The organism is Streptomyces sp. NPDC003036, from assembly GCF_040611175.1.
Lineage (GTDB): Bacteria > Actinomycetota > Actinomycetes > Streptomycetales > Streptomycetaceae > Streptomyces.
On record NZ_JBEXNO010000007.1, the window covers coordinates 1 to 56,316 of the forward strand.

Below are 56,316 nucleotides of genomic sequence, written 5' to 3' on the forward strand. Positions count from 1 at the left end.
CTCCGTCGCGAACCAGGTCCCGGCGGACTCGCCGCTGCCCGACTGCGCCCCCGGCACCCTGCGGGTGACCCTGCGCAGCACGTTGGTGTCGTAGTTCTCGGGTGCCGCCGCGGACTCAGACGTTGACGCCGAAGTCCTGCGCGATGCCGCGCAGGCCCGAGGCGTAACCCTGGCCGACGGCACGGAACTTCCACTCGGTGCCGTGGCGGTACAGCTCGCCGAAGACCATGGCGGTCTCGGTCGAGGCGTCCTCGCTGAGGTCGTAACGGGCGATCTCGGCGCCGCCGGCCTGGTTCACGACGCGGATGAACGCGTTGCGGACCTGGCCGAAGGACTGCTGGCGGGTCTCGGCGTCGTAGATCGACACCGGGAAGACGATCTTGGCGACGTCGGCGGGCACGCCCGCGAGGTTCACCTTGATCTGCTCGTCGTCGCCCTCGCCCTCACCGGTGAGGTTGTCACCGGTGTGCTCGACGGAGCCGTCGGCGCTCTTGAGGTTGTTGAAGAACACGAAGTCCTGGTCGTTACGGACCTTGCCGTCCTCGCCGGTCAGGATGGCGCTGGCGTCGAGGTCGAAGTCCGTCCCGGTGGTGGTGCGGACGTCCCAGCCCAGACCGACGGTGACGGCCGTCAGGCCCGGAGCCTCCTTGGTCAGCGAGACGTTGCCGCCCTTGCTGAGGCTGACTCCCACGAGTCCCTCCATTGGTTTCCAGGGGCAGCGCCCCCGTCGTGCGTTGGCATCGGATCAACGACTGGATCCTAGTGACCGGTTCCCGAGACGAGCAGGCTCTTGGCCTGAAGAATCAGAGGGTGTCGAGTGCCTTGATGTACTCGTTCAGGTCACGGGCGTCGGGCAGGGCGTTGACGACCGTCCACCGCACCACGCCCTCCTTGTCGATGATGAAGGTGCCGCGCAGCGCGCAGCCCTTGTCCTCGTCGAAGATCCCGTACGCGCGCGACACCTCGCCGTGCGGCCAGAAGTCCGACAGCAGCGGGTACTCCAGGCCCTCCTGCTCGGCGAAGACCCGCAGCGTGTGGATGGAGTCGTTGGAGACGGCCAGCAGCTGGGTGTCGTCGTTGACGAAGGCCGGCAGCTCGTCGCGGAGCGCGCAGAGCTCACCCGTGCACACGCCGGTGAAGGCGAACGGGTAGAAGAGCAGCACCACGTTCTTCTCGCCGCGGAAGTCGGAGAGGCGCACGGTGCGCCCGTGGTTGTCCTTCAGCTCGAAGTCGGGGGCCTTGGTGCCGACGGTGAGCGCCTCGGCGGCACGGGTCGCCTCGATCGTCATGAAAACGCAATCCCTTCCAGTGGGCTGCCTGTGGGCTGCCGGTGACTTCCGGGTGGCTTCCGGTAAGAGGGGCCAGGCCGGGCGGAGGGCTCCGGCCGGGTCCACCCTACGCACAGGGCCCCCGGCCGACGGTGTCGGCGGGGGCCCTGAGAGCTCTCGAGTGATCGGGGGGTCAGCGCTTGGTGCCGGTCTTAGCCGCCTTCGGCGTGATCAGCCGACTGCCGGTCCAGTCCTTGCCCGCGCTGATGCTCCGGGTCTGGGAGAGGCCGGCGGTCTGGGCGGCCTCATTGATGTCGCTGGGCTCGATGTAGCCGTCCCGGCCGGTCTTGGGCGTCAGGAGCCAGATCTCCCCACCCTCGTCGATCAGACCGATGGCGTCCACCAGCGCGTCCGTGAGGTCGCCATCCTCGTCGCGGAACCACAGCAGCACGACGTCGGCGACGTCGTCGTAGTCCTCGTCGAAGAGTTCCTGGCCGATCACGGCCTCGATTGCCTCACGGAGCTCCTGCTCGACGTCTTCGTCGTAGCCGATCTCCTGGACCACCTGTCCGGGCTCGAACCCCAGCTTTGCTGCCGGGTTGGTCCGCTCCTCCGCGTGGTCCGCGGTCGCGCTCACGGCTTGCCTCCTGATCGTATTTTGGAAAATGCTTCGGCCGCGCGCGTACGCGAGGCGTTGGCCGTAGTCCACACGTGCTGGGCGGATCGCGCAAGTACCCGGCGGTCGAGACCGCCGAAACGGTGACTTTTGGGGCCGTCTCGCCCCAACTCCAGGTACCGCTCCACCCGCGCCCGTCATGCAACCGCGGCTCTTGACCCACTTTAGGGGCTTCTGCGCCCTCCTGGCGCCCGCGATGGATCGATCACCGCGCCGAACGCGGGACCGAATCGGGCGTAAGGTTGCGATTCACCCCCGGATCTTGGTCCGGGACTCCCCCTGGGGTTACCTCACAGTAGAGATGACGATTGCCTCCACGGGGTAGACGATGGTGGCGGCGCGACCGTACTACCGGTTCTCCCCCGTAGGCTCCACCGACCAGAAGGAACAGCGTGGCTTCCGGATCCGATCGCAACCCGATCATCATTGGCGGCCTTCCCAGCCAGGTCCCGGATTTCGATCCCGAGGAGACCAAGGAATGGCTGGACTCGCTCGACGCCGCCATCGACGCGCGCGGCCGTGAGCGGGCCCGCTATCTGATGCTGCGCCTCATCGAGCGGGCCCGCGAGAAGCGCGTGGCCGTGCCCGAGATGCGCAGCACGGACTACGTGAACACCATCGCGACCAAGGACGAGCCGTTCTTCCCCGGCAACGAGGAGATCGAGCGCAAGATCCTCAACGCCACCCGCTGGAACGCCGCGGTGATGGTCTCCCGCGCCCAGCGCCCGGGCATCGGCGTCGGCGGGCACATCGCCACCTTCGCCTCCTCCGCGTCCCTCTACGACGTGGGCTTCAACCACTTCTTCCGCGGCAAGGACCAGGGCGACGGCGGCGACCAGATCTTCTTCCAGGGGCACGCGTCGCCCGGCATCTACGCCCGCGCGTTCCTGCTGGACCGGCTGAGCGAGACGCAGCTCGACGGCTTCCGCCAGGAGAAGTCGAAGTACCCCAACGGCCTGTCGTCGTATCCGCACCCGCGGTCCATGCCGGACTTCTGGGAGTTCCCGACGGTCTCCATGGGCCTCGGCCCGATCGGCGCGATCTACCAGGCGCGGATGAACCGCTACATGCACGCGCGCGGGATCGCGGACACCTCCAAGTCGCACGTCTGGGCGTTCCTGGGCGATGGCGAGATGGACGAGCCGGAGTCGCTCGGTCAGCTGTCGATCGCCGCCCGCGAAGGCCTGGACAACCTGACCTTCGTCGTCAACTGCAACCTCCAGCGCCTCGACGGCCCGGTGCGCGGCAACGGCAAGATCATGCAGGAGCTGGAGTCGCAGTTCCGCGGCGCCGGCTGGAACGTGATCAAGCTGATCTGGGACCGCTCCTGGGACCCGCTGCTGGCCCAGGACCGCGACGGCGTGCTGGTCAACAAGCTGAACACCACACCCGACGGACAGTTCCAGACGTACGCGACGGAGACCGGCGCGTACATCCGGGAGCACTTCTTCGGCGGCGACCACCGGCTGCGCGCGATGGTCGAGAACATGACCGACCACCAGATCCTGATGCTGGGGCGCGGCGGCCACGACCACCGGAAGATCTACGCGGCGTACAAGGCGGCCGTGGAGCACCAGGGCCAGCCGACCGTGATCCTGGCGCAGACGGTCAAGGGCTGGACGCTCGGCCCGAACTTCGAGGGCCGCAACGCCACGCACCAGATGAAGAAGCTGACGGTCGACGACCTGAAGCGCTTCCGCGACCGGCTGCACCTGCCCATCGCCGACAAGGAGCTCGAGGACGGGCTGCCGCCGTACTACCACCCGGGCCCGGAGTCCGAGGAGATCCAGTACATGCACGACCGCCGCAGGGCGCTGGGCGGGTACGTCCCGACCCGGGTCGTGCGGGCGAGGCCCCTGACGCTGCCGGACGACAAGGCGTACGCGGCGGTGAAGAAGGGCTCGGGGCAGCAGTCGATCGCGACGACGATGGCGTTCGTCCGCCTGCTGAAGGACCTCATGCGGGACAAGGAGCTCGGCAAGCGGTTCGTGCTGATCGCGCCCGACGAGTACCGCACGTTCGGTATGGACTCCTTCTTCCCGAGCGCCAAGATCTACAACCCGCTGGGCCAGCAGTACGAGGCGGTCGACCGCGAGCTGCTGCTCGCGTACAAGGAGTCGCCGACCGGGCAGATGCTGCACGACGGCATCTCGGAGGCGGGCTGCACGGCCTCGCTGATCGCCGCCGGGTCGGCGTACGCGACGCACGGCGAGCACCTGATCCCGGTGTACGTCTTCTACTCGATGTTCGGTTTCCAGCGGACCGGCGACCAGTTCTGGCAGATGGCCGACCAGCTGTCGCGCGGTTTCGTCCTGGGCGCGACCGCGGGACGTACGACGCTGACCGGCGAGGGCTTGCAGCACGCGGACGGCCACTCGCAGCTGCTCGCCTCGACGAACCCGGCCTGCGTCGCGTACGACCCGGCCTACGGCTACGAGATCGCGCACATCGTCAAGGACGGTCTGCGCCGGATGTACGGGCCGGAGAGCGAGGACGTCTTCTACTACCTGACCGTCTACAACGAGCCGATCCAGCACCCGGCCGAGCCGGCGGACGTGGACGTGGAGGGCATCCTCAAGGGCCTGCACCGCATCGGCGCGGGCGAGTCGGGGTCGATCCCGGCGCAGATCATGGCCTCCGGTGTCGCCGTGCCGTGGGCGCTGGAGGCGCAGCGGATCCTCGCCGAGGAGTGGAACGTACGCGCCGACGTGTGGTCGGCGACCTCGTGGAACGAGCTGCGCCGCGATGCCGTCGCGGTGGACGAGCACAACCTGCTGCACCCGGAGGAGGAGCAGCGCGTCCCGTACGTGACCCGGAAGCTGTCCGGCGCGGAGGGGCCGTTCGTGGCCGTCTCCGACTGGATGCGGTCGGTTCCGGACCAGATCGCGCGCTGGGTGCCGGGCCCGTACACCTCGCTGGGCGCGGACGGATTCGGCTTCGCGGACACGCGCGGGGCGGCACGGCGGTACTTCCACATCGACGCGCAGTCGATCGTGCTGGCGGTACTGACCGAGCTGGCCCGGGCGGGCAAGGTGGACGGCTCGGCGCTGAAGCAGGCCATCGACCGCTACCAGCTCCTCGACGTGTCGGCGGCGGACCCTGGCGCGGCCGGCGGCGACGCGTAGGCGTCCCGGCGAGCGGCCCGGCTGCCCCGGCGGTAGGTGCTTCGGCGGGGGGACCGCGTCCCCCCCCACGCCCCTAGGGGGCGTCTTGCCGATCTTGCCGGGCTCGCGGTGTCTGGCACGCCCTCCCCCAGAGCTTCGCCTGGGGGTGCCCCCAGCCGCGTTGTCGTCGGGGGTCGCCAATGCTGCGCAGTGGCTCCCTCCTCCGCCTTGCGATCGCACGCTCCCCCTCGGCTTCGCCTGGGGGGACCCCCAGACGCCGCTCGCTGATCCGGCCTGACCGGCAAGACGCCCCCTAGCATTCCGGACATGAACGAACGCTGGGAGGCGCGCACCCAGGCGCCGCTGCTGGGGCTCGCCGTCGCGTTCGGCGTGGCCTACGCGATACCGATCGTGGCGCCCGACGCCGCCCCCTGGGTCCATCGGAGCTGTCTGGTGGTCGAGTGGGTGGTGTGGGGCGCCTTCGCCGTGGACTACGTCGTACGGCTGGTGCTGGCGCCGGACCGGTGGCTCTTCGTACGCCGCCATCCGCTGGACCTGGCGGCGGTGCTGCTGCCGCTGATCCAGCCGCTGCGGCTGCTGCGCCTGGTCTCCACCCTGCTGCTGGTCGGGCGGCGGGCCCGGATGGCGCCGCAGATCACGCTGACGACGTACGTGGCGGGGTCGGTGGTGGGCCTGATGATGTTCGGCTCGCTGGCCGTGCTCCACGTGGAGCGGGACGCTCCGGACGGGAACATCAAGACGCTGGGCGACGCCGTGTGGTGGTCGTTCACGACGATGACCACCGTCGGGTACGGCGACCACGCACCGACGACCGGACTCGGGCGGGTGCTGGCGGTGGGGCTGATGCTCTCCGGCATCGCCCTGCTGGGTGTCGTCACCGCGAACATCGCGGCGTGGTTCATCTCCCGTTTCGAGCGGGACGACGCGGAGGAGCGCCGCCAGACGGCGCTCCTCGAAGCCCTGACACAGGAGGTCAAGGACCTGCGGGCGGAGGTCGCCCGGCTGTCGGCTGGTGTCCCGCCCCAGCGATGCACCCAGGCGCCCTCCGATCGGTCCTGAGGTCCCGCGCCGCGCGATCCGGCCCGGCCCGCCGCCACGTCCGGCCGCGTGACCGAGGGTTCCACGCGCTGGGCTCCGGGTACCCCGGTTCATGATTCCCAGACCTTGAAGGCCCGTACTTTATAGGGGGATTCGGGGACCCAGGTCCCCCCGCCCGGATAGGTCTCGAACTCGCCGGTCTCCGCGCACTCGGCCGACTGATATGTGGTGACGGGCCGTCCGGTGCGGTTGGCGACGGCGGTGGCGGTGGTGCCCGCGGGGAGCGGGACGCAGCTGTCGACGTCGATGCCGGTCAGCTCGTACGTCTGCCGGGCGCCGCGGAAGTCCTGCTTCGGCCACAGGCACAGTTGGCCGGTGTCGCACGGTCCGAGCCGCGGCGCCACGGCCGCGGGGGCGGTGGTGGTGACGGTCGCGCCGGCGCTGGCCGGCAGGGCGAGCCCCATCGCGCACGCGGCGAGCACGGCGGTGGCGGAGGCGAGCAGGACGGTGGCGTGGGTGCGCGTGGCGTAAGTGCGCGTGGCGTAGGTACGCATGATGGATCCCCCGTTACGTGTGGTGACGATCGCTTGGCTATAGCGTGACGCAGCGTGATCGCCTCGGGGAAGGGGGCTCGGTCGCATTCACCCGATCGGGTGGCCGACCGGCGCCGGGCACGCGCACCTCGGGCCCCGGCAGACGGTGTGCTGCCGGGGCCCGACGGCGGAACGGATGCGAGGGAACTGCGGCGTCAGAGGTGGGCGGCGCCCGCGCCCGCTTCGGCGTTCTCGCCGCGCTTGGTCAAGGTCGCGACCAGGGCCGCGACGACCGCCACCAGGCCGGCGACCGTGAACGCCATGCCCATGCCCGCCATGAAGGTGTCGTGGATGACTCCGCCGATCCGGTCGGCCATGTCCGGCGTCATACCAGGCGCCTTGGCCAGCTCGGCCGGGACCATGCCGAACTCCGCAGCCTCCTCCAGCCGCGGGTCCGCCGGGACCGGGATGCCGGCGGCCTTCCAGTTGCCCGCGAACTCGGCACTGACCTTGGAGGACATGACCGCGCCCAGCACCGCCGTACCCAGCGCGCCACCGACCTGCATCGCGGCCTGCTGAAGACCGCCGGCCACGCCCGAGAGCTCCAGCGGGGCATTGCCGACGATGACCTCCGTCGCGCCCACCATGACCGGCGCGAGGCCGAGGCCCAGCAGGGCGAACCAGAGTGACATCGCGAGCGTGCCCGTGCCCGGCGTAAGCGTGATCATGCCGAACATGGCCGCGGCGGTGCAGACCATGCCGCCCACCAGCGGGACGCGCGGCCCGAACTTGGTGATGAGCGCGCCCGCCAACGGCGAGGAGACGATCATCATCGCGGTCAGCGGCAGCAGGTGCAGGCCGCTGTCGACGGGGCTGAGCCCCTTGACGCCCTGGAGGTAGAACGTCACGAAGAAGAGGCCGCCCATGAAGGCGAAGGCCATCAGGACCATCAGCACGACACCCGCGGAGAGCGGGACGGAGCGGAACATGCCCAGGGGGATGAGGGGTTCCTTGACCTTCGTCTCCCAGACGGCGAAGAGCGCGAAGAGGGCCACCGCGGCGAGCATGCACAGCCAGGTGTTGCGCCCGCCCCATCCCCAGGACTCGCCGGCCTTGATGAGACCGAAGACGAGCGACCCCATCGCGCCGGACAGCAGCAGGATGCCGAGGACGTCGAACGACCGCGGGGCGTTCTCCGCCCGGTGGTCCTTGAGGATCAGTACGCCGAACACCAGGGCGACGACGCCGACCGGCACGTTGATGAAGAACACCGACTGCCAGCTGACGTGTTCGACCAGCACGCCGCCCAGGATCGGGCCGCCCGCGGTGGACGCGCCGATGACCATGCCCCAGATGCCGATGGCCATGTTCAGCTTCTCGGCCGGGAACGTGGCGCGCAGCAGGCCGAGCGCGGCCGGCATCAGCAGCGCCCCGAACAGGCCCTGGAGCACGCGGAAGGCGATCACGAGGCCGATCGAGTCGGACAGGCCGATCGCGGCGGAGGCCGCCGCGAAGCCCGCGATGCCTATCAGGAACGTCTGGCGGTGGCCGAAGCGGTCACCGAGCTTGCCGGCCGTGATGAGCGCGACGGCGAGCGCGAGGAGGTAGCCGTTGGTGATCCACTGCACGTCGGCGAGCGACGCGTTGAGGTCCCGCTGGATCGCGGGGTTGGCGATGGCGACGATCGTGCCGTCGAGCGCGACCATCATCACACCCACGGCAACAGCGAAGAGAGTAAGCCACGGGTGACCGCGCAGCCCCTTACCAGGTGCCCCGGCGGAACCGTGGTCCTGCGGGCCCCCCGGACCCTGCGACGGCGTCTTGATGGTGGTCTGACTAGTCATACCGCGAGGCTAATGTCAGCGACTGACAATTGACAAAGCAATTCACACGCCGGTAACTGTCATATCGCTCACAGGTACGCTGAGCTGGTGAAAGAGTCGAGACAAGGGCCATCAAGTGACGGTTGAGCAGCCGCCCGCCGTGGGGTTGCGCGAGCGCAAGAAGCAGCGCACCCGGGACGCCCTCGTGCGCGCCTCACTGGAGCTCTTCACCACCCAGGGGTACGAGCGGACCACCGTCGACGAGATCGCCGCCACCGTGGACGTCTCGCAGCGCACCTTCTTCCGCTACTTCGCCAGCAAGGAAGAAGTCGCCTTCACCGTCCAGCACATGGTCGAGCGGCATTTCGTGGCCGCGCTGTGCGCCCGCCCTCCCCACGAGGCCCCGCTCGACGCGCTGCGCAACGCCGTACTGTCCGCTTGGGACACCATCGAAGAGGCGATCACCGAGGTCATCCCGGTCGAGCTGTACCTGCGCACCTTCCAGGTGATCGAGTCGACGCCCGCGCTCCTCGCCGTCCATCTGCGCCGCTCCATCGAGATGGAGGAGAACATCGCCCGGCTCATCGCCGACCGCGAGGGGCTTGACGTGGACGCGGACCCCCGGCCGCGCATCGCGGTCGCCGCGTTCAGCGGCGTCATGCGGATCACCGGCCAGCTGTGGGGCCGCGGGGAGGACGCCTCCCTGGAGGCGATCCGCGCCCTCACCGAGACCTACCTCGACCATCTCGGCCCGGCCCTCGTCGGCGCCTGGCGCGACTTGCCCCCTTCAGGCGCGCCCGCGCCGTAGTGCGCACCCGTACGCCGCGGGTGCGCGTACGCAGGAGAGCGCCCGTGCGCCTTAGCGTGCCGGCGGCGCCGGAGTGCGCGCCGTGGCGCACGGCGCGCACGGGGTGCGCACGGTGGGTGAGCGCGCTTCCCCATATCCGCTCCCCCAAGCGTGATCTGCGTCACCCCCTTCGCGGGGCCCCGCGCGCGTCTCCTAGGGTGTCCCGCAGTGACTTCCTTCGACTCCTCCCCCACACTCACCGTCTGGCGCACATCGCTCGCTCTCGCGGTCGTCTTCGTCCTCCTCATGACCACCGGTTGGACGGCGATACGCCCGCAAGCGGGACTTGGAGGGCCGCTGGAGGTCGCGCTGGCCGCCTGGCGGAATGGCCGGATCGGTACGCACGAGCTCCCCGACCCCGAGGCGCCGCCGGGCGTCATAGCCGCCTTCTTCCGGGGGCTCAGGGCCCCGCAGCGCGAGCAGCTCGCCGCCGAGCACCCGCTCGTCGTGGGCAACCTCGCCGGCGCGCCGGTCACCCTGCGCTACCGCGCCAACCGCCACGCCCTGGGCCGGGCGCTCGACGCCGAGCGCGAGCGGGTGGCCGACACCCGGTTGTCCGCCGCCGGACACCAGGAAGCCCTCCGCCGCGTGCACCGGTTCAGCTCCCTCATCGGGGACGGGCGCCAGATCCTCTCCTTCGACCCGTCCGGCAAGGGCCGCGTGGCCGAGGTCTTCGGCGACCTCGACCGCGCCGAGCGCGTCTCGGTGGTCGTGCCCGGCGTCGACACCAACCTCCTCACCTTCGAGAAGAGCGCCCGCAAGTACACGGCCCCGGTCGGGATGGCCCAGTCGCTGTACGCCGCCGAACGCGCCGCCTCCCCCACCACCCGTACCGCCGTCATCGCCTGGGCCGACTACACCTCGCCCGTCGGCGTCGGCATGGACGCCGCGACCGGACGGCTCGCCGCCGACGGCGCCGTACGGCTGGTGTCTCTGACCAGCGCGCTGCCCGGCGACTCGCGAGTCTCCCTCTTCTGCCACAGCTACGGCTCCGTGGTCTGCGGCGTCGCCGCGCGCCGACTGCCCGCGCGCGTCTCCGACGTCGCCGTCGCGGGCAGCCCCGGCATGCGCGCGGAGAACGCCGCCGCCCTCCACACCCGCGCCCGCGTGTGGGCCATGCGCGACGCCGACGACTGGATCGCCGACGTGCCCTACCTGGACGTCGGCGGGCTGGGGCACGGCGCCGACCCGGTGGCGCCGGAGTTCGGGGCGCGCGTGCTGTCGGCGTCCGGCGCGGCGGGCCACGCCGGCTACTTCGAGCCGGGCACCGAGAGCCTCGAGAACTTCGCCGAGATAGGCGTCGGCGCGTACGACAGCGTCAGCTGCTCCGACGGCGACCCAGGCGCCACCGGCGACAGCGACGAGAACGACGAGAACGACCACAACGACGACAGCGGCGCCGGCAGTGGCGGCAGCGACCTGAGCGACAGTGGTGGCTCACGTGACGCCGACGGCGCCTGCCGCAGTGGAATCTCCGGTCCCAGTACCGCCTGACGCGCGTAGAGGCGCGCGGAGTGTGGCGCACATCGGAACTTTCGAGGGGCGACGCGCGGGCGCACGCCGCATACGATGAGGCGCATGGGTGATGTGCTGGCCGGAATTCATGCTTCCTGGGAGTTCGAAACCGACGCCGTGCTCATCCGCTTCGAACGGGGGATACGCGCGCCCAAGCTCTTCCAGACGCTGCGCGAACGACGCATTCCCCACGAGGCGTTGGCGTCGGTGACCCTCTCTCCGGGCAAACGCGGCACGGTCGTGCTGCACGCGGCACCGCGACCGGGCGCCGATCCGCTGATGGAGGCGGCCGCCGGCCAGCTGAAGGAGGGCAGCGACCCCTACCGGCTGGTCCTGCCCGCCGACCGCGAGACCCTCGCCGAGTACTACGCGGACGAGCTGCGCGCCCTGCTCGGTCCGCGCGCGGGTGAACCGGCCGACCGGTTCCTGGTGGCGGCCCCCGAGGCGCCGCTCCAGTTCAAGGCGTACGACGGCAAGGCGTCCTTCGACGGGAGCCAGGTGGCGTTCCGGTGGTTCTGGACCGGAGCCTCCTCCGCCAAGTGGAAGGCCGGCGACCAGTCCTTCTCCGTACGGGAGCTGTGCGGCGTCGAGTGGCGCTCGCCCGACGTCCTGGACGGCTACCTCCGGCTGCTGCGGCGCGGCCACACCCCGGAGCCCCAGGCGGATCAGGACCCGGCCGCCGTCGTCTTCGGCCTCGGGTACGGGCCCGTGCACGAGTCGCTGCCCTTCGCGGCGGCGGTACTCGCGGCGGTACGGGACGGGAGCCGGGAGGGCGGCAGGGACGGCTCCGGGGGCGGGGGGTCGGCAACCGTGCCCGTGCCGGTGCCCGTGGGAGCCGGGCGGCGCGACCCGGCGGACATCGCGGAACGCATCCGGCACCTGGGTGAGCTGTACCAGGCGGGACTGGTGACGGACGAGGAGTTCACCACGAAGAAGGCGGAGCTCCTGGCGGAGCTCTGACGCTGACGCCGCTGACGCTGACGCCGCTCTGACGCCGACGCCGGGGCACACGGGCGTCGCCCCCCTCTGATACTCCGGTGGGCGCGGCGCCTGATACCCCGGTATGACGCGGTCGCAGGAGCCGCTGCCTAGGCTGATCCGTCATGCCCGACCTCCCCACGCCCCCACCCGCGCCGAAGTCCTCACCCACTCCGAAATCGCCGCCCACGCCGAAGTCCCCGCCCCGGCTGCGCGATGCCGCGCGCGCCTCGCTGCGTACGCTCGGGACCGCGCTCGCCACCCCGACCCGGCCCGGCGCGCCGTTGTTCGCGCACGCCGGGGCGCGGTGGCTGCGCCTGCTGCCGTACGCCGTCGCCCTCGCGTTCGTCGCGGTGCTGCTGCCCGTGACGGCCACCGTCCTCGCCCAGAACTACGAGCTGAACGGCGCGCTCGCCGCGGTTCTGGCCATCGCCCAGACCGCGCCGCTGCTGCTCGCCGTCGGGCGGCCGCTGCAGGCGTGGTGGCTCATCGGGGCCGCCGACGTGGCCGGCGCGCTGGTGGTGCTCGGCGCGGGTGAGGTTGCGGGGCGGCTCTGGCCCTGGACGCCGATGGTCGTCGTCGGCTACCTGGTGCTCATGGTGGCCGTGGGGTTGCGCGAGCCGCGGCGCACGCTCCTCGGCGTATGGCTGGTGACGGGCGCGGCCGGGTTCGTCTTCGAGCTGGTGTCGGAGCAGCGGGCCGCCGGCGCCGTCCACGTGTTGCTGTTCATCCTGACCGGTGTGGTGCTGCTGCTGACGGGGACGCTGCGGGAACGCCGCGACGCGCAGCGGCGGCTGGCCGAGCAGGAGACCATCAGCGAGGCCGAGCGCGCCCGGCGCACGCTGCTGGAGGAGCGGACCCGGATCGCGCGCGAGCTGCACGACGTGGTGGCTCACCACATGTCGGTGATCACGGTGCAGGCGGACTCGGCGCCGTACCGGATCGAGGGGCTCTCCGAGGCGGCGCGCGAGGAGTTCACGACGATCGCCGCGTCCGCGCGCGAGTCGCTGGCGGAGATGCGGCGGCTGCTGACGGTGCTGCGCAGCGACGGCGGAGACGGCGGAGACGGCACGGCAGGTACGGAGGGCGCGGACGGTACGGACGCGGGGGGCGGCGAACGGGCGCCGCAGCCCGGACTGGACCGCCTCCAGCAGCTCGTCGAGGCGACCGTACGGGCCGGCGTACCGGCCGAGTTGTCGCTGCCGGCGGCCGCGGGGCTCGGCGCCGTGCCGCAGGCGGTGGACCTCTCCGCGTACCGGATCGTGCAGGAGGCGCTCGCCAATGTGGTGCGGCACGCGCCCGGGGCGCCGACGCGGGTGTCGGTGACGTCGGCGGACGGCTGGCTGACGGTGCTGGTGGTCAACGGCCCGCCCGAGGATCCGCGTTCACCGGCGCGTGCCCCCGTGGAAGCGCCCGGGAGCGGCACCGGGCACGGTCTGGTCGGCATGCGCGAGCGCGTACGGTTGACGGGCGGCACGCTGGACACCGGGCCGCTGCCGGACGGGGGGTACCGGGTGGCGGCCCGCATGCCCCTGAGCATGAAGGAGCGTGTGTGACCATCCGCGTGATCATCGTCGACGACCAGGCCATGGTGCGGGCGGGGTTCGCCGCCCTGCTGTCGGCGCAGCCGGACATCGACGTCGTCGGCGAGGCGGCCGACGGGCGGGCGGGCGTCTCCGTGGCCCGCTCCACGCACCCCGACGTGGTTCTGATGGACGTGCGGATGCCGGAGATGGACGGGCTCGCGGCGGCCCGCGAGCTGCTGAACCCGCCGCCCGGCGTGGACGTCCACCGCCCGAGGGTGCTGATGCTCACCACCTTCGACGTGGACGACTACGTGTACGAGGCGCTGCGCGCCGGGGCGTCCGGCTTCCTGCTGAAGGACGCCCCACCGGCGGACCTGATCGCGGCGGTACGGGTGGTGGCGGCGGGCGAGGCGCTGCTCGCCCCCTCGGTGACGCGCCGTCTGATCGCCGACTTCGCCGCCACCCGGCCCGCCCCGCGCCGGAACCACGCCCTCCGCCTGAACGGTCTGACGCCCCGTGAGACGGAGGTGCTGGAGCTGATCGCCCGGGGCCTGTCGAACCAGGAGATCGCGGCCCACCTGGTCCTCGCCGAACAGACGGTGAAGACGCACATCGGGCGGGTGCTGTCCAAGCTGGACCTGCGGGACCGGGCACAGGCGGTGATCTTCGCGTACGAGTCCGGGCTGGTGACCCCGGGCGACGCGAACCGCTGAGCCTCGCCGCCGAACCCCCGCACTCCTTACCCCGTACCCCGGTATCACCCCGTGGATCACTCCGCGGGGTGACGCTGCGTCCGGGGCCGCGCCCCTACCTTCCTCGCGCCGGACACGGCGAAGGAAACAGAGGGGGGCGCGATGCGCCGGTACAAGAACCGGTACGTGAGCCGGTGCAAGAGGACGTACAAGAAGACGTACAAGAGGGCCGCGACCACCGCCGCGCTGGTGCTGGCCGTCGTGGCTGGGACCACCGGATGGGCGGCCGGGCAGGGCAGTGGGCAGCAGCCCGTCACCGGGCCACCGCCGGGTACGGCCGCGTGGCGGGCGGACACGTCACTGGGGCGGGAGCTGCCCGACCCGGCCACGGCGGCACCCGCGCAGGTGGCGGCCTTCTTCGCCGGGCTCAGCGCGGAGCAGCGGCACGAGCTCGTGCGGCGGCATCCGGCCGTGGTGGGCAACCTGGACGGGGCGCCCGTGGCGCTGCGCTACGAGGCGAACGCCCTCTCCGTACGCCGCGACGCGCGGTACGCACGGCTCGCCGGGCGGCAGATCCTGGCGTTCGACCCGCGCGGCCGCGGCCAGGTCGCGGAGGTGTACGGGGACCTGGCGCGCAGCCGGCACATCGCCGTCATCGTGCCGGGCTCGGACATCGACGCGGGGACCTACGACCGGGCCACCGACCCGTACGGCACGCCCGCCGGGATGGGCGAGCAGCTGCGCCGGGCGGCCACGGACACGGCCGTCATCGCCTGGACGGGGTACACCACGCCCGTCGGCGTCGGGCTGGACGCCGCGACCGGCGACCTCGCCGAGGCCGGGGCCGAGCGGCTGGTCCGGCTGACCGACGGGCTCGCCGCCACCGGCGCTCCCGAGCCCGCCGTGTTCTGCCACAGTTACGGCTCCGTCGTGTGCGGCCTGGCCGCGGAGCGGCTCAAGGCGAAGGACCTCGTCGTCCTCGGCTCCCCCGGCATGCGCGCCGAGAACGTCGCCGACCTCCGCACCACCGCCCGCGTCTGGGCCGCCAAGGACCCCTCCGACTGGATCGACGACGTACCGAACGTCCAGGTCGCCGGGGTCGGCCACGGCCCGGATCCGGCCGATCCCGCCTTCGGCGCCCGCGCCGTGCCCGCCGCCGACGCGCACGGCCACACCGGCTACTTCGCGCCCGGCACGCGATCCCTGCGCGCCTTCGCCGCCATCGCGGAAGCGGAAGCGCAAGCACCGGCCGACACGGGGCGCACGCGATGAGGCTCCCGGACCTCGCCGCGCGCGATCGAAGCGCGCACGCCCGCGCATCGCGACCGCGCCATCGACGGGTACGCGCCCTCACCGCGCGCACGCTGGCGGGCCTGACGGCCGCGCCCGGCACCCTCGGGTGGATCGGGGCGCGGCTCGCCTGGCTGCCGCTCTTCGCCGGGCTGCTCGTCCTCATCGAGCGGTACGCGCGCGGCTTCGAGTCGCCGTGGACGAGGGCCGGCACAGCCCTCCGCACGACGGCGGCACTGCTCGCGGCCGAGTTCGCGGTGTTCGCGCTGAGCTAGTCCCTAGCTCTCGCGTGCGGCCGACGTGAACGTCATGTCGGCGTACCGGTCTCCCGCCACCCGCTCGGCGATCGGCTCCAGCACCGCCAGCTCGTCGGCGCCGAGCGTGATCCGGGTGGCCGCGGCGTTCTCCAGCAGCCGGGTGCGCTTGCGCGTGCCGGGGATCGGCACGACGGTGAGGCCGTGCACGGACGCCCGCTGCTGCACCCAGGCGAGCGCGACCTGAGCGGGCGTCACCCCGTGCGCCTCGGCCACCTTCCGTACCGGGGCCAGCAGATCGGCGTTGCGCTGGGCGTTCTCGCCGGAGAAGCGCGGGTGGCTCTTGCGGAAGTCGTTGCTCGGCAGGTCCTTGACCGCGTCCACGAACACCCCGGCCAGGAAGCCGCGGCCGAGCGGCGAGTACGGCACGAACGCCACGCCCAGCTCGGCGGCCGCGCCCACCGCGCTGCGCTCGACGTCGCGGCTGAACAGCGACCACTCCGACTGCACCGCGGTGATCGGGTGCACGGCGTGCGCCTCCCGCAGCTCGGCGCCCGTGACCTCGCTCAGCCCCAGGTACTTGACCTTGCCTTCCTTGACCAGTTCGGCCATGGCGCCGACGGTCTCGGCGATCGGCACGGCGGGGTCGCGGCGGTGCATGTAGTAGAGGTCGACGGCGTCGACGCCCAGGCGGCGCAGGCTGCCCTCGATGGACGACCTGATGTAGGCGGGGTCGTTGCGGATGCCCCGGTAGGCCGGGTCGTCGGTGCGTACGATGCCGAACTTCGTGGCCAGGGTGATCTCGTCGCGGTGCGCGGCGACGAAGGGCGCGAGGAACTCCTCGTTGGCGCCCCGCCCGTAGACGTCGGCGGTGTCGATGAGGGTGACGCCCGCCTCCAGCGCGGCGTCCAGGGTGTCGCGGGCGGCGGCCTCGTCGGTGGCGCCGTAGAACTCGCTGATGCCCATGGCGCCGAAGCCCTGGACGCCGACCTCGGGGCCGTCCTCCCCAAGGCGTACCGTGGCGATCCTGTCGTTGGTCATGTGGCCCTCTCCGACGTCCTGCTGTGGACGCCCGCGTAATAGTTGATCTTGTGGTCGAGTACGGCGAGGGTGTCGTGGAGCTCCGCGATCCGCGCCCGCACATCCCTGCGCGTCCGCTCCAGGAGCTCCTGCCGCTGCTCGAAGGTGTGCTCGCCCTCGCGCACCAGCTCGGCGTACCTCACCATGTCGGCGACCGGCATGCCGGTCAGCCGCAGCTTGCCGACGAACCTGAGCCAGTCCAGGTCCCGGTTGGTGAACCGGCGCTGTCCGGTGTGCGAACGGTCGACGTGCGGCATCAGCCCGATCCGCTCGTACCAGCGCAGCGTGTGCGCGGTCAGGCCGGTCCAGTCCGCGACTTCGCTGATCGTGTAGCGGTCCTGACCGTCGGGGCGCGGGTGCGCCGGCGGCGCGGAGACGCAGATCTCGGTGCTCGGCGTCCGTACGGGGGTGCTTGCGATCACCGTCATGGCCCCCACGCTAGGAGGTTGGAGTGCACTCGAAGCAAGGAGATTCCGAGGCAAGATCCGAGCAAGATCCGAGGCGGGATCTCAGACGCGTTCGAACGAGCTCGCCGCGACGATACGCTCGTACGCATGCAGAGCCTGGCGATGATCGAGAACTGGCCCGTTCCCACCGCTGCCACCGCGGTCGTACGCGCCGACGGCACGGTGGCCGGAGCGCACGGTCCCACGGGGCGGCGCTTCCCCCTGGCCTCGGTCACCAAGCCGCTCGCCGCGTACGCCGTGCTCGTCGCGTACGAGGAGGGGGCCGTCGAGCTCGACGAGCCGGCGGGGCCCGAGGGGTCCACGGTGCGGCACCTGCTCGCGCACACGTCGGGGCTCGCGTTCGACGAGCACCGGGTGATGGCGGAGCCGGGCGCGCGGCGGATCTACTCGAACGCGGGCTTCGAGGTGCTGGGCGACCATGTGGCCAAGGCCACGGACATCCCGTTCGCGGAGTACCTGCGCCAGGCGGTGCTGGAGCCGCTCGGCATGAAGGACACGAGCCTGGACGGCTCGCCCGCGAAGGACGGCGTCTCGACCGTCGACGACCTGGTGCGGTTCGCCGCCGAGGTTCAGGCGCCGCGGCTGCTGGACGCGCGCACCGTGCTGGAGGCGATGTCGGTCGTCCACCCGGGGCTGACCGGCATCCTGCCGGGCTATGGGCACCAGAAGCCCAACGACTGGGGGCTCGGCTTCGAGATCCGGGACGGCAAGTCGCCGCACTGGACGGGGGCTTCGTCATCGCCGCGGACCTTCGGGCACTTCGGTCAGTCGGGGACGTTCCTGTGGATCGACCCTGACGCCGGGTGGGCGGGCGGCACGGGCGCGGCGTGCGTGGCGCTGACCGACCGGGCCTTCGGACCGTGGGCGATCGAGGCGTGGCCGCCGTTCACGGACGCGGTCCTCGCGGAGCTGCGCACGGCGGCCTGAGCCCCAGGCAGGCGACACCCCTACATGGGCCTCGCCGTCAGCCCGACATCTCCCACACCAGCACCTCGCACCCGTCGAGCGACGCCACCAGCTCCAGGCCCTCCGCGCCGGTGACCCGGGCCGCGTCCCCGGGTCCCAGCGACTCGCCGGCCAGCCGTACCCGTCCGCGTACGACGTGCGCGTACACGAAGGGCGCGTCCGGGACCGCCGTCCGCTCGCCCGCCGCGCCCAGGCGCCGCACGTGCAGCACGGCGCCCGCCGCCGGCACCGCGTACGGCGTCGAGTCCGCGATGCCGGGCACCGTCTCGTACGACGGCTCCCCGCCCGGCTCGATCGGCGCCAGCCACATCTGTACGAAGGTGAGGGGTACGTCACCGTCGTTGCGCTCCTCGTGCCGCACCCCGCTCGCGGCGCTGAGGTGCTGGACGTCGCCGGGGCGCACCACCGACGCGTGCCCGGCGGAGTCGCGGTGCGTGAGCTCGCCCTCGACGACCCAGGTGACGATCTCGGTGTGGCTGTGCGGGTGCTCGGCGAATCCGGCGCCGGGGGCGAGCCGCTCCTCGTTGCATGCGAGGAGGGCGCCGAAGCGCAGGTTGCCGGGGTCGTAGAAGCGCCCGAAGGAGAAGGCGTGCAGGGTTTCTATGCCGGCCGCCGGGTCGCCACCGGCGTACCTCTCGTCGGCGCGCTGAACGGAAATCACAAGGCCAACGGTAGACCGGCTGGTCACTCCCCCGTCCCGATAAGGCAGTCTTGTCCCGTGCCTGAACCCGCAGCGAACGACGCCCACCCGCACTCCGCGACCCTCAAACGCCTGGAGCAGTCCTCCGGGCGACTCGCGGCGAACGCCATCGCCCGCATGGACGAGACGCTGCCGTGGTACCGGGCGATGCCCCCGGAGAACCGGTCCTGGATCGGGCTGGTCGCCCAGGCGGGTATCGCCGCTTTCACGGAGTGGTTCCGGCACCCGGAGACCCCGCAGGCCATCTCCACCGACGTCTTCGGCACGGCGCCGCGCGAGCTGACCCGGGCGATCACGCTGCGGCAGACCGTCGAGATGGTGCGTACGACGATCGAGGTCATGGAGTCGGCGATCGAGGAGGTCGCCGCCCCCGGTGACGAATCGGTGCTGCGCGAGGCGCTGCTCGTCTACGCGCGGGAGATCGCCTTCGCGACGGCACAGGTGTACGCGCAGGCCGCCGAGGCGCGCGGTGCGTGGGACGCGCGGCTGGAGTCGCTGGTCGTCAACGCCGTGCTGTCGGGCGAGGCGGACGAGGGTGCCGTGTCGCGGGCGGCCGCGCTCGGCTGGAACTCGCCGGAGCACGTGTGTGTGATCCTCGGCACCGCGCCGGACGGCGACAGCGAGCTGACGGTGGAGGCGATCCGCCGGGCCGCCCGCCACGCCAAGCTGCAGGTCCTCACCGGGGTGCTCGGCTCCCGGCTCGTGGTCATCGCGGGGGGCAGCGACAACCCGCTGCAGGTGGCGAAGGCACTGATCGGCCCGTACGCGGCCGGCCCGGTCGTCGCGGGCCCGATCGTGCCGGACCTGCTGGCGGCGACGCGGTCCGCGCAGGCCGCGGCGGCCGGGCTGAAGGCCTGCTCGGCGTGGCAGGACGCGCCGCGGCCGGTGCTGGCGGACGATCTGCTGCCGGAGCGTGCGATGGCCGGTGACCCGTCGGCGCGGGACCAGCTGGTGGAGGAGATCTACAGACCGCTGGAGGAGGCGGGCTCCGCGCTCTTGGAGACGCTCAGCGTGTATCTGGAGCAGGCGAGCAGTCTGGAGGGCGCGGCCAGGATGCTGTTCGTGCACCCCAACACCGTGCGCTACCGCCTCCGACGTGTGACGGATGTCACCGGCTGGTCACCGTCCGATGTCCGCTCGGCGTTCACCTTGCGGATCGCCCTGATCCTCGGGCGGCTCGCCGAGGCGGACACCCCGTCGTGAACCGACCCTAGACTTTGTCGAACACCAACAATTCACCCGACGGTTCTTCGTCCCAGTCCCCACGGGCGGTGGGAGCCGTCCACAAGAGAGAGTGTGAGGGTGCTCGTACTCGTCGCTCCCGGCCAAGGCGCTCAGACGCCCGGCTTCCTGACTCCCTGGCTCGACCTCCCCGGCGCCGCCGACCGTGTCGGCGCGTGGTCCGAGGCCATCGGGCTCGACCTCGTCCACTACGGCACGAAGGCCGACGCGGAGGAGATCCGCGACACGGCCGTGGCCCAGCCCCTGCTGGTGGCGGCCGGTCTGCTGTCGGCCTCCGCCCTCGGTGACGTGACGCCGGGCGCCGTGGCCGGTCACAGCGTCGGCGAGATCACCGCGGCGGCGTTCGCGCGGGTCCTCGACGAGACCGCCGCGCTCCGCTTCGTCCGGACGCGTGGCCTGGCGATGGCCGAGGCCGCCGCCGTCACCGAGACGGGCATGTCGGCACTGCTCGGCGGCGACCCGGCGGTGACCGTTCCGCACCTGGAGAAGCTGGGCCTGACCCCGGCGAACGTGAACGGCGCGGGCCAGATCGTCGCCGCCGGCACGATGGAACAGCTCGCGGCGCTGGAGGCGGACAAGCCCGAGGGCGTACGCCGCGTGGTGGCGCTGAAGGTCGCCGGCGCGTTCCACACGCACCACATGGCGCCCGCGGTCACGGCGCTCCAGCAGGCCGCCGACGGCCTCACCCCGGCGGACCCGGTGGTGCCGTACGTCTCGAACAAGGACGGGCGTACCGTTGCCACGGGCGCCGATGTCGTCGCCCGCCTGGTCGGGCAGGTCGCCAACCCGGTGCGCTGGGACCTGTGCATGGAAACGTTCCAGCAGCTCGGCGCGACCGCGCTGGTGGAGGTGTGCCCCGGTGGCACCCTGACCGGCATCGCCAAGCGCGCCCTGCCGGGTGTCGCGACCCTCGCGCTGAAGACGCCGGACGACCTCGACGCGGCGCGCGCGCTCATCGCCGAGCACGCCGGCGCCGGCCCCGCCGCGTGACGCACGCCCCGACGACGACGCCCGCCTGACAAGGAGCCATAGAGCATGGCGAAGATCAAGCCCAGCCAGGGCGCCCCGTACGCACGGATCATGGGCGTCGGCGGCTACCGCCCGACCCGGGTCGTGCCGAACGAGGTGATCCTCGAGACGATCGACTCGTCCGACGAGTGGATCCGCTCGCGCTCCGGCATCACCACCCGCCACTGGGCCTCCCCGGAGGAGACCGTGACGGCGATGTCGGTCGAGGCGGCCGGCAAGGCCATCGCGGACGCCGGGGTCACCCCGGAGCAGATCGGCGGCGTCATCGTCTCCACCGTCTCGCACTTCAAGCAGACCCCGGCCGTCGCCACCGAGATCGCCGACAAGATCGGCGCGGTGAAGCCGGCCGCGTTCGACATCTCGGCGGGCTGCGCCGGCTTCGGCTACGCCCTCACCCTCGCCAAGGGCATGGTGGTGGAGGGTTCGGCGGAGTACGTCCTCGTCATCGGCGTCGAGCGGCTCAGCGACCTGACCGACCTGGAGGACCGGGCGACGGCCTTCCTCTTCGGTGACGGCGCGGGCGCGGTCGTCGTCGGCCCCGCCAAGGAGCCCGCGATCGGCCCGACCGTGTGGGGCTCCGAGGGCGACAAGTCCGAGACCATCAAGCAGACCGTGCCGTGGACGGACTACCGCGACGGCTCCGTCGAGCGGTTCCCGGCCATCACGCAGGAGGGCCAGGCGGTGTTCCGCTGGGCCGTCTTCGAGATGGCGAAGGTCGCCCAGCAGGCGCTGGACGCCGCCGGCATCACGGCGGCCGACCTGGACGTCTTCATCCCGCACCAGGCCAACATGCGGATCATCGACTCGATGGTGAAGACCCTGAAGCTGCCGGAGCACGTCACGGTCGCCCGCGACGTGGAGACCACCGGCAACACCTCGGCCGCCTCGATTCCGCTCGCGATGGAGCGGCTTCTGGCGACCGGTCAGGCGAAGAGCGGCGACACCGCGCTCGTCATCGGCTTCGGGGCGGGTCTCGTGTACGCCGCGACGGTCGTTACCCTCCCCTAGGCACTGTTCGGAGCTTTCCCCGGAGACATCCGGGCGAACTCGGACGAACAGCCCACCCCCTCTGAGAAGCACCCTCTGAGAAACACCCTCAGAGGAACACAACGAAGGAGCGCCACATGGCCGCCACTCAGGACGAGATCGTCAAGGGTCTCGCCGAGATCGTCAACGAGATCGCCGGCATCCCGGTCGAGGACGTCCAGTTGGACAAGTCCTTCACCGACGACCTGGACGTCGACTCGCTGTCCATGGTCGAGGTCGTCGTCGCCGCCGAAGAGCGCTTCGACGTCAAGATCCCGGACGAGGACGTCAAGAACCTCAAGACGGTCGGCGATGCTGCCGACTACATCCTGAAGCACCAGGGCTGATCGGCTCGCCACCCGGCGGTGGCGCCGCATTCACGCATACCTCATACACGTGGAGAAAGAATTCCTGTGAGCCCGACCAATCGCACCGTGGTCGTCACCGGTATCGGCGCAACCACACCGCTGGGTGGCGACACCGCCTCGACCTGGGAAGGTCTGCTGGCGGGTCGCTCCGGCGTCAAGCCCCTGGAGGGCGACCGCTTCGCCGACATGCCCGTCCGTATCGCGGCCCCCGCGGCCGTCGACCCGGGCGAGGTCCTGCCCCGCCCGCTCGCCCGCAAGCTGGACCGCTCGGCGCAGTTCGCGCTGATCGCGGCCCGCGAGGCGTGGGCGGACGCCGGTTACACCGCACCCGCGGGCGAGGACGAGAAGGTCCGGCCCGAGCGGCTGGGCTCCGTCATCGCCTCCGGCATCGGCGGCGTGACCACCCTGCTCGACCAGTACGACGTGCTGAAGGAGAAGGGCGTACGCCGCGTCTCCCCGCACACCGTGCCGATGCTGATGCCCAACAGCCCCTCCGCCAACGTGGGCCTGGAGGTGAACGCCCAGGCCGGCGTCCACACCCCGGTCTCGGCGTGCGCGTCGGGTGCCGAGGCGATCGGTTACGCGGTCGAGATGATCCGCACCGGCCGCGCCGACGTGGTCGTCGCGGGCGGCACCGAGGCGGCGATCCACCCGCTGCCGGTCGCCGCGTTCGCCAACATGATGGCGATGTCCAAGAACAACGACGAGCCCGAGAAGGCGTCGCGCCCGTACGACACGGGCCGTGACGGCTTCGTCCTCGGTGAGGGCGCGGGTGTCGTCATCCTCGAGTCCGCCGAGCACGCCGCCGCGCGCGGCGCCCGGGTCTACTGCGAGGTGCTGGGCCAGGGCCTGTCGGCCGACAGCCACCACATCGCGCAGCCCGAGCCGACGGGCCGCGGCATCGCCGCCGCGCTGCAGAACCTCCTGGACGCGACGGACCTGAAGCCGTCCGAGGTCGTGCACCTGAACGCGCACGCGACCTCCACCCCGCAGGGTGACGTCGCCGAGATCAAGGCACTGCGCAAGGTCCTGGGCGACGACCTGGGCCACGTGGCGATCTCCGCCACCAAGTCGATGACCGGCCACCTGCTGGGCGGCGCGGGCGGCATCGAGACCGTCGCGACGGTCCTGGCGCTGCACCACCGCCTCGCCCCGCCGACGATCAACATCGACGAGCTGGACGAGGAGGTCGACGCCGACATCGTCCGCGACGAGCCCCGCGCGCTGCCGGAGGGCACGATCGCCGCGATCAACAACTCGTTCGGCTTCGGCGGCCACAACGTGGTGCTCGCCTTCCGCACGCTGTGACGGCTGGTCTGACGGCTGTCTGACGGCTGTCTGACGGTTTGTACGTACGTGACTGGGCCCGTCCCCCTTCGAGGGGGACGGGCCCAGTGCTGTCCGGGGTCCGGTGTCCAGGGTGCGGGGTCCGGGGGGTCAGACCACCTGGTGGAGCCAGCGGACGGGGGCGCCCTCGCCGGCGTAGCGGAAGGGTTCCAGCTCGTCGTCCCACGGTTTGCCGAGCAGCTTGGCGATCTCCGCCTCCAGCTGGGTCTCACCCTGGGCGGAACGGGCCAGGGCGGCGCGGAGGCGGTCCTCGGGGACCAGGATGTCGCCGTGGATGCCGGTGACGGCGTGGAAAATGCCCAGCTCAGGCGTGGCGCTGTACCGCTCGCCCTCCGCCGTCGGGCACGGCTCGGCGGTGACCTCGAAGCGGAGCATCTGCCAGCCGCGCAGTGCGGAGGCCAGCTTGGAGGCGGTGCCCGGTTCGCCCCGCCAGGAGAATTCGGCTCGCCACGTGCCCGGGGAGGCCGGCTGCCGGATCCAGTCCAGCTGGACCCGCCCGCCGAGCACACCCGCGACCGCCCATTCGACGTGCGGGCACAGCGCGCGCGGTGCGGAGTGTACGTACAGGACTCCACGTGTCGTCACCGGGACCTCCAGTGTGGGACGAGGTTCGCCTTTCCCAGCGGCCTCAGTAAACAGCATCGGGAGCGAAACTCCGCAAAAGGGACAGCATGTGACGTGATGTAATTTACCGGAGCCGGTCGGCAAAGGCGCCTCAGGTTCGACGGGGAAAAGCTACCGTGCGCCGGGCGGCTCGGCATGACGTACGGTCGGTCCCGGTGGCCGTCGACACCAAGCTTTCACTCGCCAGGACGCCACTCGCCGGGACGTCGACGAAAGGGCCGGGGGATGCCCGCCGTGAACAAGCGCTCCGCCGCCGCCCGCTGGGTGGCGGCGTTCCTCGTACTGGCCGTGGGCGCCCTCGCCGGGTGCGGCAGCGGGCCGGCGCCCGGCGGTACGGGAACGGCGACACGGCCGGGGACCGGGACTGGGACCGGGACGGGGGCGGCGACGTCGGGCCCCTCGCCCTCCCCCTCGCCGTCCGCCGGCACGTCCCTGTGGGGCCGCAGCCCGGCGTCCCTCGCCGCCGTGGGCGACTCCATCACGCGCGGCTTCGACGCCTGTGACCTCCTCGCCGACTGCCCCGAGGCCTCCTGGGCGACCGGTACCGACAAGCGGGTGAACAGCCTCGCCTCGCGGTTCGGCGTCGCCCACCGGTGGAACTTCGCCCGCTCCGGCGCCCGTGTGGCGGACCTGCCCGAGCAGATGGCCCGGGCGGCGGCGCAGCGGCCGGAGCTGGTGACGGTGATGGTGGGCGCCAACGACGCTTGCCGGGACACCACCGATCTGATGACCCCGGTCGCCGACTTCCGCGCCTCCTTCGAACAGGCGATGCGACGGCTGCGCGCGACCGCCCCCGAGGCGCGGGTGTACGTGTCGAGCGTGCCCGACCTCCAGCGCCTCTGGTCCACCGGGCGCGGCAACGCGATCGGCGCCCGCATCTGGGAGCTGGGCCTGTGCCGCTCGATGCTCGGCGACGCCCACGACCTGGGCGCCTCGGCCGAACAGCGGCGGGCCCGGGTGCACGCGCGGGTGGTGGCGTACAACACGGTCCTGCGGGACGTCTGCGCCGAGGACCCACGCTGCCGGTACGACGGCGGCGCGGTGTTCGCGTACCGCTTCTCCGCCGAGCAGCTGAGCCCGGACTGGTTCCACCCCAGCAAGGACGGGCAGCAGCGGCTCGCCGAGATCGCGTACCGCACGGTCACCGCGCCGGAGGCTCCCTCACAGGGTGAGTGAGGCGGTCAGGCGGCGGTCCGTGACGGAGCGGCCGGCCTCGATCGCGTACGCCCCCGGGACCATGGCCCATCGCCCCGCCTCCTCGTCCCAGATCTCGAAGGTGCGGCGCGGCAGCGGAATCTCGACGTCGACGGCCTCGCCGGGGGCCGCCTCGACGCTCGCGAAGGCGGCCAGCCTGCGCGCCGGGCGCTCGGCGGTGTCGGTCATGGGCGCCGCGTAGAGCTGGACGACCTCGCGGCCGGGGCGGGTGCCGGTGTTGCGGATCCGGACGGTGACGCGGGCGATGACGTGGCCGGGGGCGTGGTCGGGGGTGACGTCGAGGGACTCGTACTCCCAGGTGGTGTAGCCGAGGCCGTGCCCGAAGGGGTACGCGGGTGTGGCGCCGGACCGCTCCCAGGCGCGGTAGCCGATGAAGACGCCCTCGGTGTAGGGCAGGCGGCCGTCGGTCGGGGTGACCTCGGTGACGGGCGCGTCGGCGAGGCGGGCCGGCCAGGTGGTGGGCAGGCGGCCGCCCGGTTCCTCGGCTCCGAGCAGGACGTCGGCGAGTGCGGCGCCGCCCTCCTGGCCGGGGAACCAGGTGAGCAGGATCGCGGCGACGTCGTCGCGCCACTCCATCTCGACCGGGGAGCCGGCGTTGACGACCACGACGGTGTTCGGGTTGGCGGCGCCGACGGCCCGTACGAGGTCGTCCTGACGGCCCGGCAGCTTCAGGTCGCGGCGGTCGAAGCCCTCGGACTCGACGCGTTCGGTGGTGGCGACCACGACGATCGCGGTGTCGGCGGCGCGGGCGGCCCGGGCGGCCTCCGCGATCAGTTCGTCGGGGTCGCGGCGCGGGCCGAGGTGGACGAGGGAGAACATGACGCCCGGCAGCGGGGCCGCGTGCTCGCGGTCGAGCGGGTGGAGGAGGGACACCTCGACCGGGACGCCCTCGGTGAGGGTGACCCGGCCGCGTTCGGTGGGCGCGCCGAAGAACGCCTCGAAGGGGTCGGACTCGTCGCCCATCTCCTGGACGCCGTCGTAGAGCGTCTCGCCCGCGACGGTGAGGGTGAAGGCACCGAGGCCGCGCGTGCCGAAGGCGTGTTCGCCGCTCTCGCGGGGCGTGAAGGTGCCGGTGACCTCGACGCTGTGGAGGGTGTCGTAGCTGACGCCGTCGGGCAGGTCGTCGCCGATCCACTGCACCTGGCCGCTGGGCAGCGAGCCCTCGCCGATGACCCGGCCGTCGGTGTCCCGGCAGACGGCGCGCAGGGTGAAGCCGGTGCCGGCGGGGGCGAGCTCGTCGCTGGGGTCGGCGCCGATCGCGTACGTCAGGGTGCCGGGCGGGAGCGCGGCGGTGAGGCCGTCGAGCGGGGAGACGGTGTGCTCGGGGAAGACCTGGGCGGAGCCGCCGCCGAGGACGCGGGCGTCGCGGGCGGCGGCGCCGATGAGGGCGACGCTCCCGGGGCGCAGGGGCAGGGCGCCGCGTTCGTTGCGTACGAGTACGAAGGAGCGGCGGGCGATCTCGCGGGCGAGGGCGTCGCCGTCGGCGGCCTCCGGCAGACCCGACTCCGGAACAGCTGGTTCCGCGCCCTCCAGCGCGCCGACGCGCGCGGCCAGGCGCAGCACGCGGCGTACGGCGTGGTCGACGGTCTCCTCCGCCACCTCGCCGTCGCGGACGGCGGCGGCGAGCGCCTCGCCGTAGACGGTGTGAGGGCCGGGCATGGCGACATCGAGGCCGCCCTCGATGGCGCGCTTGGTGGAGCGGGCGGCCATCCAGTCGGAGACGATGAAGCCGTCGAAGCCCCACTCGCCGCGCAGGACGTCGTTCTGCAGGTGGCCGTGCTCGGTCATGGAGATGCCGTTGACCTGGTTGTAGGCGGCCATGATGCCCCAGGGGCGGGCGTTTTTGACGATCGCTTCGAAGGGGGCCAGGTAGAGCTCGCGCAGTGGGCGCGGCGCGATGACGTTGTCGACGGTGAAGCGGTCGGTCTCGGCGTCGTTGGCGACGAAGTGCTTGACGGTGGTGCCGACGCCGCCGTCCTGGACGCCGAGGACGTAGCCGGTGCCGATCTCGCCGGTGAGGTACGGGTCCTCGCTGTACGCCTCGAAGTGGCGCCCTCCGAGCGGCGAGCGGTGCAGGTTGACGGTGGGCGCGAGCAGGACGTGGACGCCCTTGCGCCGGGCCTCCTGGGCGAGGAGGCGGCCGGCGCGGCGGGCGAGGGCCGGGTCCCAGGTGGCGGCGAGGGCGGTGGGGGACGGGAGGGCGACGGACGGGTCGTCGGCGGTCCAGCGGACGCCGCGTACGCCGATGGGGCCGTCCGACATGACGAGGGAGGCCAGACCGACCTCGGGGAGGGCGGGGAGGGACCACATGTCCTGCCCCGCCAGCAGCCGGGTCTTGGCGTCCAGATCGAGCTTGCGGAGCGCGGCTTCCACCGCGTGTTCGCGAGCGTTCTCGCGGGCCGGTCGCTCGGCGGCTTGCGCGGGGGCGTCGTCTCTCGTCACCGTCGTACCTCCTCGTCGGCGTACTGCCGTGGGCGTGGCGTGTGCTGCCCATGGTGGGGCACCTACTTGTGGATCGGTAGGTTTCGTTACGGTTCCGTGATGCTACACGGCCCGGTACGGTCGGTGCCGCAGCGACACGACGAAGGGAAGGGCCACGGGCGATGGCAGCGGCGAGGGCCAGGAGTGAGGAGCGGCGGGCGGAAATCGTGCGCGCGGCCCTCAATGTGATCGCCGAGCGCGGCTACCGGGGCGCGACCCTCGGCGCCGTCGCCGAGCGGGTCGGCCTCACCCAGCAGGGGCTCCTGCACTACTTCCCCACCAAGGAGGCGCTGCTCGTCGCCGTCCTGGAGGAGCGCGACCAGTGGGACACGGGCGGCGCGGCCCGCGAGGGCTGGCGGCTCGACCTGCTGGACTCCCTCGTCGAGTACAACGCGATGCGGCCCGGCATCGTGCAGACCTTCTCTGCGCTGCTCGGCGAGAGCGTGACGGAGGATCACCCGGCGCGCGACTTCTTCACCCGGCGCTACGCCCAGGTGCGCGGGGAGATGGCGAGCGTGCTGCGGGCCGAGTACGGGGACCGCCTGCCCGGCGGGCTGACACCGGAACAGGCGGCTCCGCTGCTCACGGCGGTGATGGACGGGCTGCAGTACCAGTGGCTGCTGGACCCGGAGGCGGTGGACATGCCTGCCGCGTTCCGGGACTTCCTGAGGCTGTTGGGGGCGCGATAGCGTTCCGGGACCCGACGGAAGGATGGCGTCCCGTGTCCCCCGCGTCCCGTTTACGTACGGCCCTGTTGGCGCTGCTGCTCCTCGCCCTCACTCCCACACCCGCTCAGGCGACGGCTCCCGCTCAGGCGCCGGCACCGGCACCGGCACCGACAGCTGTTCCTCCCACCGTCGAGGAGGCGCGCCTGGACAGGGCCGTACCGCAGGAGATTCTGCGGCGGAGCGGATTCGACGCCGCGGCCCGGGACTTCGCCGCCGCGCTGGAGGATGCCCGTTCGTACGAGGCGGCCGAGCGGGCCGTCGTACGGCATGGGTCGCGGCTGTGGCGGCGCGCGGTGGACCGGGCCCAGGGGCGCGGGCCCGCCGGCGGCGACCTGAGCCGGGACGACGACCGGCCGCTGTACTGGGCGCGGTTGGGCATGACCCGTGAGCTGCGCTCCTGGCAGCCGGAGTTCGCGCTCCCGGACGCGCGGCGGGCCCGGCTGCTGGACCGGCTGGAGGTGTCCTCGCGCGGGCAAGACGCGATCCGCTTCCCGTCCGGCCCGCCCGGGAAGGGGGTCAAGCGCGTGCTCATGACGGGCTTCGACCCGTTCACGCTGGACCGCGACATCCGCATCAGCAACCCGTCGGGCGCGGCGGCCCTCGCCCTGGACGGCACGCTGATCCGCACGGCGGACGGCTCCTGGGCCCGCGTCGAGACGGCGGTCTTCCCCGTACGCTGGCGCGACTTCGCCGACGATACGGTCGAGCGTGCCCTGCGCCCGCACCTGCCGCGCGTGGACCTCTTCACGACGGTGAGCCAGGGGCGGGTCGGCCGCTTCGACATCGAACGCTTCAACGGGGCGTGGCGGGGCGGCTTCCCCGACAACGAGAACGCCTCGTCGACGGGGACCGTGCCGGTCGCCGACCCGGCCTCCCAGCCGCAGTGGACCGCGACGACGCTGCCGTACGCGGCCATCGTGGCGGCGGACACGGGCGGCTTCCCGGTGTACGACAACACCTCGGTGACCGAGGTTCCCGCCGGCGCGACGGACCCGGTGGTCCGCCCCGGCGGCCCGACGCCGGGCTCCGCGGCCCGCGCGGGCGGGGGCGGCGACTACCTCTCGAACGAGATCGCCTACCGCGCGACCCTGCTGCGCGACCGGCTGGGGCTGCCCGCCCTGCCGGGCGGCCACGTCCACACGCCGGTGCTGCGGTTCGGGGCGGGCAACACGGACGCGGTGACGGACCCGGAGTTCCTGCGCAACCGAGCGGACATCACCGCCCAGGTGCGGGCGATCATCACGGTGGCGGCGGGGGCGGCCGGGGCAGCGGACTGATTCCGGAGGCCGCCGCTCACGGTCGGGTCAGGGCGAGCTTGTGATGCCCAGGGCGACGCCGAGTCCCACCAGAGTGGCGCCGATGGTGCGGTTCAGGACCTTCTGCGCCCGCAGCATGGCGGTGCGCAGGCGGGTGTGGGAGAAGAACAGCGCGACCAGGCCGAACCAGGCCAGGTGGGCGAGCGACATGAACAGGCCGTAGCCCACCTGCCGCCACAGCGGCGTGTCCGGGCCGACGACCTGGGTGAAGGTCGACACGACGAACAGCGTGGTCTTCGGGTTCAGGACGTTCGTCAGGAAGCCGGTGCGCAGGGCGCCCCACCGGGACAGGGACGCCTTGTTCCCGAGGTCGACCTCCAGGTCGGCGCGGGCGAAGAAGGTGCGCAGACCGATGTAGACCAGATACGCCGCACCCACGAGTTTGATGACGGTGAACAGCGCGGTGTTGGCGGCGATCAGCAGCCCGACGCCCAGCATCGTGTACGTGACGTGGACGAGGACTCCCGCCGCGACTCCCGCCGCGGCTAAGAGGCCCGTCGTACGGCCGTACAGATAGCTGTTGCGGACGACCATGGCGAAGTCGGCGCCCGGGCTGATGACGGCGAGGACCGTGATGACGGCGACGGCGATCAGCTCGGCCATGGCGTCAGCCCTTGCGGAGGTACGGGTTCGGGTTCGCGTTCGGGTTCGGGGCCGCGTAGGGGTGTGTCGCATCCGGGTGCGCCTGACTCGGGTACGCCTGGTCCGGGTGCGCCTGGTCCGGGCCCCCCTCGCCCCTCAGGTCGCGGACCATCAGCGTCGCGCCCGCCACCGCGCCGGGCATCAGGAACACCGCGACGAAGGGGACCAGGAAGGCGAGCGCCAGCGGCACGCCGAAGCCGAGAGTGAGCATGCGGCGGCCACGCAGGAGGGCGAGGCGCTCCTTGAGTTCGACGCCGCGGCGCTGGAGCGCCACCGCCGTGAGCTCCTCGGCGAGGAAGTAGCCGGAGACGCAGAAGCCCAGCACGGGGACGACGGTCTGGCCGATGACCGGGACGAAGCCGAGGGCGAAGAGGACGATGCCGTAGAGCGCGACCCGCACCAGGATGCGCAGGCTGTCACGGGCGGAGATCCACAGCTCCCGCCCGAGCGGCAGGCCGGACTCCGGTACGTCGCCGCCCTCGGATCGGTCGACCTGCTCGGAGAGCGACTCGTAGAAGGGCTGGCCGACGAGGAGCGTCACGGCGGTGAAGGTGATGACGGCGAGGAACAGGCCGAAGGTGAAGACCAGCGCGGTCAGGAAGCCGCGCAGCAGGCCCTGCCAGGGCGAGGACCAGTCGTCCGCGAAGGGCGTCACCCACGCGGTCAGGTCGTCGGCGCCGTACACCAGACCGATCAGCGCCCCCGCGTACAGCACGAGGGTGACCAGGCCGGGCAGCAGCCCGAACCCGAACCACCGGCCGTGCCGACCGACCCAACGCTGGCCCTTCATCACGTAGCCGAAGCCCGCCCCGAGATCACGCATGGGGTCACCCTAGGGCGTCACCCGATCGGGGCGCGAGGCGGCCTCGTCATGGGTGGGCGCCTGGGCGTAGCGCGTGAAGGGCCGCACCCCTCGCGAGGGGTGCGGCCCTTGGCACGGTGCGAGCCGGGTGCGACTCGGACGCGATGCTGATGCGGTACTGAACGCGGCGCTGATGCGCTGCGTTACGCGGCGCCGATGCAGTGCTGGCGCGGATGCGGTGCGATCAGACCGCGAGCTCGACCGTGATGTTGCCGCGGGTCGCCTTGGAGTACGGGCAGACCTGGTGGGCCTTCTCGATGAGGTCCTTGGCGGTGGCCTCGCTCACGTTCGGGATGTTCGCCGAGATCTTGACGATGATCCCGAAGCCCTCGGCGTTCTTGCCGATGCCGACCTCGGCGGTGACCGTCGAACCGGAGATGTCGGCGCCCTCCTGGCGGGCGACCACGCCGAGCGCGCCCTGGAAGCAGGCGCTGTAACCGGCGGCGAACAGCTGCTCCGGGTTGGTGCCCTCACCGGAGCCGCCCATCTCCTTGGGCGGGTTGACGACCACGTCGAGCTTGCCGTCGTTGGTGGCGACGCGACCGTCACGGCCGTTCTCGGCGGTGGCGACAGCGGTGTACAGGACGTCGGACTGCGTGATGGACATGTAAGAGGTTTCCTCCTGTGTTGCGCCGCGACTCGCGCCCACGATCGCGACGGCCTGGGGGTGAGCCTAACGGGTGAGCGAAACGATCATCTTCCCGGTGTTCTCGCCGCGCAACATCCCGAGGAAGGCCTCGACGCCGTTCTCCATGCCCTCGACGACGGTCTCCTTGTACTTCAGCTCACCGGAGGCCAGCCAGCCGGCGACATCCTTGACGAACTGCGGCTGGAGCGCGGCGTGGTCGCTGACCAGCATCCCCTGGAGGCGCAGCCGCTTGCCGATGACCATGGCCATGTTGCGGGGGCCGGGGGCCGGCTCGGTGTCGTTGTAGCCGGCGATCATGCCGCAGATGGTGACGCGGCCGTGGACGTTGAGCCGGGAGATGGCGGCTTCGAGGTGCTCGCCGCCGACGTTGTCGAAGTAGACGTCGATGCCGTCGGGGGCGGCCGCCTTGAGCTGCTCGGCGACGGGGCCGTTCTTGTAGTTGAAGGCGGCGTCGAAGCCGTACTCCTCGGTGAGCAGCTTGACCTTGTCGTCGGAGCCCGCCGAGCCGATGACGCGCGAGGCGCCGCGGAGCTTGGCCAGCTGGCCGACCTGGCTGCCGACGGCGCCGGCCGCGCCGGAGACGAAGACCGCGTCGCCCTCCTTGAAGGAGGCGGTCTCGAAGAGGCCGGCGTACGCGGTGAGCCCGGTCATGCCGAGGACGCCGAGGTACGCGGAGAGCGGGGCGATGGAGCCGTCGACCTTGGTGGCGTGCTTCACGTCCAGCTCGGCGTACTCGCGCCAGCCGAGGCCGTGGAGGACGTGGTCGCCGACGGCGAAGCCCTCGGCGCGGGAGGCGATGACCTCACCGACCGCGCCGCCGTCCATGGGGCGGTCGAGCTGGAAGGGCGGGACGTACGACTTCACGTCGTTCATGCGGCCACGCATGTACGGGTCGACGGAGAAGTGCAGGTTGCGGACGAGGATGCGGCCCTCACCGGGCTCAGTGACCGGCGCCTCGCGCAGCGCGAAGTCCTCCGGCTTCGGCCAGCCGTGCGGGCGGGCGACGAGGTGCCATTCACGGCCGGACGCGGGAAGAGCGGACATGCTGCGGTGCCTCCTGAGACGTGCTTCAGCAATCCTTCAAATTGCTTCACTACCTGAAACAACCATGCGGCCGGATATTTCAGGTTGTCAAGTAAATGGGTATCCTGATGTCCATGGCCAGCAGCAGCACCGGCAGCCCGGACAGATCGCGTCCGGAGACGCCGCGCACGGACACACCGCGTACGGACGCATCGCGTACGGACAGACCGCGTACGGATCCGCTCACCCTCGAAGTGGTGGAACTCATCGGCACGATCGTCGCCCGCTACCACGAGGAGTACGAGCAGGCGGCGGCGCAGCACTCGCTGACCGGCGCGCAGGCGCGGGTCCTGAGGCTGCTGACGCTCCAGCCGCTTCCGATGCGCCGTATCGCGACGTCCCTGCGGTGCGAGCCGTCGAACGTCACCGGCATCGTGGACCGGCTGGAGTCACGCGGGCTGGTGGAGCGCCGCCCCGATCCGGCGGACCGCCGGGTGAAGGTCGCCGCCGCGACGGAGGAAGGCCGCGCGACGGCGCGCCGCCTGCGGGACGCGCTGGACTTCGCGAACGAGCCGCTGGCGGCCCTCTCGGAGGAGGAGCGCACGGCGCTGCGAGACCTGCTGCGGCGAATGCTGGGCGAACCGGGCTCGGAGCCGGCTCCGGACCCCGCGTAGGGGCGCGCGTAGGGGCGTCGCGTCTGCGGCCCCCTGCTCAGCGGTGTCCTAGACGCACCACCAGAGGAACCAGTCGCAGCTCTCCGTCGGCGTCGGGTCGGGAGCGGGCTGGGAGGGAGGCTGCTCCGGGGCCGGGTCCGAGGGTGGGTCGCCGTCACCCGGGCCCGGCTCCTCCGGGTTCGGGTCGGTCCCGGGGTCCGGCTGGCCCGGCGCCGGGTCCTCCGGTGCGGGAGCGCCGGGCTCGCCCGGCGCCGGGGACACCGTCGGGGCTCCGGGGGCTCCGGGGGCGGAAGCCCCGGGGCTCGGGGCTCCCGGAGAGGCGGAGGCGCCGGGCGAGCCGGACGCCTGGACCCCCTCGCCGTCGCCCTCGCCGGGCTCGTCGTCGCCGGAGGGCCCGTCGGAGACCGTGGAGGCCGACGCGCTGATCGGGCTGGGGCCGTCGGGGCGCTCGCTGTCGCCGGACGGCTCGTTCGGCGCCGGCTGCGCCGTCTCGGCCATGTCGTCCTGCCGTACGGCGGTGGCGGCGCCGTCTTCGCCGGGGTGCTCGATCGCCAGCTCGGCCAGGCTCAGCGCGCCGGCCGCCAGCACCAGCGCGCCGAGCCCGATCAGGACCTTGCGGCCGCGCCGCTTGCGCGCACGGCGGCCGGCCGAACGGCTCCGGCGGCGGTTGGCCTGGCCGGTGCTCGCACGGCGAGGGCCCGCGGGCGGCTCCTCGTCACGACTCAGCTCGATCACGAGGTCGTCCGCCGCGGACATGTGCGGGTCGTCGTGCCGGAGCTCCTCGGCGGGCGTCCCGCAGCCGGCACAGGCCAGAGCGCCGTTGAGGTGCCGCTGACACTGGTGGCAGAAATCCATGGCGCCCGCAGGGTATGCGGGGACACAACACCGGAGATAGCCGGGGTTGTGAGGATCCTGTAAGGAACCGGCCAACACTCGGCGCGTCCGCTCGATTCACCCTTTAGGGGCCAGAAGGGGGCAGGATGTCCGCATGGTGGACAAGGGACGCTTCGATTCCGCACCCTCCGCCGCCCCGTTCGGGCCGGTCCATTTCCAACTGGTGCTCCTGCGCCGGATGGCCGACTTCCAGCCGGGGCTCGTGGAGGAGGCCAGGCGCGAGCTCGGGGCCTCGGTCGCCGACATGCGGGAGGCGAACCGCCGCTGGCAGGCCATGGCGCGGGCGCCCCGTGGGCGGGGTGCCGTCTCCCGCTACCGCTCCCTGCTGGGCGAGCCCGAGTCGCGGACCCGGCGCAGGATCGGCGACCTCGAGTGCGAAGCCCTGCTGTGGCGCCTCCCGCTCTGGCCCGACCTGCGTTTCGAGGTGCTGACCGCGCCGGGAGCCCGGACCGTGTGGAACGAGTGGCTCGTACGCGCCCCCGGCGCACCCGGCCCGGAGCTGCGAACGGCCGCCGACCTGCGCCCCTGGAGCTGCACGGTCGACGAGGTGGCCCGCGCCTTCCCGCCGGCGCGCCCGCAGGAGGGCAGCGCCCCGACCAGGTGGCGGTTGGCGTTCACGCTGCCGGACGGGGAGGCGTGCGTGGCGGAGTTCACGTGGGGGCTGCTGCAGCGGCTCGTGTAGCCGGGCCCGTGCTGTCGTACGGCCCGTGGATGAGCCCGAGGATGAGTCTGGGAGCCGCACCGCCCCCGGTCCTGGGACACCACCGCCCGCCGTACGTACATCCCGGCATCCCGGGTTCTGTCACCCCGTCAGCTCCCCCAGCGCGCGCCACGCGCCCCGTGACCGGACGATGCGAAGACGTACCGCTCTCGGGAGGATCGTCACCGTGACCGTCAGTCTTGAGCAGTTGCGCCGCTGCCATGTCGCCGTCGATCTGGGAGCCGCCAGGACCCGGGTCTTCGTCAAGGGCGTCGGGCTCGTCGTCGACGAGCCGAGCGTCGCCGCCGTCAACACCCGCACCGGAGCGCTGATCGCCGTCGGCGAGTTCGCCGAGAAGATGACCGGCCGCACCCCCGACTACATCCGGGTCGTCCGCCCCGTCTCCGGCGGCACCGTCGTCGACATCGAGATGGCCCAGCGGATGCTGCGTCATCTGCTGGGTGAGAAACTCCGGCGCCAGCTGCGCCGCAAGCCGCTGCTGCGCGCCGCCGCCTGCACGCCGCACGACAGCGATCCGCTCGCGCAGCGCGCCACCGTCGAGACGCTCGTCGGCCTCGGCGCCCGGCGCGTCGAACTCGTCGACACGCTCATCGCGGCGGCCGTCGGCTGCGGCCTGCCGGTGGAACAACCCACCGCCACGATGATCCTGGTGTGCGGAGCGGCCACCACCCAGGTCGCGGTGCTCTCCCTCGGGGCGATCGTCACCGCCGAGCGCATCCCGGTCGGCGGGAACGCCATCGACCACGCGGTCATCCAGTACCTGCGCCACCAGCACGAGCTGATGCTGCCGAGCCAGTCCGTACGCCCCCTCCAGCTCGCCCTGCACGGCAACGGCCTCACCCCGGCGGGGCCGGCGTCGACCGAGATCCACGGGCGTGACGTGGCCACCGGCCTGGCGCGTTCGGTACTCGTCGACACCGCCGCCGTACGCCAGGCGCTGCACACTCCGCTGACGGCCGTACTCGACGGCATCGGCAAGGTGCTGCGCGACTGCCCGCCCGACCTGGTGGCCGACCTCGTCGACCGCGGCATCATGATGGTCGGCGGCAGCGCGCTGCTTCCGGGCCTGGACCAGATGCTGCGTGACGCGACCGGCATGCCGGTGCACATCGCGGAACGGCCCGACATCTGCGCCGTTCTGGGGCTCGGCGCGATGCTGGAGGGCCGCATCCAGCCACTCACGATGAACCCGCTCACCGAAGCGGAGTGACCGGGGGCCGGGGCCGGGACGCGAGCGGAGGCCGGGGCAGGGGCGGGGACGGGACCAGTAGCGGCACCGGAAGCGCGAGCGAGAGCGGGAGCGGGAGCAGGCTTCCGTCGCTGCTCCAGGCGGTGCTGAGCCTCGGCACCGACCTCGACCTGCGCACCACGCTCCAGCGGATCGTGGACTCCGCCGCCGGGCTGACCGGCGCGCGGTACGGCGCGCTCGGCGTCGTCGACCCGGAGCGGGGCCGGATCACCGAGCTCTACACGTACGGGATGCCGGAGGCCGAGCGGCAGCGCGTGGGCGGGCTGCCCGACGGACGGCGCGGGGTGCTCGGCGCGCTGATCCGGGAGGCGGAGCCACTGCGGCTGGACGACCTGACGGCCGATCCGCGCTCGTGCGGCATCCCGCCGGGCCATCCGCGGATGCGGTCCTTCCTGGGCGTACCGATCCGCGTCGACACCGAGGTGTTCGGCAACCTCTACCTCACCGAGAAGCGTGCGGGCACCTTCACCGAGGAGGACCTGGCCATGCTGCGGGTGCTGGCCGCGCAGGCCGGCATCGCGATCGGCAACGCGCGGCTGTACGAGACGGCACGGCAGCGCGAGCGCTGGATCGAGGGCGCCGCCGCCGTCACGACCTCGCTCCTGACGGGCGAGCCGGCGGGCGAACCGACGGAGGGCTCCACGGGCGACACCGCTCCGGGCGCCGCCGCGGACGCCCCCACGAGCGACGCCGCGGGCGATGCCCTGACGACGGTCGCCGAGCGGGCCCGTGTGCTCGCCGACGCCTCGGCGGGCGTCGTCCTCCAGCCGACCGAGGAGGGCGGCATGGAGATCGTCGCCGCGTCCACGCCGCACGACCCGGGCGACCTGATCGGTACGACGATCGCGCCCGGCTCGCCCGTACTGGAGCACCTGCTGGGCGGCGAACCGGTCTTCGTCGAGGACTCCGCGACCGACCCCCGCATGACGACCCACGTGCGCACACGCTTCGGACCCTCGATGATGCTCCCGCTGCAGAGCGGCGGGAAACTGATCGGCACCCTCGCGCTCCCGCGCCGCCGCGGCGGCCGCCCCTACACGGCGCTGGAGCGGCTGCTCGCCTCGCAGTTCGCGTCCCAGGCCGCCCTGGCGCTCGTGCTCGCGGACGCGCGGCGGAACCGGGAGCGGCTGGCGGTCTACGAGGACCGCGACCGCATCGCCCGCGACCTGCACGACCTGGTGGTCCAGCGGCTGTTCGCCACCGAGATGATGCTGGAATCGACGCGGCGGCGGGCGGAGCCGGGGTCGGCGGATGCGGAACTGCTGGACCGGGCCGTGGACGAACTGGACTCGACGATCCAGGAGGTCAGAACCGCCATCTTCGCTCTCCAGCAGCCCCCGGCCGAGGTGCCCCGCTCCTTTCGCGGCCGCGTGCTCCGCGAGACCGGCGGCGCGGCCGCGCTCCTCGGCTTCCAGCCCTCGGTCCACTTCACCGGCGCGGTGGACACGCTGGTGGGCGGCCCGGTGGCCGACGAGCTCCTGTCCGCCCTGCGCGCCGCGCTCGCCTCCGCCCACCGCCGCGCCGACGTGTCGTCCGTGGACGTCGAGGTGGACGCGACGGCCGTCCTCCCGGATGGCCGCCCGGGCGTCCGCCTGGTCGTCACGGACGACGGCACGGCGGACAACGGCAGCCGGGGTGCGACCCTTACCTGGCAGTCCCCTCGCTGACGGCTGCTAGGAGACCGGCACCTCCCTCAGCAGGCGCGAGCCCCAGGGGCACCACCAGCCGCCGGGCAGGAAGGCGCCTCCAGCCTCGTCGAGATGGTCCTCGACGTACTGGATGGACGAGTCACACACCTCGATGGCGACCTCGAAGAACTGGACGGAGCCGGGGTCGAGGTGGAAACTCCAACCGGGGTTGTACGGCACGGACCGCTTGATGACCCTGCCCATGACGTGGATCTTCTCCTTCTCCTTGCCGCTCAGGATGTCCCTGGCCTCCTGGATCTTCGCGGCGTCGGTGAGTTGGAAGACGAACCTCTCCCTCATGGGCGGGTAGTCGAATTCGAAGTACGCCGTCTCCGCCGCCGCGGCTCGCGACGGACCGGTCCCCGCGCCGGCCCCGTGGGCGGGCTGGGCCAGGGTGAGGGCCAGCATGAGGACCGAGACGAGCGCGGCCAGTTTGGCTGGGAAATGTCGCACGTATACCTCCGGTTGAATCGAGCGCGGAAGCGCACCGCAACATCATTATTACGCTGCGTAATCACCCTCCATGCCGGGAAGCCTTGCCCCTGGCGACAACTCGCCACGGCCGGGTCCGCCGAAAATGGCTCGCCTCCCCGCCGCCCACGCCGCCACAGTGACGCGATGACCGAGATGTGGACGCCCGCCCTCGCGGGCGCGGCCGCCGGCCTCGGGGTCGCCATGCCCCTGGGCGCCGTCGGCGTACTGCTCGTACAGCAGGGCATGCGCGATCGGCGCGGAGCCAGGGCCGCCGCGTCGGCCGTCGCCGTCGTCGACATGGTGTACGCGGCGGTGGCCACCGCGCTGGGGCCGCTCGTCGCCGCGGCGCTGTCCGGTGTCGAGGCATGGGTGCGGCTCGTCTCCGCGGCCGTGCTGCTGGGCATCGCCGCGCACGGCCTGCGGGCCTCGCGGCACGCCACGGAGCCCGCCGCATCGCCACAGCCGCCCCAGTCGCCCCACCCGCCCCAGACCGCGGGGCGGACGTTCCTGCGGTTCGCGGCGCTGACCTTCATCAACCCCACAACCGCCCTCTACTTCGCGGCGCTCACCACGGCGCAGGGCACCGCACTGAGCGGCCCGGCGGCCGGGACGGTGTTCGTGGCCGGGGTGTTCGTCGCGTCACTCGCCTGGCAGCAGTTGCTCGTGGCGGCGAGCGGCGCCGCCGGAGCCCGCGCCTCCGACACCGTACGGAAGTGGACCTTCCGCATCGGGTACGGCCTGGTGGCGGTGTACGCGGTGAAACTCGCCCTGCCGCTGCCCTGACCCCCACTTTCCCCGCCGCTCCGCCCGGGGAGAATGGTGGGGCCACCGACAGCGAGGAGACGACGAGTGACTTTCCTGTTCCCGGCCCTGGCCGCACGGCCGGACCGGCCCGCGCTGCGTTTCGGCGAGAGGCCCGCGCTCACGTACGGCGAACTGAGCGCCGCGGCAGGCGCGTTGGCCGCGCGACTCCAGCAGTCTCTGTCCCTCCACAAGCCGCTCGACCAGCCGGGCGCTCGGCAGCCGGGGCGGATCGCCGTGTGGGCCACGCCCACCCCCGAGACCGCTGTCGCGGTGGTCGCCGCGCTGCTCGCCGGCGTACCGGCCGTACCGCTCAACCCGAAGACCGGCGAGCGCGAGCTGACGCATATCGTCTCCGACAGCGCGCCCGCCCTGGTGCTGGCCGCACCGGGTGAGGAGTTGCCCGCGCCGCTCGCGGGCGTGGCGCGCCTCGACATCACCCTCGCCGCGGACGGGGACGGGGACGGGGCCGAGCCCGAGGTGGGGCTGACCGGTGAGCCGCAGGAGCCCGAAGCCCCCGCCCTCATCGTCTACACCTCCGGCACCACCGGCCCGCCCAAGGGCGCGGTCCTCCCCCGCCGCGCGATCGCGACGACGCTCGACGCGCTGGAGGAGGCCTGGGCGTGGACGGCCGACGACGTCCTCGTGCACGCCCTGCCCCTCTTCCACGTCCACGGGCTGATCCTCGGCATCCTCGGCCCCCTCCGGCGCGGCGGATCCGTACGCCACCTCGGCTCGTTCACCACGGACGGGGTCACGCGCGAGCTGGCGTCGGGCGGGACCATGCTGTTCGGCGTACCGACGATGTACCACCGCCTCGCCGAGGCCCTTCCCTCCGACCCGGAGCTGGCCAAGGCTCTGGCCGGCGCACGGCTGCTGGTCTCCGGCTCGGCGGCGCTGCCCGTCCACGACCACGAACGGATCGCTGCCGCGACGGGACGGCACGTCATCGAGCGGTACGGCATGACCGAGACCCTGATGAACACCAGTGTCCGCGTCGGCGGTGAGGCACGTCCCGGCTCCGTCGGCGCCCCCCTGCGCGGCGTGGAGCTGCGCCTGGTCGAGGAGGACGGCTCCGAGATCACCGCGTATGACGGGGAGACGGTCGGCGAGATCCAGGTGCGGGGCCCGAACCTGTTCACGGAATACCTCAACCGCCCGGACGCCACCGCCGCCGCCTTCGACGGCCCCTGGTTCCGGACCGGCGACATGGCGGTACGGGACGCGGACGGTTCGGTACGGCTCGTGGGGCGCAAGGCGACCGATCTGATCAAGAGCGGTGGCTACAAGATCGGCGCCGGGGAGATCGAGAACGCGCTCCTGGACCACCCCGGCGTACGCGAGGCCGCCGTCACCGGCGAGCCGGACCCGGACCTGGGCGAACGGATCGTGGCCTGGATCGTCCCCGCGGACCCCGGGGACCCGCCCACCGCCCAGGAGCTGGCCGACCACGTGGCGGCCCTGCTCGCTCCCCACAAGCGGCCCCGTACCGTCCACTACCTCGCCTCGCTGCCCCGCAACGACATGGGCAAGGTCATGAAGCGAGCACTCCATGTCTGAGAACGCCCGGTCCAAGAACTCGCGGTCCGGGAACTCGGGGTCCGAAAGCTCGGGGGCTGAGAACTCCCGCCTGCCGGCCCGCCGCGCCATAGCCCTCCTCACCGACGACTTCGCCGAGCACAAGCCCTCCGTCGAGCACGACCCTGCCGCCGGGCACACCGCCCACGCCCCGGACGACGGGCCGCTGTCCTGGCAGGGTTACGACGCTTCACGCGCGCGTGCAGCCGACCGTACGGGCGAGGAGGAGTCCATCCTCTACGGCACGGCGACCATCGGGGGCCGCCGCTGCGCGCTGCTCGCGTTCGAGTTCGGCTTCCTCGGCGGCTCCCTGGGCGAACGGGCCGGCGACCGCCTGGAGGATGCCTACCGCCTGGCGCGCGAGCAGCGCGTTCCGCTGGTCTCGCTCGTCGCGACGGGCGGCAGCCGTATGCAGGAGGGCATGATCGCGCTGACCCAGCTCCAGCGGGTGGCGCGTGCGACGGTGCTGCTCCGGGAGGCGGGCGTGCCGCACATCGCCGTGCTGCGGGACCCGGCGACCGGCGGCGGCTGGGCAACGGTCGGCGCGGGCGCCGATGTGATCCTGGCGCTGCCCGGTGCGCAGATCGGCTTCGCCGGCTCACGCGTACGGCCGGCGGACGCGGACCCGTCGGCGTACACGGCCGAGGGCCAGCTGGCTGCGGGTCATGTCGACGCCGTCGTACGGCCAGGGGAGCTCCGGGAGACGGTCACGCGCTGGCTGACCGCGCTGACGACGCCCGCGCCGGGGCCCGTGGTGCCGCCCTCCGCCCTGTCGGACGCGGCCTCTCTCCCCGCCAGCGGCTGGGACGCCGTGCTCCAGGCCCGCGATCCGGCCCGGCCGCGCGCCGAGGCGTACCTGGAGCGGTACTTCACGTACCGGCTGCCACTCGTGGGCGACCGCTGCGGCGGTGCGGACCCGGGGCTGCTGTCCGGCGTGGGGCTGCGGCCCGACGGGCAGGCGGTGGCGTACGTCGCGCAGTGCGGCACCGCGACCCGCCCGGTCGGTTACCGCACGGCCGCGCGGGTGATCCGCCTGGCGGACCGGCTGGGTCTGCCGGTGCTGACCCTCGTCGACACGCCGGGCGCCGCGAACGACGCCGAGGCGGAGCGTACGGGCGCGGGCGCGGCGATCGCGGACGCGTTCGCGGCGGTCGCCGGGGCGCGGGTGCCGGTGACGACGCTGCTGATCGGCGAGGGCGGCTCGGGCGGGGCGCTGGCCCTGGCGGCCTCGGGCAACACCTGGGCGACGCCCGACAGCTACTTCTCGGTGATCGCCCCGGAGCTGGCGGCCGCGATACTCAAGCGGCCGCCCGAGGAAGCACCGCACACGGCCGAACAGCTGCGACTGCGCCCGCAGGACCTCGTGGAGCTGGGCATCGTGCGCGGCATCGTGTGACGTAACGCCGCCGATGGTGGCCGATGATGGCCGGTGGTTGCCAGCCGATGGTCGCCGTTGGTTACGGGGTCTCCTCCAGGCACTCGCCCTTCGCCGGGTCCACCTCGGCGAGGTCGAGTGCGGCGGTCAGCTCGTTGAGGCGGGCACGCAGGGCACGGACCTCGTCCAGCGACATCCCGGTCGCGGCGGCGATCCGCCGCGGCACCCCAAGGGCGCGCTCACGGAGGGCCGTCCCGGCCTCCGTGGGCCGTACGGTCACGGACCGCTCGTCCTCGGGGCTGCGGCGGCGCTCGACGTAGCCGGCGCTCTCCAGGCGCTTGAGCAGGGGCGAAAGGGTGCCGGAGTCGAGGCGCAGATGCTCGCCGATGCGCTTCACGGGCAGTTCGCCGTGTTCCCAGAGCACGAGCATGACCAGGTACTGCGGGTAGGTGAGGCCGAGGTCCTTCAGCGCGGTGCGGTACACGCCGTTGAAGGCGCGTGTGGCGGCGTGGAGCGAGAAGCAGATCTGGTGGTCGAGGCGGAGGAAGTCCTCGTCGCGCGCGATGCCGGGCGTATCCATGGATCCATGTTACTCCGAGCACTATTCAGTTGTGCACAACTAAATAGTGCGCTACAAAGAAACCCGTCACCGCCCCACGCCTGAGAGGACGGGCCCCACCATGGACGCCCTGTACACCGCCGTCGCCACCGCCAACGGCCGCGAAGGCCGCACCGTCAGCTCCGACGGTCACATAGACCTGCCGCTCGCCCACCCCAAGCCGCTCGGCGGCAACGGACAGGGCACCAACCCGGAGCAGCTCTTCGCCGCCGGTTACGCGGCCTGCTTCGCCAGCGCGATGGGCGCGATCGGCCGCCAGGAGAAGATCGACGTCAAGGACGCTTCGGTCACCGCCGAGGTCAGCATCGGCAAGGACGACGACGGCGGCTTCGGCCTCGCCGTGGTCATGCGCGTCGAACTCCCGGACCACCTCCAGGGTGAGGCGGGCCGCGAGCTGCTGGAGAAGACCCACGCGTACTGCCCGTACTCCAAGGCGACGCGCGGCAACATTCCGGTGGAGCTCGTCATCGAGTGACCCGCACGGCGACGACCGGGGCGACGGGAGCGTCAGTAGCCCGGCCCGCCCCACCCCGTAACCGCCGTCTGCTCCAGCCGGCGCGAGCGGTAGCTCTCGCCGTCGAGGGTGAGGACGTCCGCGTGGTGGACGAGGCGGTCGACCGTCGCCGAGGCGATGCCGCTGTCGCCGAAGACCTCGTCCCAGCGGCCGAAGGGCCGGTCGCTGGTGACGATCAGCGAGGCGCGCTCGTAGCGGTGCGACACCAGCCGGAAGAAGAGGTGGGCGACGTCGTCGTCGAAGGGCACGTACCCGACCTCGTCCACGATCAGCAGCGGGTACGCGTCGAGCTCGGCGAGCAGCTTCCCGAGGCGCCCGGCGGCCTTGGCCTCCCGGAGCCGGTCGGCCCAGTCGGCGGCGGTGGCGAACAGCACCCGGTGGCCCGCCTGGCAGGCCCGTACGCCCAGCGCGATGGCGAGGTGCGTCTTGCCGGTGCCGGGCGGGCCGAGGAGCACGACGTTGTCCCGGCGGGTGACGAAGTCGGCCTTGCCTAGTTGGGCGAGAGTCTGCGGGTCGGGCGCCCGGAGGTGTCCGTCGTCGAACATCTCCAGTGTCTTGCGCGCCGGAAAGCCGGCGGCCTGGATCCGCTCCTCCGCCTCGGAACGCTCCTGCTCGCCCACAGCCCCGCGCTCGCCTCGGCTTCCGTGGCCGTGCCGCGCCGTGTCGGCCCGGGCGACTCCCTCACTCGCGTCACTGCCGTCCGCCTTCCGTCCGTCCCGCTGGCGCGGCAGGACGACGTAGTGCGGTGACTCCTTCGGTCCATGGCCCTTGGCCTCGTGCGCGGCCATGGGCCCGGACATGTAGGCGAGGATGGCCGCCGAGACGATGAAAGCCATGTGGATGACCGTGCCCCACAACAGGTCGTGTCGGGGCGTGTGGTGCACGTCGACGAACATCTGGAGCAGGTGCACCGACGAAATTCCGACGATCGCCGTTGCCAGCTTCACCTTCAGCACATTGGAATTGACGTGCGAGAGCCACTCCGGCTGATCGCGGTGTCCCTGCAGCCCGATACGGGAGACGAACGTCTCGTACCCGCCCACGATCACCATGATCAGCAGATTGGCGATCATCACGACATCGACGAGCTTGAGTACGGCGAGCATGACGTAGGTCTCGTCCGCCTGGCCACTGATGACATGGTCGACGAGGTGCCAGAGCTCGTTGAAGAACTTGTAGACGTACACGCCCTGTGCGGCCACGAGGCCGAAATACAGCGGGGCTTGGAGCCAACGGGTGGCGAACAGGGCCAGGCCGACGGTCGTGATGGTCGACGGGGACGAGGATGTGCGGGACAACGAGACCTCCAGCGACGGGGGGTTCCGCCATTCTGGTGCGCCGCCGCCGAAAATCTTAATTCGAGCCACCCTTTGGGATTAATAGAATTCCAGTAGCACAACCCTCGTGAGGGTTCATCACACATATCGACAAATACCGCCGACGAACATCCGGACATGTCGATATGCCGACTCACGTCCCTGCGGCCTCGACCCCGTACACCCGCCTCCCTCCACGCCCCCTCCACCCCGCACGGCCGGGAAAGTCACCGGAAACCCAGGTGTGCCGGGGTGCGTGGGCGAGTAACGTGCGGGCCATGTCGAGCCCCGAGTCGGACGAGGTGGGGGCTTTCGGTCACGCCGTCAGCCCCCTGAACCACTAAGTCCTGCCGTCCCCGCCACCCCGCCGCGCGCTGCGGCCGGGTCGGACGCGCGTGCCTTCGGTTGCTGACCGCGGTGACGAGATGACCGTCTCGTGCTTCTCCTCACCCGGAGCCCCTTGATGCCTCTCCCGCTGTATCTGCTCGCCATGGCGGTCTTCGCCATGGGTACCTCCGAATTCATGCTCGCCGGCCTCCTGCCGGGCATCGCCTCGGACTTCGGCGTCACCGTCGGAGCGGCAGGCACACTCACCTCGGCCTTCGCGATCGGAATGGCCGTCGGCGCCCCGCTCATGGCCGCACTTGCCCGCAACCGGCCGGGGCGGAGCAGCCTTCTCGGGTTCGTCCTCGTGTTCTTGGCCACCCATGTCGTGGGCGCTGCCACCACGAGCTTCCTGGTCCTGTCCGCGACCCGGGTGGTCTCGGCGCTCGCGAACGCCGGGTTCCTCGCCGTGGCTCTGACCACTGCCGCCACCCTCGTCCCGCCCGACAAGAAGGGGCGTGCGCTGGCGGTGCTGCTGTCCGGCACGACGGTGGCCACGATCGCCGGCGTCCCAGCGGGTTCGGTGCTCGGCACACTGCTCGGCTGGCGTGCCGCTTTCTGGGCTGTCGCTGTTCTCTGCCTTCCCGCGGCGCTCGGCATCCTCACGGGAGTCCCGGCGCGGGCCGCGGCGGACGGCCTCGTCGGCGGTCCGGCCCTGCGGTCGGAGCTCGCACAGCTCCGAAGGCCGCGAGTGATCCTCGTCATGCTGCTCGGCGCGCTGGTCAACGCGGCGACCTTCGCGAGCTTCACCTTCCTCGCCCCTGTCGTGACCGACACGGCCGGGCTCGGCGCGCTGTGGATCCCCATGGCCCTAGTGCTCTTCGGTGCCGGTTCCCTCGTCGGTGTCACGCTCGCCGGACGCCTCTCCGACCGGCGCCCCGGCCTGGTCCTCGCCTTCGGCGGCCCGCTGCTGCTCGTCGGCTGGCCGGCTCTGGCCCTGCTGGCCGACAAGCCGGTCGCTCTGCTGACCCTCGTGTTCGTGCAAGGCGCGCTGTCCTTCGCGCTGGGCAGCACACTGATCACGCGAGTCCTCTACGAGGCCGCAGGAGCCCCCACCATGGCCGGCTCCTACGCGACCGCGGCCCTCAACGTCGGCGCCGCCGCCGGACCGCTGATCGCCGCGGCTGCCCTCGGCACCGCGGCCGGGGGCCTCGGGCCGCTCTGGGCGAGCGCACTCCTCGTCCTGGTCGCGCTCCTCATCGCGTACCCCTTGCGTGGGGTGATCGCAGCGGGGCCGGTCGAAGCGGCAGAGACCAGTAGGGTGGCCCGTCATGGACGGGGGCTCGGGAATTGAGATGGTCGCGGTACCGCCGGGGCGGGTGACGCTGTCGGATCGGCGGACGCAGCGCGGTTGGGCGGTCGATGTCGCGCCGTTCCGGATGGCTGCCTTCCCGGTCACGCAGTCGTTGTACGCCCAGGTCACCGGCGTGCGGCCGAGTACCGCCCAGGGCGACCGGCTGCCCGTGGAGGGTGTGTCGTGGTGGGACGCGGTCCGCTTCTGCAACGCGTTGTCCTCGCGCGAGGGGCTGACGCCCGCGTACCGCCTCTCCTCCGACGACGAGACGGTCGAATGGGATGCCTCCGCCGAGGGGCACCGGCTCCCGACCGAGGCCGAATGGGAGCACGCCTGCCGCGCGGGGACGACCGGCCCCCGGTACGGCCCGCTCGACGACGTCGCCTGGTACGGGGACAACTCGGAGGGGTGCATCCGCCCTGTCGGCGGTAAGCGGCCCAACGCCTGGGGTCTGTACGACATGCTGGGCAACGTGTGGGACTGGTGCTGGGACGTCTACGACGCCGAGGTGTACGGCACCTACCGGGTGCTCCGCGGCGGCGGATGGTCCGACGAGCACTGGAGCTGCCGGGCCTCGGTGCGGCGGCGCAGCCACCCGACCTTCCGGATCGACGATGTGGGATTCCGCACGGCGTGCTCGCTGCCGGCGCGGCTGTGACGTCTCCTTCTGATCGGTCCGCCACCTTCCGCCCCTGCGTGCGGCGGCGGAACCGCCCTGTGCGCATCCGGTGATCAGACGTGGGTGATCACCGGTATGCCGACATTCGTGGCGGATCGCACGTCCGCGGAGTGCCCGGATTATCGGATCCTCGTCCTACGCTGGATGCCATGTCCCACACCCTGCGTTCTCCCGTCCAGCCGGATGCCGATGCCTTGAATTCGGCGATCCGAGAGCTGTGGGCGCGCGCCGGCGGGCAGCTGTCGCCGGACGAGCACCGGATCTATCAGCGCCTCGTCGTCCTCTGGGCTGCGGCACAGCAGGGGGACATCACCTCGGCGGCGTAGCCCCGCCGCGCGGCGTCTCCCCGTACGCGTACCCACACTCGTACTCGTGCCCGTACGAGGGACGGTGGCTTGATAGGGAGCGGCTCAGCGGTGGCACCGCCGGGGAGCGGCGGCGCCCGCTGGTACGTCTCTACGAGAAGAAACGTTTCTGCTGACCACTGCTGTGGTGGGGCGGGTGGGACTCGAACCCACGGCCGACGGATTATGAGTCCGCTGCTCTAACCGGCTGAGCTACCGCCCCTTACGGCGCGTCGCGCACATTTGTGCGCGCCGTCTGCCGCAGCATAGCCGCTCATACGATCTCCTGCTCCGGATGGTCGGCATACGCACGCCCATGAAGACCGCGCTGAGCGCTGCGCGGTTCCCGTCACGGTCGGATCGATCCGGGAAGCCTCGGTTTCACCGCCGGAACGCGAAAGAGGACCCCCTCCCAGGGGTCCTCTCCCAGCACCGCTCCCCCGGCTGGACTCGAACCAGCAACCCTCCGGTTAACAGCCGAATGCTCTGCCAATTGAGCTACAGGGGATCGCGCTCCCCCGACTGGACTCGAACCAGTAACCTGCCGGTTAACAGCCGGCTGCTCTGCCAATTGAGCTACAGGGGATTGCTGCGTTGCACCGAACGCACCCACCCGGGGCTTCCCGGGCGGCGCTCGCTCGCTGCGACACATACATTAGCGCAAGCAGGGGGGTGCTCCGCCAATCGGTTCCCCGGGGTGATCTCCGGCCACGCGGGTAGGCGGCCAGCACCAACGCCTTCGGAAGGGTGGCAGCCATGCGGTACAAGCTCGCGTTCGTCGTTGGACTGGCCTTCGGGTACGTGCTCGGCACCCGGGCCGGCCGGGAGAGGTACGAGCAGTTGCGGAAGTCGGCGCGTGACCTCTCGCAGAACCCGGCCGTGCGCAACGCCGCCGAGTCGGCGGCGCACACCGGGCGGGAAGTGGCCGAGAAGGCACTTCACGCCGTGAGCGACAAGGTCGGGGACCGGGTTCCCGAGTCGGTCGCCGAGCGGGTGCGCTCGCTGCGGGAGCGCGGCCAGGGCGGTGAGGACGAGTGGGGAACCACTAATACCTGAGCCGAGCCGCTCAGCGCCTGCGCCCTGCGCCGCTGTAATGCCGGTGACACCCCGGCCGGTCGCGACCGGCCGCGGTACCTGGCGGGCCGTGGTGTGTCCCGAGTGCGGCAGAATCTATGCCCATGGGGATAGTCGCCGGGTTGGACAGTTCGTCGGGTTTCACGCGCATCGTCGTCTGTGACACGGACACGGGCGCCGTACTGCGGCAGGGCTACGCGCCCCACCCCGTCGAGCCGAAGGCCACCGAGGTCGACCCGCAGGCGTGGCTGCTCTCCCTCGGGGAAGCCGCTTCCGGCGGCCTGCTGGAAGGTGTGCAGGCCATCGGCGTCTCCGCGCAGCAGCACGGGTTGCTGCCGCTGGACCCGCAGGGTGCGCTGGTGCGGCCCGCGCTGGTCGGCAACGACAAGCGCGCGCAGGTCGCCGCCGCGGACCTGATCGAGGCGTTCGGCGGCCGTCAGGCGTGGGCCGAGGCCGTCGGCTGCGTACCGCAGGCGGCGCAGCCGGTGGCGAAGCTGCGGTGGCTGGCGCGTACCGAGCCGGAGGCGGCGGCGCGCGTGGCGATGGTGATGCAGCCGCACGACTGGCTGGTGTGGCAGCTGCTGGGCCGGCCGGCGCGCCGCACCACGGACCGGGGGGCGGCTTCCGGTACGGGGTACTGGTCGGCCGGCACCGGTGCGTACCGGCCGGACCTGGTGGAGCTGGCGCTGGGGCACCAGGCCGCGCTGCCGGAGGTCCTGGGACCCGCCGAGGCCGCGGGCGTCACGCCCGAGGGGCTGCTGATCTCCGCGGGGACCGGCGAGACCATGGCCGCCGCGCTGGGGCTCGGGCTCGGGATCGGTGACGCCGTGGTCTCGCTAGGCGCGTCGGGGTCGGTGATGGCCGTGCACCACGAGGCGCTGGCCGACCCGCGAGGCATGATCACGGCGTTCGCGGACGCGACCGGGATGCACCTGCCGGTCGTGCACACCTCGAACGCGGTGCGGGCGCTGCGCGGCACCGCGGAGATGCTGGGCGTGGACAGCCTCGAGGAGCTGTCGGCGCTGGCGCTGAAGTCGACGCCGGGCGCCTCCGGACTCGTACTCCTGCCGTATCTGGAGGGTGAGCGGACGCCGCAGCTGCCGCACACCGCGGGGACTCTGAGCGGGCTGCGGCGCGAGTCGATGAAGCCCGAACATCTGGCGCGGGCGGCTTTCGAGGGCATGCTGTGCTCGCTCGCCGACGCCATGGACGTACTGCGCGGGCGCGGCGTGGAGGTGCGGCGGGTGTTCCTGCTGGGGGCGGCCGCCGAGCTGCCCGCCGTGCAGGCCGCCGCGCCGGCGATCTTCGGCGCGCAGGTCGTCGTGCCGCAGCCGGCGGATTACGCGGCGCTCGGTGCGGCGCGGCAGGCGGCGTGGGCGCTGGGGGTGTCCCACGGTGCGCTGTCGCCGCAGGCTCCGCCGGCCTGGCAGGCGGCCGCGATGCAGGTGTTCGAGCCGGGTGAGGAGCTGGCCGTGGGGCAGGCGGTGCGGCAGCAGTACGGGGCGACGCGGGACCAGCTGCACCCGGGAGCGTTCGAGGCGTGAACGCCCGCGCGCGAAGCCTTTCGCGCCGGGCAACGGGCGGCCAATGCCCCTGCTGCCCGCGATGATCGGCGAAAAGCGCTCGTAAGGGGCCGGGGCGGCGGGGATAGTTGATGGTGTGCTCAGACAACTTCTTCGCCGCCACCTAGGGCCGTACAAACGGCCCATCGTCGTGTTGGTGGTCCTTCAGTTTCTGCAGACCTGCGCCTCCCTCTACCTCCCCAGCCTGAACGCCGACACCATCGACAACGGTGTCGTCCTCGGTGACACGGGCTACATCCTTCGGTTCGGCGCCGTGATGATCGCCGTCTCGGTGGTGCAGGTAGTCTGCAACATCGGCGCCGTCTACTACGGGGCGCGCACGGCGGCCGCGTTGGGCCGGGACGTACGGGCGGCGGTCTTCGACCGGGTGCAGTCGTTCTCGGCGCGGGAGGTCGGGCAGTTCGGGGCGCCGTCCCTCATCACGCGTACGACCAATGACGTCCAGCAGGTCCAGATGCTGGTGCTGATGTCGTTCACTCTGATGGTGTCGGCACCGATCATGTGCGTGGGCGGCATCGTCATGGCGCTCGGGCAGGACGTGCCGCTGTCGTCGGTGCTGCTGGCCGTGGTGCCGGTGCTCGCCCTATCCGTCTCGCTCATCGTGAGGCGGATGCGTCCGCTGTTCCGCACGATGCAGGAGCGGCTGGACGCCGTGAACCGGGTGCTGCGCGAGCAGATCACCGGTAACCGGGTCATCCGTGCCTTCGTACGGGACGCGTACGAGCGGGAGCGGTTCGGGGCGGCGAACGGCGCTCTGACCGACGTGTCCGTGGCGACCGGGCGGCTGATGGCGCTGATGTTCCCGACGGTGATGACCGTGGTGAACGTGTCGAGCGTCGCGGTGGTGTGGTTCGGCGCGCACCGGATCGACAGCGGCGGGATGGGGATCGGGGCGCTGACGGCCTTCCTCGCGTATCTGCTGCAGATCGTGATGGCCGTGATGATGGCCACCTTCATGTTCATGATGGTGCCGCGTGCCGAGGTGTGCGCCGAGCGCATCGAGGAGGTGCTGCGGACCGAGTCGAGCGTCGTGCCGCCGGCGTCACCCGTGCGGGAGCTGGCCCGGCACGGACACCTGGAGATACGGAACGCAGACTTCCGCTATCCGGGCGCCGAGGAGCCGGTACTGCGCGGTGTCGACCTGGTCGCCCGGCCCGGCGAGGTGACGGCGGTCATCGGGTCGACGGGCAGCGGCAAGTCGACCCTGCTGGGGCTGGTGCCCCGGCTGTTCGACGCGACGGGCGGCGAGGTGCTGGTCGACGGCGTCGACGTGCGCGAGCTCGACCCGGCACTGATGGCGCGTACGGTCGGGCTCGTACCGCAGAAGCCGTACCTCTTCTCGGGGACGATCGCGACGAACCTGCGGTACGGGAACCCGGGCGCGACGGACGAGGAGCTGTGGCACGCGCTGGAGGTGGCGCAGGCCGCCGACTTCGTACGGGAGTTGGAGCACGGTCTCGAGGCGCCCATCGCGCAGGGCGGGACGAACGTGTCGGGCGGGCAGCGGCAGCGACTGGCCATCGCGCGGACGCTGGTGCAGCGGCCGGAGATCTATCTCTTCGACGACTCGTTCTCGGCGCTGGACTACGCCACGGACGCGCGCCTGCGGGCCGCGCTGGCGGCGGAGACGGCGGACGCGACGGTCGTGATCGTCGCGCAGCGCGTGTCGACGATCCGCGACGCCGACCGGATCGTCGTCCTCGACGAGGGCCGGGTCGTGGGGGTGGGGCGCCATGAGGAGCTGATGGCGCGCAATGAGACGTACCGGGAGATCGTGCTCTCCCAGCTGACGGAAGCGGAGGCAGCCTGATGGCGGGGCCGGCGGGACGGATGATGGCCGGCGGCGGCCCCGACCAGAGGTCGATGGACTTCAAGGGGTCGGGCAGGCGGCTGCTGCGGCAGCTGGCGCCGGAGAAGGCCACGCTGTGGCTGATGCTGGCGGCCGGTGTGGTGGGCGTGGCGCTGTCGGTGGCCGGGCCGATGATCCTCGGCAAGGCGACGGACCTGGTCTTCGCGGGGGTGGTGGGGCGCGGGATGCCGGAGGGCGCCTCCAAGGAGCAGGCGCTGGAGGCACTGCGGGCGAAGGGCGACGACGGGCTGGCGGACATGCTGTCCGGGGTGGACTTCACGCCCGGGCACGGGATCGACTTCGGCTCCGTGGGTTCGGTGTTGCTGGCGGTGCTGGTGGTGTACGTGGTCGCCGGTGTGACGATGCTGGTGTCGACACGTCTGTCGATCAAGGTGATCAACCGGACCGTGTACCGGATGCGCGAGGACGTCCAGGCGAAGCTGGAGCGGCTGCCGCTGTCGTACTTCGACCGGGCCAAGCGCGGCGAGGTGCTGAGCCGGGTGACGAACGACATCGACAACATCTCGCAGACCATGCAGCAGACCATGGGACAGCTGATCAACTCGGCGCTGACCATCGTGGGCGTGCTGGCCATGATGTTCTGGATCTCACCGTTGCTGGCCCTGGTCGCGCTGGTGACCGTGCCGTTGTCGGTGGTCGTGGCGATGAGGGTCGGCAAGCGGTCGCAGCCGCACTTCGTGCGGCAGTGGCAGTCGACGGGCCGCCTCAACGCCCACATCGAGGAGATGTACAGCGGACACGCGCTGGTCAAGGTCTTCGGGCGGCAGGAGCAAGCAGCCGAGGGCTTCCGGGAGCAGAACGAGGCGCTGTACGAGGCTGGGTTCAAGGCGCAGTTCAACAGCGGGCTCATGCAGCCGCTGATGTTCTTCGTGTCGAACCTCAACTACGTGCTGGTGGCCGTGGTGGGCGGGCTGCGGGTCGCCTCGGGGGCGCTGTCCATCGGGGACGTGCAGGCGTTCGTCCAGTACTCGCGTCAGTTCTCGATGCCGCTGACGCAGGTCGCGTCCATGGCGAACCTGGTGCAGTCGGGTGTCGCGTCCGCCGAGCGCGTCTTCGAGCTGCTGGACGCGGAGGAGCAGGCGCCGGACGCCGCACCGGTGGCGGGCCGGGTCTTCGAGCCGGCGGGGCGGGTCTCCCTGGAGAAGGTGTCGTTCCGATACGAGCCGGACAAGCCGCTCATCGAGGACCTGTCGGTGACGGTCGAGCCGGGGCAGACGGTCGCCATCGTCGGCCCGACGGGCGCGGGCAAGACGACGCTCGTGAACCTGCTGATGCGGTTCTACGAGGTGACAGGCGGCCGCGTCCTCTTCGACGGGGTCGACGCGACCGCGGTGTCGCGCGAGGAACTGCGCTCGCGCATCGGCATGGTGCTCCAGGACACCTGGCTGTTCGGCGGCACGATCGCCGACAACATCGCGTACGGCGCGCCGCGCTCGCGCGAGGTGTCGCGGGAGGAGATCGAGGCGGCGGCGCGGGCCGCGCACGCGGACCGGTTCATCCGGACGCTCCCCGACGGGTACGACACCGTCATCGACGACGAGGGCGCGGGGGTCAGCGCGGGCGAGAAGCAGCTGATCACGATCGCGCGGGCGTTCCTGTCGGACCCGGTGATCCTGATCCTGGACGAGGCGACGAGCTCCGTGGACACGCGCACGGAGGTGCTGATCCAGAAGGCGATGGCGCGGCTGGCGCACGGGCGGACGAGTTTCGTGATCGCTCACCGGCTGTCGACGATCCGCGACGCGGACGTGATCTTGGTGATGGAGAATGGGGCCATCGTCGAACAGGGGACGCACGCGGAGCTGTTGGCGGCGGAGGGCGCGTACGCGCGCCTGTACGCGGCGCAGTTCGCGCAGGCGGTCGCCGAGGTCGACTGACCGTGCGGCGAGGGAAACGGATCAAGGGGGAGCTGGGGAACATGGCGGAAGAGGGCGCGGGCGCGGGAGAGATGGGCGCCGGAGAGATGGGCGCCGGAGAGATGGTCGGGGGTTCGGGCGCGGGTTCGGGCGGAGGTCCGGGCGGGAGCCGCGCCGGGACGGGGCTGGCGCTGTGGCTGCCGATCGGGGTGGCACTGGGGATCAGCCTGGGGCAGCTGAGCGACAACCTGGGGCTGGGCATCGCCTTGGGGCTGAGCCTGGGCGCGGCGGTCGGCGCCGGGGTGGACGCGTCACGCCGTCGGCAGGGGTCGACTGAACATCCTTCATGACCTTTGCGATCGCCTGGGTCGAACCTTGGGCTCTTCCGACGGGCTTCTGGCTATGTCTGGCGTCTTTGGGCGTCTTCTGGCGTCCTTCTGACCGGTCAGTCGAGGTAGCCGCGTAGTTGTTCCGCGAAGGCGTGGTCCCGCAGCTTGCCGAGGGTCTTGGACTCGATCTGGCGGATGCGTTCGCGCGTCACGCCGAAGATCCGTCCGATCTCCTCCAGGGTGCGGGGCCTGCCGTCGATCAAGCCGTAACGGAGCTGGACGACTTTGCGTTCGCGTTCGCCGAGGGTGGAGAGGACCACCTCCAGGTGCTCGCGCAGTAGCAGGAACGCCGCGGACTCGACGGGAGACGCGGCGTCTCCGTCCTCGATGAGGTCGCCGAGCGCGACGTCGTCCTCCTCACCGACCGGCGCGTGCAGCGAGACCGGCTCCTGAGCCAGGCGCAGCACCTCGCCGACCCGCTCGGGCGCCAGGTCCAGGTGGGCGGCGACCTCGTCGTGCGTCGGTTCATAACCGCGCTCCTGGAGCATGCGGCGCTGGACCCGTACGACCCGGTTGATCAGCTCGACGACATGGACCGGCACCCGGATGGTGCGGGCCTGGTCGGCGAGGGCGCGGGACATGGCCTGGCGTATCCACCAGGTCGCGTACGTCGAGAACTTGTAGCCGCGCGCGTAGTCGAACTTCTCCACCGCCCTGATCAGGCCCAGGTTCCCCTCCTGGACGAGGTCGAGCATGGTCAGGCCGCGGCCGACGTACCGCTTCGCGACGGAGACGACGAGACGCAGATTCGCCTCGATGAGGCGGCGCTTGGCCATGCGGCCCATGACGACGAGTCGGTCGAGGTCGAGGGCGAGCTGTGAGTCCAGGTCGGGGGTGCTCGCGAGCTTCTCCTCGGCGAAGAGGCCGGCTTCGACCCGGCGGGCCAGTTCGACCTCCTCGGCGGCGGTGAGGAGCGGTATCCGGCCTATCTCACGCAGGTACTGGCGGAAGAGGTCGGCGGAGGGCCCGCTTCCGGCCCCGGCTGCGGCGGTGGGCCGGCCCACGGGTGGCTCGACGGCCTCGGCGATCTCGGTGACGTCGGCGATCTCGGTGACGTCGGCGATCTCCGGGACCTCGGAGGCATCCTCCGTGTCCGGGACGTCGGGGAGCGCTTCCGGATGGTGGGGCGGCAGGGCCTGCATGGGGACGGCCAGGGCAGTCGCGGTCGCAGTGGCCGTGGCGGGGTCGATGTCGGTCAGGGTCTGGGTCTGCACGGGGGCGACCTCCAGGGTGATCGCTGCCGGTTCGGGGGCGTGCGGCAGCGGGACGGCTGCGGCGGCCGTGCCGCTTTCTTCCGTCCCGTACACGATGAGCGGATCCGCGGGGATGAGTGGCCCACCGTCTGTGGACCGGCCGCGCTCCGAGGACTCAGGCACCGCCCCTTAGTGTGGGGTACGACACATCACCGCCACGAGGGGCGTGCGAGCACTTTTTGCGGGCGGTGCGTGACGGAGCGGTTACGCGGTCAGAGCGCGTCCGCGCCGCGGTTGCGGAGGGACTGGGCGTACTGCTGGAGCACCCACAGCTCGTTCTGAACGGCCGCCAGGCGCTCCGGGTCGCCGTGGGCGCCGAGGCGGGTGAGGGTGCCCTGGACGTCGCGGATGCGGCGG

General features: G+C 71.9%; 53 protein-coding genes, 3 tRNA genes and 1 pseudogene (1 of these 57 only partly in view). 34 read left to right on the top strand and 23 right to left on the bottom strand.

Annotation, left to right across the window (positions count from 1 at the left end; all coding sequences use genetic code 11):
- Window positions 1-115 precede the first annotated feature (115 nt).
- From ABZX67_RS07035 to ABZX67_RS07045, 3 genes are all read right to left on the bottom strand, one after another.
- On the bottom strand, window positions 116-691 hold the full coding sequence (locus tag ABZX67_RS07035) for a TerD family protein (RefSeq protein ID WP_355355691.1): 576 nt from the start codon (window positions 689-691) through the stop codon (window positions 116-118).
- A 112-nt stretch (window positions 692-803) separates the two neighbouring features.
- Window positions 804-1,289 carry a peroxiredoxin gene (locus ABZX67_RS07040; RefSeq protein ID WP_355355693.1) on the bottom strand — a complete coding sequence of 162 codons (486 nt, stop codon included), beginning with the start codon at window positions 1,287-1,289 and terminating at the stop codon, window positions 804-806.
- Window positions 1,290-1,461: 172 nt separating this feature from the next.
- A complete protein-coding gene (locus ABZX67_RS07045; protein WP_355355695.1) occupies window positions 1,462-1,905 on the bottom strand; it encodes a DUF3052 domain-containing protein in 444 nt (147 codons plus the stop codon).
- Window positions 1,906-2,336: 431 nt separating this feature from the next.
- On the opposite strand from ABZX67_RS07045, the gene aceE reads away from it, so the two are divergent.
- Window positions 2,337-5,069, top strand: coding sequence for a pyruvate dehydrogenase (acetyl-transferring), homodimeric type (gene aceE / locus ABZX67_RS07050; protein ID WP_355355697.1), 2,733 nt, complete (start codon window positions 2,337-2,339; stop codon window positions 5,067-5,069).
- Window positions 5,070-5,375: 306 nt separating this feature from the next.
- The gene (locus tag ABZX67_RS07055) at window positions 5,376-6,128 is read left to right on the top strand and encodes a potassium channel family protein (protein ID WP_355355699.1); all 753 of its coding nucleotides are present in this window, start codon (window positions 5,376-5,378) and stop codon (window positions 6,126-6,128) included.
- Between the two features lie 89 nt (window positions 6,129-6,217).
- On the opposite strand, the gene ABZX67_RS07060 is transcribed toward ABZX67_RS07055, so the two are convergent.
- Both ABZX67_RS07060 and ABZX67_RS07065 read right to left on the bottom strand, forming a co-directional pair.
- Window positions 6,218-6,661, bottom strand: a complete 444-nt coding sequence (locus ABZX67_RS07060; protein ID WP_355355701.1) for a peptidase inhibitor family I36 protein — start codon at window positions 6,659-6,661, stop codon at window positions 6,218-6,220.
- 194 nt (window positions 6,662-6,855) lie between these two features.
- Window positions 6,856-8,484: an MFS transporter gene (locus ABZX67_RS07065; RefSeq protein ID WP_355355703.1), complete on the bottom strand. Its 1,629-nt coding sequence runs from the start codon at window positions 8,482-8,484 to the stop codon at window positions 6,856-6,858.
- A 115-nt stretch (window positions 8,485-8,599) separates the two neighbouring features.
- Between ABZX67_RS07065 and ABZX67_RS07070 the strand changes: the two genes are divergently transcribed.
- The 7 genes and pseudogenes from ABZX67_RS07070 to ABZX67_RS07100 form a co-directional block, all read left to right on the top strand.
- Window positions 8,600-9,271, top strand: a complete 672-nt coding sequence (locus ABZX67_RS07070; protein ID WP_355355705.1) for a TetR family transcriptional regulator — start codon at window positions 8,600-8,602, stop codon at window positions 9,269-9,271.
- 207 nt (window positions 9,272-9,478) lie between these two features.
- Window positions 9,479-10,804, top strand: a complete 1,326-nt coding sequence (locus tag ABZX67_RS07075) for an alpha/beta hydrolase (protein WP_355355707.1) — start codon at window positions 9,479-9,481, stop codon at window positions 10,802-10,804.
- Window positions 10,805-10,888: 84 nt separating this feature from the next.
- Window positions 10,889-11,785, top strand: coding sequence for a DUF4429 domain-containing protein (locus ABZX67_RS07080; protein WP_355355709.1), 897 nt, complete (start codon window positions 10,889-10,891; stop codon window positions 11,783-11,785).
- A 143-nt stretch (window positions 11,786-11,928) separates the two neighbouring features.
- Window positions 11,929-13,359, top strand: coding sequence for a histidine kinase (locus ABZX67_RS07085; RefSeq protein WP_355355711.1), 1,431 nt, complete (start codon window positions 11,929-11,931; stop codon window positions 13,357-13,359).
- On the top strand, window positions 13,356-14,042 hold the full coding sequence (locus tag ABZX67_RS07090; RefSeq protein ID WP_355355713.1) for a response regulator transcription factor: 687 nt from the start codon (window positions 13,356-13,358) through the stop codon (window positions 14,040-14,042). Before ABZX67_RS07085 ends, ABZX67_RS07090 begins: the two co-directional genes overlap by 4 nt.
- A 141-nt stretch (window positions 14,043-14,183) precedes the next feature.
- The gene (locus ABZX67_RS07095) at window positions 14,184-15,293 is read left to right on the top strand and encodes an alpha/beta hydrolase (RefSeq protein ID WP_355355715.1); all 1,110 of its coding nucleotides are present in this window, start codon (window positions 14,184-14,186) and stop codon (window positions 15,291-15,293) included.
- A 92-nt stretch (window positions 15,294-15,385) separates the two neighbouring features.
- A pseudogene (locus ABZX67_RS07100) lies at window positions 15,386-15,586 on the top strand (acyltransferase); the annotation flags it as partial.
- Window positions 15,587-15,589: 3 nt separating this feature from the next.
- Here the strand turns inward: ABZX67_RS07100 and ABZX67_RS07105 are convergent.
- Window positions 15,590-16,606, bottom strand: coding sequence for an aldo/keto reductase (locus ABZX67_RS07105; RefSeq protein ID WP_355355717.1), 1,017 nt, complete (start codon window positions 16,604-16,606; stop codon window positions 15,590-15,592).
- On the bottom strand, window positions 16,603-17,073 hold the full coding sequence (locus tag ABZX67_RS07110) for a MerR family transcriptional regulator (protein WP_355355719.1): 471 nt from the start codon (window positions 17,071-17,073) through the stop codon (window positions 16,603-16,605). The genes ABZX67_RS07105 and ABZX67_RS07110 overlap by 4 nt, the downstream gene beginning before the upstream one ends.
- 126 nt (window positions 17,074-17,199) lie before the next feature.
- On the opposite strand from ABZX67_RS07110, the gene ABZX67_RS07115 reads away from it, so the two are divergent.
- The gene (locus ABZX67_RS07115; protein ID WP_355355721.1) at window positions 17,200-18,039 is read left to right on the top strand and encodes a serine hydrolase domain-containing protein; all 840 of its coding nucleotides are present in this window, start codon (window positions 17,200-17,202) and stop codon (window positions 18,037-18,039) included.
- Window positions 18,040-18,076: 37 nt separating this feature from the next.
- On the opposite strand, the gene ABZX67_RS07120 is transcribed toward ABZX67_RS07115, so the two are convergent.
- Window positions 18,077-18,739, bottom strand: a complete 663-nt coding sequence (locus tag ABZX67_RS07120) for a pirin family protein (RefSeq protein WP_355355723.1) — start codon at window positions 18,737-18,739, stop codon at window positions 18,077-18,079.
- 57 nt (window positions 18,740-18,796) lie between these two features.
- Between ABZX67_RS07120 and ABZX67_RS07125 the strand changes: the two genes are divergently transcribed.
- The 5 genes from ABZX67_RS07125 (at window position 18,797) to fabF (ending at window position 23,751) form a co-directional block, all read left to right on the top strand.
- On the top strand, window positions 18,797-19,981 hold the full coding sequence (locus ABZX67_RS07125; protein WP_355355725.1) for a helix-turn-helix domain-containing protein: 1,185 nt from the start codon (window positions 18,797-18,799) through the stop codon (window positions 19,979-19,981).
- A 99-nt stretch (window positions 19,982-20,080) separates the two neighbouring features.
- Window positions 20,081-21,010 carry an ACP S-malonyltransferase gene (locus ABZX67_RS07130; RefSeq protein ID WP_355355727.1) on the top strand — a complete coding sequence of 310 codons (930 nt, stop codon included), beginning with the start codon at window positions 20,081-20,083 and terminating at the stop codon, window positions 21,008-21,010.
- A 45-nt stretch (window positions 21,011-21,055) separates the two neighbouring features.
- Complete coding sequence (locus ABZX67_RS07135) at window positions 21,056-22,057, top strand: ketoacyl-ACP synthase III (protein WP_355355729.1); 1,002 nt, start codon at window positions 21,056-21,058, stop codon at window positions 22,055-22,057.
- 116 nt (window positions 22,058-22,173) lie between these two features.
- Window positions 22,174-22,422, top strand: coding sequence for an acyl carrier protein (locus ABZX67_RS07140; protein ID WP_355355731.1), 249 nt, complete (start codon window positions 22,174-22,176; stop codon window positions 22,420-22,422).
- A gap of 66 nt (window positions 22,423-22,488) precedes the next feature.
- The gene (gene fabF, locus ABZX67_RS07145; RefSeq protein ID WP_355355733.1) at window positions 22,489-23,751 is read left to right on the top strand and encodes a beta-ketoacyl-ACP synthase II; all 1,263 of its coding nucleotides are present in this window, start codon (window positions 22,489-22,491) and stop codon (window positions 23,749-23,751) included.
- Between the two features lie 129 nt (window positions 23,752-23,880).
- On the opposite strand, the gene ABZX67_RS07150 is transcribed toward fabF, so the two are convergent.
- A complete protein-coding gene (locus tag ABZX67_RS07150) occupies window positions 23,881-24,375 on the bottom strand; it encodes a DUF3145 domain-containing protein (RefSeq protein ID WP_355355736.1) in 495 nt (164 codons plus the stop codon).
- A 264-nt stretch (window positions 24,376-24,639) separates the two neighbouring features.
- Here ABZX67_RS07150 and ABZX67_RS07155 point away from each other — a divergent pair, with 264 nt between their 5' ends.
- Complete coding sequence (locus tag ABZX67_RS07155; RefSeq protein ID WP_355355738.1) at window positions 24,640-25,590, top strand: SGNH/GDSL hydrolase family protein; 951 nt, start codon at window positions 24,640-24,642, stop codon at window positions 25,588-25,590.
- Here the strand turns inward: ABZX67_RS07155 and ABZX67_RS07160 are convergent.
- The gene (locus tag ABZX67_RS07160; protein WP_355355740.1) at window positions 25,576-28,071 is read right to left on the bottom strand and encodes a glycoside hydrolase family 3 C-terminal domain-containing protein; all 2,496 of its coding nucleotides are present in this window, start codon (window positions 28,069-28,071) and stop codon (window positions 25,576-25,578) included. The two genes, ABZX67_RS07155 and ABZX67_RS07160, sit on opposite strands and share 15 nt — an antisense overlap.
- Before the next feature lie 161 nt (window positions 28,072-28,232).
- Between ABZX67_RS07160 and ABZX67_RS07165 the strand changes: the two genes are divergently transcribed.
- On the top strand, window positions 28,233-28,799 hold the full coding sequence (locus tag ABZX67_RS07165) for a TetR/AcrR family transcriptional regulator (RefSeq protein WP_355355742.1): 567 nt from the start codon (window positions 28,233-28,235) through the stop codon (window positions 28,797-28,799).
- A gap of 32 nt (window positions 28,800-28,831) precedes the next feature.
- Complete coding sequence (locus ABZX67_RS07170; RefSeq protein ID WP_355355744.1) at window positions 28,832-30,115, top strand: pyroglutamyl peptidase; 1,284 nt, start codon at window positions 28,832-28,834, stop codon at window positions 30,113-30,115.
- A gap of 27 nt (window positions 30,116-30,142) precedes the next feature.
- On the opposite strand, the gene ABZX67_RS07175 is transcribed toward ABZX67_RS07170, so the two are convergent.
- The 4 genes from ABZX67_RS07175 to ABZX67_RS07190 form a co-directional block, all read right to left on the bottom strand.
- Window positions 30,143-30,757, bottom strand: a complete 615-nt coding sequence (locus ABZX67_RS07175; protein WP_355355746.1) for a LysE family transporter — start codon at window positions 30,755-30,757, stop codon at window positions 30,143-30,145.
- A 4-nt stretch (window positions 30,758-30,761) separates the two neighbouring features.
- Window positions 30,762-31,619, bottom strand: a complete 858-nt coding sequence (locus tag ABZX67_RS07180) for an EI24 domain-containing protein (protein WP_355355748.1) — start codon at window positions 31,617-31,619, stop codon at window positions 30,762-30,764.
- Between the two features lie 223 nt (window positions 31,620-31,842).
- The gene (locus ABZX67_RS07185; RefSeq protein WP_355355750.1) at window positions 31,843-32,265 is read right to left on the bottom strand and encodes an organic hydroperoxide resistance protein; all 423 of its coding nucleotides are present in this window, start codon (window positions 32,263-32,265) and stop codon (window positions 31,843-31,845) included.
- Between the two features lie 66 nt (window positions 32,266-32,331).
- Complete coding sequence (locus ABZX67_RS07190) at window positions 32,332-33,351, bottom strand: NADP-dependent oxidoreductase (RefSeq protein ID WP_355355752.1); 1,020 nt, start codon at window positions 33,349-33,351, stop codon at window positions 32,332-32,334.
- A gap of 113 nt (window positions 33,352-33,464) precedes the next feature.
- Between ABZX67_RS07190 and ABZX67_RS07195 the strand changes: the two genes are divergently transcribed.
- On the top strand, window positions 33,465-34,004 hold the full coding sequence (locus tag ABZX67_RS07195; protein WP_355355754.1) for a MarR family transcriptional regulator: 540 nt from the start codon (window positions 33,465-33,467) through the stop codon (window positions 34,002-34,004).
- A gap of 48 nt (window positions 34,005-34,052) precedes the next feature.
- Here ABZX67_RS07195 and ABZX67_RS07200 read toward each other — a convergent pair whose 3' ends face one another.
- Window positions 34,053-34,859: a hypothetical protein gene (locus ABZX67_RS07200; RefSeq protein ID WP_355355757.1), complete on the bottom strand. Its 807-nt coding sequence runs from the start codon at window positions 34,857-34,859 to the stop codon at window positions 34,053-34,055.
- 133 nt (window positions 34,860-34,992) lie between these two features.
- On the opposite strand from ABZX67_RS07200, the gene ABZX67_RS07205 reads away from it, so the two are divergent.
- The 3 genes from ABZX67_RS07205 (at window position 34,993) to ABZX67_RS07215 (ending at window position 38,535) form a co-directional block, all read left to right on the top strand.
- Window positions 34,993-35,580 (top strand): hypothetical protein, encoded by a 588-nt coding sequence (locus ABZX67_RS07205; protein ID WP_355355759.1) that lies wholly within the window; start codon window positions 34,993-34,995, stop codon window positions 35,578-35,580.
- 205 nt (window positions 35,581-35,785) lie between these two features.
- Window positions 35,786-36,829, top strand: coding sequence for a rod shape-determining protein (locus ABZX67_RS07210; protein ID WP_355355761.1), 1,044 nt, complete (start codon window positions 35,786-35,788; stop codon window positions 36,827-36,829).
- A 110-nt stretch (window positions 36,830-36,939) separates the two neighbouring features.
- Window positions 36,940-38,535: a GAF domain-containing protein gene (locus ABZX67_RS07215; RefSeq protein ID WP_355356001.1), complete on the top strand. Its 1,596-nt coding sequence runs from the start codon at window positions 36,940-36,942 to the stop codon at window positions 38,533-38,535.
- Window positions 38,536-38,541: 6 nt separating this feature from the next.
- Here ABZX67_RS07215 and ABZX67_RS07220 read toward each other — a convergent pair whose 3' ends face one another.
- Window positions 38,542-39,009 (bottom strand): calmodulin-binding protein, encoded by a 468-nt coding sequence (locus tag ABZX67_RS07220; protein ID WP_355355763.1) that lies wholly within the window; start codon window positions 39,007-39,009, stop codon window positions 38,542-38,544.
- Window positions 39,010-39,174: 165 nt separating this feature from the next.
- Between ABZX67_RS07220 and ABZX67_RS07225 the strand changes: the two genes are divergently transcribed.
- The 3 genes from ABZX67_RS07225 (at window position 39,175) to ABZX67_RS07235 (ending at window position 42,805) form a co-directional block, all read left to right on the top strand.
- Window positions 39,175-39,813 (top strand): LysE family transporter, encoded by a 639-nt coding sequence (locus tag ABZX67_RS07225; RefSeq protein ID WP_355355765.1) that lies wholly within the window; start codon window positions 39,175-39,177, stop codon window positions 39,811-39,813.
- Window positions 39,814-39,879: 66 nt separating this feature from the next.
- Entirely contained in the window at window positions 39,880-41,391 is a 1,512-nt protein-coding gene (locus ABZX67_RS07230) for an acyl-CoA synthetase (RefSeq protein WP_355355767.1), read from the top strand.
- 70 nt (window positions 41,392-41,461) lie between these two features.
- On the top strand, window positions 41,462-42,805 hold the full coding sequence (locus ABZX67_RS07235; protein ID WP_355356003.1) for a carboxyl transferase domain-containing protein: 1,344 nt from the start codon (window positions 41,462-41,464) through the stop codon (window positions 42,803-42,805).
- 61 nt (window positions 42,806-42,866) lie between these two features.
- Here the strand turns inward: ABZX67_RS07235 and ABZX67_RS07240 are convergent, their stop codons facing one another.
- Window positions 42,867-43,364 (bottom strand): MarR family transcriptional regulator, encoded by a 498-nt coding sequence (locus ABZX67_RS07240; protein WP_355355769.1) that lies wholly within the window; start codon window positions 43,362-43,364, stop codon window positions 42,867-42,869.
- A 100-nt stretch (window positions 43,365-43,464) separates the two neighbouring features.
- On the opposite strand from ABZX67_RS07240, the gene ABZX67_RS07245 reads away from it, so the two are divergent.
- Window positions 43,465-43,878, top strand: coding sequence for an organic hydroperoxide resistance protein (locus ABZX67_RS07245; protein ID WP_355355771.1), 414 nt, complete (start codon window positions 43,465-43,467; stop codon window positions 43,876-43,878).
- Window positions 43,879-43,910: 32 nt separating this feature from the next.
- Here the strand turns inward: ABZX67_RS07245 and istB are convergent, their stop codons facing one another.
- A complete protein-coding gene (gene istB / locus ABZX67_RS07250; RefSeq protein ID WP_355355773.1) occupies window positions 43,911-45,215 on the bottom strand; it encodes an IS21-like element helper ATPase IstB in 1,305 nt (434 codons plus the stop codon).
- Between the two features lie 481 nt (window positions 45,216-45,696).
- Here istB and ABZX67_RS07255 point away from each other — a divergent pair, with 481 nt between their 5' ends.
- From ABZX67_RS07255 to ABZX67_RS07265, 3 genes are all read left to right on the top strand, one after another.
- Entirely contained in the window at window positions 45,697-46,911 is a 1,215-nt protein-coding gene (locus ABZX67_RS07255) for a Cmx/CmrA family chloramphenicol efflux MFS transporter (protein WP_355355775.1), read from the top strand.
- Window positions 46,889-47,569, top strand: a complete 681-nt coding sequence (locus ABZX67_RS07260) for an SUMF1/EgtB/PvdO family nonheme iron enzyme (RefSeq protein WP_355355777.1) — start codon at window positions 46,889-46,891, stop codon at window positions 47,567-47,569. The genes ABZX67_RS07255 and ABZX67_RS07260 overlap by 23 nt, the downstream gene beginning before the upstream one ends.
- A gap of 170 nt (window positions 47,570-47,739) precedes the next feature.
- Window positions 47,740-47,916, top strand: coding sequence for a hypothetical protein (locus ABZX67_RS07265; protein ID WP_355355779.1), 177 nt, complete (start codon window positions 47,740-47,742; stop codon window positions 47,914-47,916).
- A 164-nt stretch (window positions 47,917-48,080) separates the two neighbouring features.
- On the opposite strand, the gene ABZX67_RS07270 is transcribed toward ABZX67_RS07265, so the two are convergent.
- The 3 genes from ABZX67_RS07270 to ABZX67_RS07280 all read right to left on the bottom strand — a co-directional run bounded on the left by ABZX67_RS07270 (window position 48,081) and on the right by ABZX67_RS07280 (window position 48,520).
- A tRNA-Ile gene (locus ABZX67_RS07270) sits at window positions 48,081-48,157 on the bottom strand.
- Between the two features lie 212 nt (window positions 48,158-48,369).
- Window positions 48,370-48,442: transfer RNA gene (locus ABZX67_RS07275), tRNA-Asn, on the bottom strand.
- A gap of 5 nt (window positions 48,443-48,447) precedes the next feature.
- Window positions 48,448-48,520: transfer RNA gene (locus ABZX67_RS07280), tRNA-Asn, on the bottom strand.
- A 170-nt stretch (window positions 48,521-48,690) separates the two neighbouring features.
- Between ABZX67_RS07280 and ABZX67_RS07285 the strand changes: the two genes are divergently transcribed.
- The 5 genes from ABZX67_RS07285 to ABZX67_RS07305 all read left to right on the top strand — a co-directional run bounded on the left by ABZX67_RS07285 (window position 48,691) and on the right by ABZX67_RS07305 (window position 54,667).
- Complete coding sequence (locus tag ABZX67_RS07285; protein ID WP_355355781.1) at window positions 48,691-48,990, top strand: YtxH domain-containing protein; 300 nt, start codon at window positions 48,691-48,693, stop codon at window positions 48,988-48,990.
- Between the two features lie 122 nt (window positions 48,991-49,112).
- Window positions 49,113-50,552 (top strand): FGGY family carbohydrate kinase, encoded by a 1,440-nt coding sequence (locus tag ABZX67_RS07290; protein WP_355355783.1) that lies wholly within the window; start codon window positions 49,113-49,115, stop codon window positions 50,550-50,552.
- Window positions 50,553-50,667: 115 nt separating this feature from the next.
- Entirely contained in the window at window positions 50,668-52,401 is a 1,734-nt protein-coding gene (locus ABZX67_RS07295; protein WP_355355785.1) for an ABC transporter ATP-binding protein, read from the top strand.
- Window positions 52,401-54,338 carry an ABC transporter ATP-binding protein gene (locus ABZX67_RS07300; RefSeq protein WP_355355787.1) on the top strand — a complete coding sequence of 646 codons (1,938 nt, stop codon included), beginning with the start codon at window positions 52,401-52,403 and terminating at the stop codon, window positions 54,336-54,338. Before ABZX67_RS07295 ends, ABZX67_RS07300 begins: the two co-directional genes overlap by 1 nt.
- Window positions 54,339-54,340: 2 nt before the next feature.
- Complete coding sequence (locus ABZX67_RS07305; protein ID WP_355355790.1) at window positions 54,341-54,667, top strand: hypothetical protein; 327 nt, start codon at window positions 54,341-54,343, stop codon at window positions 54,665-54,667.
- A gap of 95 nt (window positions 54,668-54,762) precedes the next feature.
- Here ABZX67_RS07305 and ABZX67_RS07310 read toward each other — a convergent pair whose 3' ends face one another.
- Together ABZX67_RS07310 and dnaG are read right to left on the bottom strand one after the other, a co-directional pair.
- The gene (locus ABZX67_RS07310) at window positions 54,763-56,082 is read right to left on the bottom strand and encodes an RNA polymerase sigma factor (RefSeq protein WP_355355792.1); all 1,320 of its coding nucleotides are present in this window, start codon (window positions 56,080-56,082) and stop codon (window positions 54,763-54,765) included.
- An 89-nt stretch (window positions 56,083-56,171) separates the two neighbouring features.
- Window positions 56,172-56,316, bottom strand: partial view of a DNA primase gene (gene dnaG, locus ABZX67_RS07315; RefSeq protein WP_355355794.1) — the final stretch only. Its footprint extends 1,778 nt past the window's final position; the window shows 145 of its 1,923 coding nt (coding positions 1,779-1,923); the start codon falls outside the window, past its right edge — the gene reads right to left on this strand; the stop codon is at window positions 56,172-56,174.

Coding starts and splice junctions, on each gene's coding strand:
- ABZX67_RS07040 (WP_355355693.1), bottom strand. CDS start 1,289: ATGACGATCGAGGCGACCCGTGCCGCCGAGGCGCTCACCGTCGGCACC.
- ABZX67_RS07055 (WP_355355699.1), top strand. CDS start 5,376: ATGAACGAACGCTGGGAGGCGCGCACCCAGGCGCCGCTGCTGGGGCTC.
- ABZX67_RS07060 (WP_355355701.1), bottom strand. CDS start 6,661: ATGCGTACCTACGCCACGCGCACTTACGCCACGCGCACCCACGCCACC.
- ABZX67_RS07065 (WP_355355703.1), bottom strand. CDS start 8,484: ATGACTAGTCAGACCACCATCAAGACGCCGTCGCAGGGTCCGGGGGGC.
- ABZX67_RS07080 (WP_355355709.1), top strand. CDS start 10,889: ATGGGTGATGTGCTGGCCGGAATTCATGCTTCCTGGGAGTTCGAAACC.
- ABZX67_RS07085 (WP_355355711.1), top strand. CDS start 11,929: ATGCCCGACCTCCCCACGCCCCCACCCGCGCCGAAGTCCTCACCCACT.
- ABZX67_RS07095 (WP_355355715.1), top strand. CDS start 14,184: ATGCGCCGGTACAAGAACCGGTACGTGAGCCGGTGCAAGAGGACGTAC.
- ABZX67_RS07105 (WP_355355717.1), bottom strand. CDS start 16,606: ATGACCAACGACAGGATCGCCACGGTACGCCTTGGGGAGGACGGCCCC.
- ABZX67_RS07110 (WP_355355719.1), bottom strand. CDS start 17,073: ATGACGGTGATCGCAAGCACCCCCGTACGGACGCCGAGCACCGAGATC.
- ABZX67_RS07115 (WP_355355721.1), top strand. CDS start 17,200: ATGCAGAGCCTGGCGATGATCGAGAACTGGCCCGTTCCCACCGCTGCC.
- ABZX67_RS07135 (WP_355355729.1), top strand. CDS start 21,056: ATGGCGAAGATCAAGCCCAGCCAGGGCGCCCCGTACGCACGGATCATG.
- ABZX67_RS07140 (WP_355355731.1), top strand. CDS start 22,174: ATGGCCGCCACTCAGGACGAGATCGTCAAGGGTCTCGCCGAGATCGTC.
- ABZX67_RS07155 (WP_355355738.1), top strand. CDS start 24,640: ATGCCCGCCGTGAACAAGCGCTCCGCCGCCGCCCGCTGGGTGGCGGCG.
- ABZX67_RS07165 (WP_355355742.1), top strand. CDS start 28,233: ATGGCAGCGGCGAGGGCCAGGAGTGAGGAGCGGCGGGCGGAAATCGTG.
- ABZX67_RS07175 (WP_355355746.1), bottom strand. CDS start 30,757: ATGGCCGAGCTGATCGCCGTCGCCGTCATCACGGTCCTCGCCGTCATC.
- ABZX67_RS07180 (WP_355355748.1), bottom strand. CDS start 31,619: ATGCGTGATCTCGGGGCGGGCTTCGGCTACGTGATGAAGGGCCAGCGT.
- ABZX67_RS07185 (WP_355355750.1), bottom strand. CDS start 32,265: ATGTCCATCACGCAGTCCGACGTCCTGTACACCGCTGTCGCCACCGCC.
- ABZX67_RS07190 (WP_355355752.1), bottom strand. CDS start 33,351: ATGTCCGCTCTTCCCGCGTCCGGCCGTGAATGGCACCTCGTCGCCCGC.
- ABZX67_RS07195 (WP_355355754.1), top strand. CDS start 33,465: ATGGCCAGCAGCAGCACCGGCAGCCCGGACAGATCGCGTCCGGAGACG.
- ABZX67_RS07200 (WP_355355757.1), bottom strand. CDS start 34,859: ATGGATTTCTGCCACCAGTGTCAGCGGCACCTCAACGGCGCTCTGGCC.
- ABZX67_RS07205 (WP_355355759.1), top strand. CDS start 34,993: ATGGTGGACAAGGGACGCTTCGATTCCGCACCCTCCGCCGCCCCGTTC.
- ABZX67_RS07225 (WP_355355765.1), top strand. CDS start 39,175: ATGACCGAGATGTGGACGCCCGCCCTCGCGGGCGCGGCCGCCGGCCTC.
- ABZX67_RS07240 (WP_355355769.1), bottom strand. CDS start 43,364: ATGGATACGCCCGGCATCGCGCGCGACGAGGACTTCCTCCGCCTCGAC.
- ABZX67_RS07245 (WP_355355771.1), top strand. CDS start 43,465: ATGGACGCCCTGTACACCGCCGTCGCCACCGCCAACGGCCGCGAAGGC.
- ABZX67_RS07255 (WP_355355775.1), top strand. CDS start 45,697: ATGCCTCTCCCGCTGTATCTGCTCGCCATGGCGGTCTTCGCCATGGGT.
- ABZX67_RS07260 (WP_355355777.1), top strand. CDS start 46,889: ATGGACGGGGGCTCGGGAATTGAGATGGTCGCGGTACCGCCGGGGCGG.
- ABZX67_RS07265 (WP_355355779.1), top strand. CDS start 47,740: ATGTCCCACACCCTGCGTTCTCCCGTCCAGCCGGATGCCGATGCCTTG.
- ABZX67_RS07285 (WP_355355781.1), top strand. CDS start 48,691: ATGCGGTACAAGCTCGCGTTCGTCGTTGGACTGGCCTTCGGGTACGTG.
- ABZX67_RS07290 (WP_355355783.1), top strand. CDS start 49,113: ATGGGGATAGTCGCCGGGTTGGACAGTTCGTCGGGTTTCACGCGCATC.
- ABZX67_RS07300 (WP_355355787.1), top strand. CDS start 52,401: ATGGCGGGGCCGGCGGGACGGATGATGGCCGGCGGCGGCCCCGACCAG.